The 57,671-nt window shown below is 63.7% G+C and carries 50 protein-coding genes, 1 tRNA gene and 1 pseudogene (2 of these 52 running past the window's edge); 22 read left to right on the top strand and 30 right to left on the bottom strand.

Annotated elements, in window-relative coordinates; genetic code table 11:
* From cysW to V5B60_RS07370, 6 genes are all read right to left on the bottom strand, one after another.
* On the bottom strand, positions 1-475 hold the 5' portion of the coding sequence (cysW, locus tag V5B60_RS07395; protein ID WP_332346420.1) for a sulfate ABC transporter permease subunit CysW. It extends 404 nt beyond the left edge of the window; 475 of the gene's 879 nt are visible here — the first part of the coding sequence; its start codon is at positions 473-475; its stop codon lies off the left edge, out of view.
* Positions 472-1,326 (bottom strand): sulfate ABC transporter permease subunit CysT, encoded by an 855-nt coding sequence (cysT, locus tag V5B60_RS07390; protein ID WP_332346419.1) that lies wholly within the window; start codon positions 1,324-1,326, stop codon positions 472-474. The genes cysW and cysT overlap by 4 nt, the downstream gene beginning before the upstream one ends.
* A 49-nt stretch (positions 1,327-1,375) precedes the next feature.
* Positions 1,376-2,377 carry a sulfate ABC transporter substrate-binding protein gene (locus V5B60_RS07385; RefSeq protein WP_332346418.1) on the bottom strand — a complete coding sequence of 334 codons (1,002 nt, stop codon included), beginning with the start codon at positions 2,375-2,377 and terminating at the stop codon, positions 1,376-1,378.
* Between the two features lie 268 nt (positions 2,378-2,645).
* Complete coding sequence (ltrA, locus tag V5B60_RS07380; RefSeq protein WP_332346417.1) at positions 2,646-4,016, bottom strand: group II intron reverse transcriptase/maturase; 1,371 nt, start codon at positions 4,014-4,016, stop codon at positions 2,646-2,648.
* Positions 4,017-4,445: 429 nt separating this feature from the next.
* Entirely contained in the window at positions 4,446-5,681 is a 1,236-nt protein-coding gene (pbpG, locus tag V5B60_RS07375) for a D-alanyl-D-alanine endopeptidase (protein WP_434735311.1), read from the bottom strand.
* A 209-nt stretch (positions 5,682-5,890) separates the two neighbouring features.
* Complete coding sequence (locus tag V5B60_RS07370; RefSeq protein WP_332346415.1) at positions 5,891-8,191, bottom strand: NADP-dependent malic enzyme; 2,301 nt, start codon at positions 8,189-8,191, stop codon at positions 5,891-5,893.
* A gap of 361 nt (positions 8,192-8,552) precedes the next feature.
* On the opposite strand from V5B60_RS07370, the gene V5B60_RS07365 reads away from it, so the two are divergent.
* Both V5B60_RS07365 and V5B60_RS07360 read left to right on the top strand, forming a co-directional pair.
* Positions 8,553-10,391, top strand: coding sequence for a phosphoenolpyruvate carboxykinase (GTP) (locus V5B60_RS07365; RefSeq protein ID WP_332346414.1), 1,839 nt, complete (start codon positions 8,553-8,555; stop codon positions 10,389-10,391).
* 116 nt (positions 10,392-10,507) lie between these two features.
* Positions 10,508-11,674 carry a pyridoxal phosphate-dependent aminotransferase gene (locus tag V5B60_RS07360; RefSeq protein WP_332346413.1) on the top strand — a complete coding sequence of 389 codons (1,167 nt, stop codon included), beginning with the start codon at positions 10,508-10,510 and terminating at the stop codon, positions 11,672-11,674.
* Between the two features lie 36 nt (positions 11,675-11,710).
* Here the strand turns inward: V5B60_RS07360 and ampD are convergent, their stop codons facing one another.
* The 6 genes from ampD to V5B60_RS07330 all read right to left on the bottom strand — a co-directional run bounded on the left by ampD (position 11,711) and on the right by V5B60_RS07330 (position 16,690).
* On the bottom strand, positions 11,711-12,292 hold the full coding sequence (gene ampD, locus V5B60_RS07355) for a 1,6-anhydro-N-acetylmuramyl-L-alanine amidase AmpD (RefSeq protein WP_332346412.1): 582 nt from the start codon (positions 12,290-12,292) through the stop codon (positions 11,711-11,713).
* Positions 12,289-13,659: a sigma-54-dependent transcriptional regulator gene (locus tag V5B60_RS07350; protein ID WP_332346411.1), complete on the bottom strand. Its 1,371-nt coding sequence runs from the start codon at positions 13,657-13,659 to the stop codon at positions 12,289-12,291. Before V5B60_RS07350 ends, ampD begins: the two co-directional genes overlap by 4 nt.
* Positions 13,653-15,242: a two-component system sensor histidine kinase NtrB gene (locus V5B60_RS07345; protein WP_332346410.1), complete on the bottom strand. Its 1,590-nt coding sequence runs from the start codon at positions 15,240-15,242 to the stop codon at positions 13,653-13,655. The genes V5B60_RS07350 and V5B60_RS07345 overlap by 7 nt, the downstream gene beginning before the upstream one ends.
* Positions 15,243-15,249: 7 nt before the next feature.
* A complete protein-coding gene (locus V5B60_RS07340; RefSeq protein ID WP_332346409.1) occupies positions 15,250-15,477 on the bottom strand; it encodes a PP0621 family protein in 228 nt (75 codons plus the stop codon).
* Positions 15,478-15,632: 155 nt separating this feature from the next.
* A tRNA-Pro gene (locus V5B60_RS07335) sits at positions 15,633-15,709 on the bottom strand.
* 18 nt (positions 15,710-15,727) lie between these two features.
* Positions 15,728-16,690, bottom strand: coding sequence for a polyprenyl synthetase family protein (locus V5B60_RS07330; RefSeq protein ID WP_434735310.1), 963 nt, complete (start codon positions 16,688-16,690; stop codon positions 15,728-15,730).
* 173 nt (positions 16,691-16,863) lie between these two features.
* Between V5B60_RS07330 and rplU the strand changes: the two genes are divergently transcribed.
* From rplU to V5B60_RS07300, 6 genes are all read left to right on the top strand, one after another.
* Entirely contained in the window at positions 16,864-17,199 is a 336-nt protein-coding gene (gene rplU, locus V5B60_RS07325) for a 50S ribosomal protein L21 (protein ID WP_332346407.1), read from the top strand.
* Between the two features lie 19 nt (positions 17,200-17,218).
* Positions 17,219-17,485: a 50S ribosomal protein L27 gene (gene rpmA / locus V5B60_RS07320; RefSeq protein ID WP_034934898.1), complete on the top strand. Its 267-nt coding sequence runs from the start codon at positions 17,219-17,221 to the stop codon at positions 17,483-17,485.
* Between the two features lie 105 nt (positions 17,486-17,590).
* On the top strand, positions 17,591-18,691 hold the full coding sequence (cgtA, locus tag V5B60_RS07315; protein WP_332346406.1) for an Obg family GTPase CgtA: 1,101 nt from the start codon (positions 17,591-17,593) through the stop codon (positions 18,689-18,691).
* Positions 18,688-19,806, top strand: coding sequence for a glutamate 5-kinase (proB, locus tag V5B60_RS07310; RefSeq protein WP_332346405.1), 1,119 nt, complete (start codon positions 18,688-18,690; stop codon positions 19,804-19,806). Before cgtA ends, proB begins: the two co-directional genes overlap by 4 nt.
* Positions 19,807-19,820: 14 nt before the next feature.
* Positions 19,821-20,504 (top strand): class I SAM-dependent methyltransferase, encoded by a 684-nt coding sequence (locus tag V5B60_RS07305; protein WP_332346404.1) that lies wholly within the window; start codon positions 19,821-19,823, stop codon positions 20,502-20,504.
* A gap of 32 nt (positions 20,505-20,536) precedes the next feature.
* Positions 20,537-21,268 (top strand): lipopolysaccharide kinase InaA family protein, encoded by a 732-nt coding sequence (locus tag V5B60_RS07300; protein ID WP_332346403.1) that lies wholly within the window; start codon positions 20,537-20,539, stop codon positions 21,266-21,268.
* Here the strand turns inward: V5B60_RS07300 and V5B60_RS07295 are convergent.
* Both V5B60_RS07295 and crcB read right to left on the bottom strand, forming a co-directional pair.
* Positions 21,265-21,618: a DUF190 domain-containing protein gene (locus V5B60_RS07295; RefSeq protein WP_332346402.1), complete on the bottom strand. Its 354-nt coding sequence runs from the start codon at positions 21,616-21,618 to the stop codon at positions 21,265-21,267. The two genes, V5B60_RS07300 and V5B60_RS07295, sit on opposite strands and share 4 nt — an antisense overlap.
* Positions 21,619-21,631: 13 nt before the next feature.
* Positions 21,632-22,018 (bottom strand): fluoride efflux transporter CrcB, encoded by a 387-nt coding sequence (gene crcB / locus V5B60_RS07290; protein WP_332346401.1) that lies wholly within the window; start codon positions 22,016-22,018, stop codon positions 21,632-21,634.
* Positions 22,019-22,379: 361 nt separating this feature from the next.
* On the opposite strand from crcB, the gene V5B60_RS07285 reads away from it, so the two are divergent.
* The 7 genes and pseudogenes from V5B60_RS07285 (at position 22,380) to msbA (ending at position 34,011) form a co-directional block, all read left to right on the top strand.
* Entirely contained in the window at positions 22,380-22,589 is a 210-nt protein-coding gene (locus V5B60_RS07285) for a hypothetical protein (protein WP_332346400.1), read from the top strand.
* Between the two features lie 275 nt (positions 22,590-22,864).
* Positions 22,865-23,662 (top strand): annotated as a pseudogene (locus tag V5B60_RS07280) (putative transposase); the annotation flags it as partial.
* A gap of 635 nt (positions 23,663-24,297) precedes the next feature.
* Entirely contained in the window at positions 24,298-25,281 is a 984-nt protein-coding gene (locus tag V5B60_RS07275) for an ABC transporter substrate-binding protein (RefSeq protein WP_332346399.1), read from the top strand.
* A 15-nt stretch (positions 25,282-25,296) separates the two neighbouring features.
* Positions 25,297-28,389: a PAS domain-containing protein gene (locus V5B60_RS07270; protein WP_332346398.1), complete on the top strand. Its 3,093-nt coding sequence runs from the start codon at positions 25,297-25,299 to the stop codon at positions 28,387-28,389.
* Positions 28,390-28,511: 122 nt separating this feature from the next.
* Positions 28,512-29,711: an FIST signal transduction protein gene (locus V5B60_RS07265; RefSeq protein ID WP_332346397.1), complete on the top strand. Its 1,200-nt coding sequence runs from the start codon at positions 28,512-28,514 to the stop codon at positions 29,709-29,711.
* Between the two features lie 4 nt (positions 29,712-29,715).
* Positions 29,716-31,944 carry a response regulator gene (locus V5B60_RS07260; protein ID WP_332346396.1) on the top strand — a complete coding sequence of 743 codons (2,229 nt, stop codon included), beginning with the start codon at positions 29,716-29,718 and terminating at the stop codon, positions 31,942-31,944.
* A gap of 246 nt (positions 31,945-32,190) precedes the next feature.
* Positions 32,191-34,011, top strand: a complete 1,821-nt coding sequence (msbA, locus tag V5B60_RS07255; RefSeq protein ID WP_434735309.1) for a lipid A export permease/ATP-binding protein MsbA — start codon at positions 32,191-32,193, stop codon at positions 34,009-34,011.
* A gap of 36 nt (positions 34,012-34,047) precedes the next feature.
* On the opposite strand, the gene V5B60_RS07250 is transcribed toward msbA, so the two are convergent.
* From V5B60_RS07250 to V5B60_RS07230, 5 genes are read right to left on the bottom strand one after another with little or no spacing between them, the layout of a single operon-like run.
* Entirely contained in the window at positions 34,048-35,484 is a 1,437-nt protein-coding gene (locus tag V5B60_RS07250; protein ID WP_332346395.1) for a lipopolysaccharide kinase InaA family protein, read from the bottom strand.
* Between the two features lie 22 nt (positions 35,485-35,506).
* Entirely contained in the window at positions 35,507-36,280 is a 774-nt protein-coding gene (locus tag V5B60_RS07245) for a lipopolysaccharide kinase InaA family protein (protein WP_332346394.1), read from the bottom strand.
* Positions 36,277-37,101 (bottom strand): lipopolysaccharide core heptose(I) kinase RfaP, encoded by an 825-nt coding sequence (gene rfaP / locus V5B60_RS07240; protein ID WP_332346393.1) that lies wholly within the window; start codon positions 37,099-37,101, stop codon positions 36,277-36,279. Before rfaP ends, V5B60_RS07245 begins: the two co-directional genes overlap by 4 nt.
* The gene (locus V5B60_RS07235; RefSeq protein WP_332346392.1) at positions 37,098-38,210 is read right to left on the bottom strand and encodes a glycosyltransferase family 4 protein; all 1,113 of its coding nucleotides are present in this window, start codon (positions 38,208-38,210) and stop codon (positions 37,098-37,100) included. Before V5B60_RS07235 ends, rfaP begins: the two co-directional genes overlap by 4 nt.
* Before the next feature lie 60 nt (positions 38,211-38,270).
* Positions 38,271-39,131: a lysophospholipid acyltransferase family protein gene (locus tag V5B60_RS07230; protein ID WP_332346391.1), complete on the bottom strand. Its 861-nt coding sequence runs from the start codon at positions 39,129-39,131 to the stop codon at positions 38,271-38,273.
* A gap of 240 nt (positions 39,132-39,371) precedes the next feature.
* Here V5B60_RS07230 and metK point away from each other — a divergent pair, with 240 nt between their 5' ends.
* Together metK and V5B60_RS07220 are read left to right on the top strand one after the other, a co-directional pair.
* The gene (metK, locus tag V5B60_RS07225; RefSeq protein WP_332346390.1) at positions 39,372-40,541 is read left to right on the top strand and encodes a methionine adenosyltransferase; all 1,170 of its coding nucleotides are present in this window, start codon (positions 39,372-39,374) and stop codon (positions 40,539-40,541) included.
* 118 nt (positions 40,542-40,659) lie between these two features.
* Positions 40,660-41,889 (top strand): HD-GYP domain-containing protein, encoded by a 1,230-nt coding sequence (locus tag V5B60_RS07220; RefSeq protein ID WP_332346389.1) that lies wholly within the window; start codon positions 40,660-40,662, stop codon positions 41,887-41,889.
* 17 nt (positions 41,890-41,906) lie between these two features.
* On the opposite strand, the gene V5B60_RS07215 is transcribed toward V5B60_RS07220, so the two are convergent.
* The 10 genes from V5B60_RS07215 to glnA all read right to left on the bottom strand — a co-directional run bounded on the left by V5B60_RS07215 (position 41,907) and on the right by glnA (position 51,854).
* A complete protein-coding gene (locus V5B60_RS07215; RefSeq protein ID WP_332346388.1) occupies positions 41,907-42,047 on the bottom strand; it encodes a hypothetical protein in 141 nt (46 codons plus the stop codon).
* A gap of 1 nt (position 42,048) precedes the next feature.
* Positions 42,049-43,968 carry a DUF4178 domain-containing protein gene (locus tag V5B60_RS07210; RefSeq protein WP_332346387.1) on the bottom strand — a complete coding sequence of 640 codons (1,920 nt, stop codon included), beginning with the start codon at positions 43,966-43,968 and terminating at the stop codon, positions 42,049-42,051.
* A gap of 41 nt (positions 43,969-44,009) precedes the next feature.
* Positions 44,010-45,041 carry an SPFH domain-containing protein gene (locus V5B60_RS07205; RefSeq protein WP_332346386.1) on the bottom strand — a complete coding sequence of 344 codons (1,032 nt, stop codon included), beginning with the start codon at positions 45,039-45,041 and terminating at the stop codon, positions 44,010-44,012.
* 54 nt (positions 45,042-45,095) lie between these two features.
* A complete protein-coding gene (locus tag V5B60_RS07200; protein ID WP_332346385.1) occupies positions 45,096-45,500 on the bottom strand; it encodes a DUF350 domain-containing protein in 405 nt (134 codons plus the stop codon).
* A 45-nt stretch (positions 45,501-45,545) separates the two neighbouring features.
* Positions 45,546-46,271 carry a type III pantothenate kinase gene (locus tag V5B60_RS07195; RefSeq protein WP_332346384.1) on the bottom strand — a complete coding sequence of 242 codons (726 nt, stop codon included), beginning with the start codon at positions 46,269-46,271 and terminating at the stop codon, positions 45,546-45,548.
* Entirely contained in the window at positions 46,268-47,074 is an 807-nt protein-coding gene (locus V5B60_RS07190; RefSeq protein WP_332346383.1) for a biotin--[acetyl-CoA-carboxylase] ligase, read from the bottom strand. Before V5B60_RS07190 ends, V5B60_RS07195 begins: the two co-directional genes overlap by 4 nt.
* 51 nt (positions 47,075-47,125) lie before the next feature.
* The gene (ntrC, locus tag V5B60_RS07185) at positions 47,126-48,544 is read right to left on the bottom strand and encodes a nitrogen regulation protein NR(I) (protein WP_332346382.1); all 1,419 of its coding nucleotides are present in this window, start codon (positions 48,542-48,544) and stop codon (positions 47,126-47,128) included.
* A gap of 71 nt (positions 48,545-48,615) precedes the next feature.
* Positions 48,616-49,692, bottom strand: a complete 1,077-nt coding sequence (gene glnL / locus V5B60_RS07180) for a nitrogen regulation protein NR(II) (protein WP_332346381.1) — start codon at positions 49,690-49,692, stop codon at positions 48,616-48,618.
* A gap of 76 nt (positions 49,693-49,768) precedes the next feature.
* Positions 49,769-50,257: a DUF4124 domain-containing protein gene (locus V5B60_RS07175; protein WP_332346380.1), complete on the bottom strand. Its 489-nt coding sequence runs from the start codon at positions 50,255-50,257 to the stop codon at positions 49,769-49,771.
* A gap of 181 nt (positions 50,258-50,438) precedes the next feature.
* Positions 50,439-51,854: a type I glutamate--ammonia ligase gene (gene glnA, locus V5B60_RS07170; protein WP_332346379.1), complete on the bottom strand. Its 1,416-nt coding sequence runs from the start codon at positions 51,852-51,854 to the stop codon at positions 50,439-50,441.
* Between the two features lie 296 nt (positions 51,855-52,150).
* Here glnA and V5B60_RS07165 point away from each other — a divergent pair, with 296 nt between their 5' ends.
* The 3 genes from V5B60_RS07165 (at position 52,151) to V5B60_RS07155 (ending at position 54,874) form a co-directional block, all read left to right on the top strand.
* Positions 52,151-52,600, top strand: a complete 450-nt coding sequence (locus tag V5B60_RS07165) for a rhodanese-like domain-containing protein (RefSeq protein ID WP_332346378.1) — start codon at positions 52,151-52,153, stop codon at positions 52,598-52,600.
* Between the two features lie 156 nt (positions 52,601-52,756).
* Positions 52,757-53,854, top strand: coding sequence for a quinolinate synthase NadA (gene nadA / locus V5B60_RS07160; protein WP_332346377.1), 1,098 nt, complete (start codon positions 52,757-52,759; stop codon positions 53,852-53,854).
* Between the two features lie 150 nt (positions 53,855-54,004).
* A complete protein-coding gene (locus V5B60_RS07155) occupies positions 54,005-54,874 on the top strand; it encodes an Hsp33 family molecular chaperone HslO (RefSeq protein ID WP_332346376.1) in 870 nt (289 codons plus the stop codon).
* 21 nt (positions 54,875-54,895) lie between these two features.
* Here V5B60_RS07155 and V5B60_RS07150 read toward each other — a convergent pair whose 3' ends face one another.
* Entirely contained in the window at positions 54,896-56,305 is a 1,410-nt protein-coding gene (locus V5B60_RS07150) for an FAD-binding oxidoreductase (protein ID WP_332346375.1), read from the bottom strand.
* Positions 56,306-56,621: 316 nt separating this feature from the next.
* On the opposite strand from V5B60_RS07150, the gene glk reads away from it, so the two are divergent.
* Both glk and V5B60_RS07140 read left to right on the top strand, forming a co-directional pair.
* Positions 56,622-57,587 (top strand): glucokinase, encoded by a 966-nt coding sequence (glk, locus tag V5B60_RS07145; RefSeq protein ID WP_332346374.1) that lies wholly within the window; start codon positions 56,622-56,624, stop codon positions 57,585-57,587.
* 23 nt (positions 57,588-57,610) lie between these two features.
* Positions 57,611-57,671 carry the 5' end (the start) of a glycogen/starch/alpha-glucan phosphorylase gene (locus tag V5B60_RS07140; protein ID WP_332346373.1) on the top strand. The gene runs 2,387 nt beyond the window's last position, so only the first 61 of its 2,448 coding nucleotides appear in the window; the start codon lies at positions 57,611-57,613; the stop codon falls past the right edge of the window.

The raw sequence follows: 57,671 nt of genomic DNA, 5'->3' as shown, positions 1-57,671 counted from the left end.
CGAAAGGCAGGGTAATGAACATCGTCACCAGAACGATCGCGGGAAGCGCGAACACCACCTTGATGTCGTTCGCCGCCAGCCAGGGCCCGAAAAGGCCCTGCGCCCCGAAGATCAGCAGGAAGACGAGGCCGACCACCACCGGCGAGACCGCGAACGGGAGGTCGATCAGGGTGATCAGCAGGCTCTTGCCGCGAAACGCGAACTTGGCGATTGCCCACGCGGCAGCCACGCCAAAGCCGATGTTGAGCGGCAGCACGATGAACGCAACGAGCAGCGTCAGCGCGATCGCCGACCGTGCGTCACGATCCTGCAGGGCTTCCAGATAGGCGCGCCCGCCGGCGGCGAAAGCCTCGGCAAATACCGCCAGCAAGGGCAGGAGCAGGAAGAAGAAGAGGAAGCCGAGCCCGACCGCGAGCAGCACGTGCCGCAGCCAGGGCGGTTCGGCAGTCGCCCGCCGGCCGGCCGCAGCGCTCACCGTAGCCCGCCGTCGGCCGCGCGACCGTGACGGGTGGCCGCCCACCACTGCAGCCCGTTGACGACGAACAGCATGATGAAGGAAATGAACAGCATCACCACGGCCAGCGCAGTCGCCCCCACGACGTCGTACTGTTCGAGCTTCGAGATGATGAGCAGCGGCGTGATCTCGGAGATCAGCGGCATGTTGCCGGCGATGAAGATGACCGATCCGTACTCGCCAATGGAGCGTGAGAAGGCAAGCGTGAAGCCGGTCAACAACGCCGGCAGGAGCGCTGGCCAGAGCACACGGACGAAGGTCTGCAGCCGAGAGGCGCCGAGCGACGCGGCGGCCTCCTCGACCTCGGGCTCGATGTCCTCGATCACCGGTTGCAGCGTACGGACGACGAATGGCAAGCCAATGAAGGTCAGGGCGACGACGATGCCTGGGGGCGCAAAGGCGATCTTGAAACCGAGTGCTTCCAGGTAGCGCCCGATCCAGCCATTGCCGGCGTAGAGGGTCGCCAGGGTGATCCCGGCAACGGCCGTCGGCAGGGCAAAAGGCAGATCCACCAAGGCATCGATCACTCGCTTGCCGGGGAAGGAGTAGCGAACGAGAACCCAGGCCACGATCAGCCCGAAAACCGTGTTGATCGACGCCGCGAGCAGTGAGGCGCCAAAGGTCACCCGATAGGACGCCAGCGCCCGCTCACCGCTGGCGATCTCCCAGAATGCGGCAAGGCTCAGCTGGCTCGCCTTGAAGACCAGTCCCGACAGCGGCAACAGGACGAGTAGGGACAGGTACAGGACAGCGCAGCCCAGCGACAACCGAAAGCCGGGCAACAATTGCCCGGGAGCAGTCGGCGAGCGCATCAGGCGGCCAACGCAAGCAGAAACCGTGGCATGGCAGCTGTTCCCGGGGCTACTTCTTCTGATAGATCTGGTCGAAGGTGCCGCCGTCCTTGAAGTGCGCCGGAAAGGCCTTGCTCCAGCCGCCGAACACCTCGTCGACAGTGAAGGTCCGCACCGGCGGGAACTGCTCGGCATATTTCTTCAGCAGCTCCGGACTGCGCGGCCGCAGATAGTTCTGCGCCGCGTTTTCCTGGCCGGCCGGCGACCACAGGTACTCGAGATAGGCCTGTGCCAGCTTGCGCGTTCCCTTCTTGTCCACCACCGGGTTCACGATGGCGACGGGAAACTCGGTGAGGATCGACAGCGATGGGTACACGACGGCGAACTCACCCTTGCCGAACTCGCGCGCGATGAGCTCGGCCTCGCTCTCGAAAGAGACGAGGACGTCGCCGATCCTGCGCTGCATGAACGTGGTCGTTGCGTCGCGGCCCCCGGCGGCGAACAGGGGCGCGTTCTGCATCAGCCTGGCGACGAAATCCTGCGCGCTGCGGTCGTTGCCGCCGGGCTGGGCGAGTGCGAAACCCCAGGCCGCGAGGTAGGTATAGCGGCCGTTGCCAGTGTTCTTGGGATGCGGCAGGATCACCTGGACGCCCGGCTTGACGAGGTCGGGCCAGTCGCGGATCCCTTTCGGGTTGGCCTTGCGAACGATGAATACCATCGTCGACGTGTACGGCGAAGCATTGTTGGCAAAGCGCTTGGCGTAGTCCTTGGCAACCAGGCCCTTTTCCGCCAGAAAATCTACGTCGGACGCCTGATTCATCGTCACCACGTCTGCTTCGAGCCCGTCGGCGACCGCCCGCACCTGCTTGCTGGACCCGGCATGCGATTGCTTCAGTTCGACCAACTCGCCGCCCAGCGCTTTCCAGTGCTTCTGGAACAACGGGTTGTAATCCTTGTAGAAATCCCTGGAGACGTCATAGGAGACGTTGAGCAGGCTGAGTTCAGCCCAGACGGGCAGGGCAATGAGGCCGAGCAGCAGGGTCGCACCCAGCCTGTGAAGGAATCCGGACATGCGCTTCTCCATCGTCATCGCAGAACAGGCGGCCATGATAGCGAAGAAGGTTAGAACCACAAAGGATCAATTTTTATGTGCTTATCGCCAATGGTTATAGGTACTCGCCGCAGCTCCAGCCCACACCGGTCCGAGGCGCGAACCCGAGGGTGGCAACGGGAGGGACTGCCAAGCCCACAATCGGCATAGGGGCGGTCAGAGTACCTGACCGTTCCCCTGCCACACAACCGGCATGCGGGTCCGCACCGGGCGGTTCAAGTAGTTGAGGTTATGAGAGACGCGGCACGCCGAGTCGGTCGAAGTAAGCGATCGGCATCACACGATTCAGCGCGAAGCAGCTGTTACGCCACCATCGACGGCTGTTTGCGGCGATCCGATGGGCATCCGGCTTAGCAGCACCCAACGCCAGCAATTCCCGATACATCGTCGTACCCCGACGCCAGTGCTTGAGTTGCAGAGCACGCAACCGGTGACGCAACCACTCGTCGAGTTCGCGGAACACTTTCGGCGTCTGCGCAAGCTGAAAGTATCCCTTCCAGCCCGGCATGTAAGTCCGGAGCCGTTCCACTACGTCCGGCAGGCTACGCCCGCCCGAGCGACGCGTCAGTTGTCGGATGCGTTGCTTGTAGGTTTCTTTTGCCTTGTCGGCAACCCGGCATTTCACTTGGCCACCTGGACCATACCAGAAGCTAAAGCTCAGGAACTTGCGACCAGATGCCGGTGCAACCGCCGTCTTGGCTTCATTCACCTTCAGGTGAAGTTGCTCATAGAGTCGGCGCAGCCCATTGAGTACCCGCTCACCGGCCTGCCGACTGCGCACATAGACATTGCAGTCGTCGGCATAGCGAACGAAACGATGACCACGCGTTTCCAGCGCACGATCCACCTCGTCGAGCAACACATTAGCCAGCAGCGGCGACAGCGGGCCGCCTTGCGGCGTCCCCTCGTACCGCTGCATGACCACGCCGCCATCCATGATGCCGGCCACAAGGTAACGACGAATCAGCCGCAGCACGGCCTTGTCGTCGATTCGCCTCGATAACCGTTCCATCAGAATGTCGTGATTGACCCGGTCGAAGAACTTCTCCAAATCGACATCGACCACCATCCGGTAACCGTCCTGCACGTAGCGCCGCGCCGTGAGCACGGCGTCGTGCGCACGGCGTCCGGGTCGGAAGCCGAAGCTGTATTCGGAGAACGTCGGATCAATCATCGGCTGCAAGACCTGCAGCAGGGCTTGCTGGATCAGCCGATCCGTCACCGTCGGAATCCCCAATTCCCGCATCCCGCCACCGGTCTTCGGAATCTGTACGCGCCGCACTGGCTCAGGCCGGTAACTGCCGTTCAGTAATGCCTCCCGAATCCCCGGCCAGTGCGTTCTCAGGTACGCCGCCGTCTCGACAATCGTCCGTCCATCCACCCCAGCACTGCCGCGATTGGCTTTGACGCGTTTCCACGCCATTACCATGTTCGCGCTCGCGAGCGCCTGCGTGAGCAGCTCATCTCGCCCTGAACCTTCGAGTCCCTGTCGCGCCGGCCGTGCTTCATCACGCAACGCTTCGGGCTTGGCTTCACCTCGCCCTCCCACCTTGCGCCCCGGTTGCCCGAGCTTCTGATGCATTGCACTTCCAAGCAACATGGCCGTCGGCCCTCCTACTCGTTCGACCCTTCGCCCGCTACCGGCGGCTACTATGGCCTCTGCTGACTTCTCGCTCCGGCTTGTCTCCGTCGGCCTTTCAGCCATAAGGCGAGAGCTCCCCAGGTAAGAACGCACTCCTTCCCTGCACAGCCGCCGAATCTACGCCACTTCGCCTTGATCACGAGAGCTTCGCGGTCTCTGGCCCGCTCGCCCTGCTCGGCAGCGCCTTCTATCCGGTTCTTGTTCATCGGCTCGCAGTTTCGCTCCACGCTTCCTTCCCACCATCGGTCGCCCTCAGGCAGTTGCGCTTCGCTTCGTTCGCTGTGATCAACTTACGGCGGGACTTGCACCCGCAAGAGTGCGCCCATGCTGGGCGCACCAAAAAAAGAGCCACGGCATGCCGTGGCTCGGTGCCCCCTCGCTTGCGGCTCAGACCGGCGTCGGCAGTCGGCCGGCAGCCGACGCGCTCTCCATCCAGCGCTTGATACGATTGGCGTCGCCAATGCGGGTCTGCTTGCCGGCCGAATCGAGAAGCACGATGACCACCGGCTTGTCGGCAACGCGCGCCTGCATCACCAGACACTTGCCGGCTTCCTGGATGTAACCGGTCTTCGACAGGCCGATTTCCCAAGTCGGACTGCTCACCAACTGGTTCGTGTTGTGAAAGTCGAGTTCACGGCCTTTCACTTCGGCGCGCACACCGGGCGTCGTCGAGAATTCGCGGATCAGCGGGTAGCGGTGCGCTGCAGCGACCATTCGTGCGAGATCATGTGCGGTCGATACATTGTTGCTGCTCAATCCGGTGGGATCCTCGAAGCGTGTGTGGACCATCCCCAGCGACGCGGCCTTGCGGTTCATTGCTGCAACGAAGGCCTGCAGACCGCCCGGATAGTGACGAGCGAGCGCGTGCGAGGCACGGTTTTCCGATGACATGAGCGCCAGCAACAGGGCCGTCTCGCGCGTGATCACTGTCCCCACTCCAAGGCGGGAACGGCTGCCGCGCAGATAATCGACATCTTCGTCGCTGATGCTGATCGGCGCCTGCAGATTCGGCATGCTGTCAAGCACCACCATCGCGGTCATGACCTTGGTGATCGACGCGATCGGTACGACGGCGTTGGCATTCTTCTCGTACAGCAACTCTCCGGCATCCTGGCCGATGACCAGCGCCGAGCCTGAGTGTACGGCGAGTTGACCCGGCTCGTGCCAGAGGTCCGCGCTGCCGGCAATCGCGCGCGTCAGATTCCTCTTCTGGTAAGCCTGGGCTGCCGCGGCTGCTTCACGGGGCGGCGGTAAACCCCTCTTCGCGGCCAGAGCAGACGGCTTGCCGGGATCCTGGCGCAGACTGCCCTTGGCCCGACCGGAGAGTTGCTTTGCCTCCTTGTTCCTGGACTCCCGGTCGGCAGCCAGGCCAACCTTCCTCTGTTCTGCCACCGCCGTGGGGCTGGTGTTCCGCTTGGCCGCCCGGTTCTGCCCCGTCGCGGGAGGGTTCTTCTGCGCCACAGGTTTGGACGTGCTGGCTTTCGCCGTCACGTTCACCTTCGTCTTGTTCGCCGCCGACTTGGTCTTTCCATTGCCCTGTTCGGCCGCGTACAGCGTCCCGGTCGACGCCACGAGTGGCGTCAGCAACACCACGCACAACCCCGTCAAGGCTCTCAGAGTCATCCGCATTGCACCTCTCCCTCATGATTTACCTTGTCGGCGTGCTCCGGCGGCCCGGGCCAGCAAGGCCATAGACGATCAAAAATAAGCAGATACGCGAGCTATGTAATGTAGCACATTATGCAGGAGCCCGTGCGGGAAACAAGACCCAATGAAGCTTGGCAGAATCCACCATGCCGCTGTGGCGACCCCTGCCGCCAAGAGTGGACCGCTCAGCGTTCGTTCATCAGCTTGTCGACTACGGTCAGGGCCGTCATGTTGACGATGCGTCGAACGGTCGCCGTGGAAGTCAGGATATGCACCGGCTGCGCAGCCCCGAGGAGAATTGGACCAATGGTCAGATTGTCGCCAGAAGCGATCTTGAGCAGGTTGAACGAGATGTTCGCGGCATCGAGGGTCGGCATGATCAGCAGGTTGGCCTGTCCCTTGAGGCGGGCGTCACTCGGAAACACCCGCTGACGAATGTGCTCGTCGAGCGCGGCATCGCCATGCATCTCGCCCTCGACCTCAAGCCGTGGGGCGCGGTCCTTGAGCAGCTGCAGAGCTCGACGCATCTTCAACGCCGTCGGGGTGTTCTCCGAGCCGAAAGAAGAGTGCGACAGCAGGGCGACCCGGGGCTGGATGCCGAACCGGCGCACCTCGTCGGCAGCGAGCAGCGTCATGTCGACCAGCTGCTCGGCCGAAGGCTCGTAGTTGATGTAAGTGTCGGCGATGAACAGCGTCCGGTCGGGCAGCACGAGCAAGCTCATGGCGTAGAGGTCGCTGACACCGGGAGCCAGACCGATGACGTTCTCGACATACTCGCGATGCACGTCGTGACGACCGAAAGTGCCGCAGATCAGGCCATCGGCATCACCCATGCGGACCATCATCGCACCGAACAGTGAGGCCCGACGGCGCACCTCGCGGCGAGCGAAATCGGCCGAAACCCCCTTACGCTCCATCAGGCGCCGGTACTCGCGCCAGTAGGACTCGAAATGCTCGTCGAAGAAGGAGTTGTTGTCGGCGTACACGATGTCGAAATCGTCCTCCGGCGTGACCCGAAGGTTCAGTGCCACGAGCTTGCGCTCGATTTCTTCCGGATGGCCGATCAGGATGGGTCGCGCGATCCCCTCGTCGACGATCACCTGGATGGCGCGCAGGACGCGGTCGTCCTCACCTTCGGCGAAGACCACGCGCCGGGGCGCTTGCTTGGCCTGCGAGAAGACCGGCTTCATGATCAGGCCGAAGTGGTAGACGAACTCGTGCAGACTCTCGCGATAGGCTTCCACGTCCTTCAGCGGCCGGCTGGCAACTCCCGACGCCATGGCTGCCTCTGCTACCGCGGGAGCGATCTTGCCGATCAGCCGCGGATCGAACGGATTGGGAATCAGGTATTCGGGACCGAAGTTGGCATGCTTCTCGCCGTAGGCCTTGAGGGCCACTTCCGACTGCTCGACACGCGCCAGCTCGGCGATGGCCCGCACCGCCGCCAGTTTCATCTCGTCGCTGATGGTGGTCGCGCCGACGTCCAATGCGCCACGGAAGATGAAGGGAAAGCAGAGCACGTTGTTGACCTGGTTCGGATAGTCCGAACGCCCGGTGGCGATGATCGCGTCGTCACGCACCGCCCTGACATCTTCCGGCCGGATCTCCGGATTGGGATTGGCAAGCGCCATGATCAGAGGCAACGGCGCCATCTGCGCGACCATCGCCGGCTTCAATACGCCGCCGGCCGACAGCCCGAGGAAGACGTCGGCGCCGACGATCACTTCGCCAAGCGTCCGCGCATCGGTGCGCTTGGCATAGCGCGCCTTGATTTCATCCATCTCCTCGACGCGCCCTTCATATACGAGCCCCTTGATGTCGGTCACCCAGATGTTGCCAACCGGCAAACCAAGCATCACCAGCAGGTCGAGACAGGCCAGAGCGGCGGCACCGGCGCCGGATGTCACCAGCTTCACCTGATCCAGTTGCTTGTCCTGCAGGAAGAGTCCATTGAGAATCGCTGCACCGACGACGATCGCCGTACCATGCTGATCGTCGTGGAACACCGGGATCTTCATCCTCTGACGCAGCTTCTTCTCGACGTGGAAGCACTCGGGCGCCTTGATGTCCTCGAGATTGATGCCGCCGAAGGTCGGCTCCAGCGAGGCGACGATGTCTACCAGACGATCCGGATCCCGTTCGTCGATCTCGAGGTCGAAAACGTCGATGTTGGCGAACTTCTTGAACAGTACCGCCTTGCCTTCCATGACCGGCTTCGCCGCCAGCGGACCGATTGCGCCCAGCCCCAGGACCGCCGTGCCATTGGTGATCACGCCCACCAGATTGGCGCGCGAGGTGAGGGTGCTGACTTCAGCCGGCAGCGCAGCGATTTCCTCGCACGCCGCAGCGACGCCGGGTGAGTAAGCCATCGACAGGTCGTATTGGTTGGCCAGTTGCTTCGTCGGCTGTATCGCCACCTTCCCCGGTTTCGGGTTGCGGTGGTAGAACAGGGCAGCCGTCCGCAGTTGCTCTCGTTCCTTTTTCATCTTTTCTTCTCCTCAGTTTCATCGCGCCCCCACTGCCGTCAATGGCGCGCCCGATGGGCAGCCACTCTGGCTGCCAGCGAGACGCCGCGGGCCATCGCAGCCGGGCTCTTGACGTTGTCGACCACCGGTCGGAAGCGGACCTGTGGCATAATTACACAAACCCTCCGTTCCTTGTAGCACCACCGCCTGGCATGCTGACCTCACCCCCTGCACTGGGCTTGTTCCTCGCCAACCGCGACCGACGCGTCGCATCCGACCGGGCTGGACAGACTACTCCGGTTTCCGGCCCTTGCGGTTTGGCTCCGCGCGCGCCGCTCCACGGTAAGTTCCGCTTCTCTACCTTCATTCGAGAGTGATTACCATGAACCAGACTGTTTCCATCAACGCCCCCGACTACGTCAAACATGAACGCCTGAAGAAATGGGTTGCCGAGATTGCGGCGCTCACCGAACCGGCCAGCGTCGTGTGGGCCGACGGCTCGCAGGAAGAGTATGATCGTCTCTGTGCTGAACTGGTCGAAGCCGGCACCTTCATCAAGCTCAAGAAGCGCAAGAACTCCTTCCTCGCTTTCTCGGATCCATCCGACGTCGCGCGCGTGGAGGACCGCACCTACATCTGCTCCGAGAAGCAGGAGGACGCCGGTCCCACCAACAACTGGGAAGATCCCGCCAAGATGCGGGGCATCCTCAGTGGCCTGTTCAAGGGGTGCATGAAGGGGCGCACAATGTACGTCATCCCCTTCTCGATGGGTCCCATCGGCTCGCCGATCGCCCAGATCGGCGTCGAGATCACCGACAGCGCCTACGTCGTGGTGAACATGCGGATCATGACCCGCATGGGCAAGGACGTCTTCCCGGTCCTCGGGACCGACGGCAGCTTCGTTCCCTGTGTACACTCGATTGGAGCGCCGAAGCAGCCGGGCCAGCAGGACCCGCGCTGGCCCTGCAACCCGACCACCAAGTACATCGTCCACTATCCCGAAACGCGCGAAATCTGGTCCTACGGCTCGGGCTACGGCGGCAATGCCCTGCTCGGCAAGAAGTGCCTCGCCCTGCGCATCGCCTCCAACATGGCGCGTGACGACGGCTGGATGGCCGAACACATGCTGATCCTCGGCGTCGAGTCTCCCGCCGGTGACAAGCATTACGTCGCGGCCGCCTTCCCGTCTGCCTGCGGCAAGACCAACTTCGCCATGCTGGTTCCTCCACAAAGCCTGAGTGGCTGGAAGATCACCACCATTGGCGACGACATCGCCTGGATCAAGCCGCGCAAGGACAAGAACGGTGTCACTCGGCTCTATGCGATCAATCCGGAGGCCGGCTTCTTCGGCGTCGCCCCGGGCACGAACGAGAAGACCAACTTCAATGCCATGGCCTCGCTCGCCGAGAATACAATCTTCACCAACGTCGCGCTGACCGATGACGGCGATGTCTGGTGGGAAGGCATGGGCCCGGCACCAGCGCACGCGATCGACTGGCAAGGCAATGACTGGACACCGGAGATCGCCAAGGAAAAGGGCACCAAGGCGGCGCACCCGAACTCGCGTTTCACCGCACCGGCTTCCCAGTGCCCATGCATCGATCCCAAGTGGCAGGATCCGGAAGGAGTGCCGATCTCGGCCTTCCTGTTCGGCGGCCGGCGCGGCTCGACCGTGCCGCTGGTTTGCCAGACGCGCGACTGGGAGCACGGGGTCTATGCCGCGGCCACCCTCGGGTCGGAAACCACGGCTGCCGCCTTCGGCCAACAAGGTGTCGTTCGTCGCGACCCCTTCGCGATGCTGCCCTTCTGCGGCTACAACATGGCCGACTATTACAACCACTGGCTGCAGATGGGCAAGGCGACCGACAACCCCGTGCCGATTTTCATGGTCAACTGGTTCCGCATGAACGAAAAAGGCGAGTTTGCCTGGCCGGGCTTCGGCGACAACGCCCGTGTCCTGAAGTGGATCATTGAGCGTTGCGAGGGCAAGGCTTCCGCCAGGGAGACGACCCTTGGCTGGATGCCCAACTACGAAGACCTCGACTGGAGTGGCAGCGACTTCTCCATGGCCCAGTTCGCCGGCGTCACCAGCCTCGACAAACAGGCGTGGCTGAGCGAGCTCGATGGAGTCAAGGACTGGTTTGGCAAGATGGGTGACAAGCTGCCCGCCAAGCTCGCCGACGTTCGCGACGAGTTCGAGAAGGAATTCCAGGCCGCCTGACCGGGAGTTCCGCGCCCAGGTCGAAAGGAAGCCGCCTGCGGGCGGCTTCTTTGTGTGTGCGGATTGGCTTACGGCTAAACTGACGGCTTCATCCCCACCACGAGCAACAGACCAGCATGCCCAGTCTTCCCGCGCGCCGCTTGGCCGACATCGCACCCTTCCACGTCATGGAGTTGATGACGCGTGCCAAGGAACTCGAAGCCGGAGGCCGCGACATCATCCACATGGAAGTCGGCGAGCCTGACTTCCCGACGCCGCAACCGATCGTGGCGGCAGCGCAAGCGTACATCGCCGGCGGTCGCGTTCGCTATACGGCCGCCCTCGGTCTGCCCGAACTGCGTACCGCAATTGCGGCCTTCTACGCCACGCGCTACGGCCTCAACGTCCCGACGTCGCGCATCGTCGTCACCGCCGGCGCTTCCGGCGGCCTGCTGCTGGCGATGGCCTGTCTCACCGAACCGGGCAGCGAATGGCTCCTGACCGACCCTGGCTACCCCTGCAACCGGCATTTCGTGCGCTGCTTCGAGGGCCGGCCAATCGGCATTCCGGTGAGCGGCGAGAGCAACTTCCAGCCGACTGTGGATGACCTGGCCCGATTCTGGAGTGAACGGACAGCCGGAGCCCTGTTCGCATCGCCAGCCAATCCGACGGGAACCCTGCTCCCTGACCAGAGATTGGCCGACATCGCCCGCTTTGTCCGCCAGAGGGGCGGACAGCTGATCATCGACGAAATCTACCACGGGCTGACCTACGGGCGCGATGCCAGGAGCGCCCTTGAGTTCGACGATGACGTCTTCGTCGTCCAGAGTTTCTCGAAGTACTTCAACATGACGGGCTGGCGTCTCGGCTGGCTCGTCGTGCCGCCACGCTTCCTTCGCGACATCGAGAAGCTGGCGCAGAATCTCTTCATCTCGCCGTCCGCGGCCGCGCAGTACGCCGCCCTCGCGGCCTTCCGCCCGGACACCATCGCCATCCTCGAGGAGCACCGCAACGAATTCCGGAAGCGACGGGACTTCCTGGCACCAGCGCTCGGAGCCCTGGGATTCCGCTTCCCGGCAAGGCCGGAGGGGGCATTCTACCTCTATGCGGATTGCTCGCAACTCACCGACGACAGTACTCGTTTCGCCAGCGAGTTGCTCGAGTCGGTCGGAGTTGCCGCAACGCCCGGACTCGACTTCGGCAGCAACCTGCCCGAGAGGCATCTGCGCTTTGCCTACACCAGCGACGTGACGCGACTGGCGGAAGCCGTCGACCGGATTCGCTGCTTTCTGGGCCCAGCCTGACGATCCACCGCCAGCGTACGTACGGCAGCAGCCGCGTCAGCGCAGCAATCCCGGCAGACTACCGAACGCCGCCAGACGGCGCCAGTCGAAAAACGGCCCAGGGTCGGTCTTGCGCCCGGGAGCGATGTCACTGTGACCGACCACCGCAGTGATTGGAAAACGTGAACACAGGCACACCAGCAGGTCCAACAGGCAGCCGTACTGCGCCTCGGTGAAGGGTGCTTCATCGCAGCCCTCCAGTTCGATGCCGAGCGAGAAGTCGTTGCAGCGAGGTCGGCCCTGCCAGGAAGAAAGCCCCGCGTGCCACGCGCGCTGGCGGCACGAGACCAACTGGATCAACTCGCCATCGCGCCTGATCAGGAAATGCGCCGAAACCCGCATGCCGGCGACCTCAGCGAAGTAGGGATGGGCAGCGGCGTCGAGCCGATTGGTGAACAGGCGAATGATCGCGTCACCGCCGAAGGAGGCCGGCGGCAGGCTGATCGCATGCACGACGATCAGCGAGACCGTCTCGCCGTCCGGCCGTTCATCGCAATTGGGCGAGTTGATGCGCAAGGCACCGTCCACCCAACCCGCATCGTCAACTGCCGGCGCGGGTGCCAGACAGGGCCGACTCATTCTTCGATTCCCAAGCGCTCGATGCGATAGCGCAGTGAGCGAAAGCTGACGCCCAGCAGACGGGCTGCCGCCGTTCGATTGAATTCGGTCTTGGTCAGGGCTTCGAGAATGGCCTGTTTCTCGATGCGATTGATGTAGTCATCGAGAGTCTCGCCCTCCCTACCAAGACTGTCACGAACTGCGGTCGCTGGCGCCAGCTGCAGATCGTCGACCACTACAGTCTGGCCGCTGCAGAGCGCTGTGGCACGCTCCAGGATGTTCTCGAGCTCGCGCACGTTGCCGGGGAAACTGTAGTCGTTCAGCATCCTCGCTGCCTCGGGGTCGAGGCGCGGTGGCTGCGGTCCGCAGAGCCGGACAAGCATGGATTCGGCCAGTGATGCAATGTCTTCGCGACGCTCGCGCAGCGGCGGCATCCTGAGTTCGATGACGTTGACTCGATAGTAAAGATCCTGGCGGAAGGATCCGGCATCGACACAATCCCTGAGCTGGTGATGAGTCGCCGAAATGATCCGCAGGTCCACCGGCTCCTCGACTGTGCTGCCAACCTGGCGCACCTTTTTCTCTTGTATCGCACGCAGGAGCTTGACCTGCATTCCCAGAGGCAGGTCGGCCACCTCGTCGAGAAACAGCGTCCCCCCCTGCGCGGCCTGGAAGAACCCGGGGCGATCGCTGTCTGCGCCGGTGAAAGCCCCCTTACGGTAACCGAAGAACTCGCTCTCCATCAGGTTTTCGGGAATCGCCCCGCAGTTCACGGGCACAAAGGGTGCGCTGCGGCGCGCGCTCTGATCGTGAATCAGTCGCGCAGCCAGTTCCTTGCCAGTGCCCGACTCACCGGAGATGTACACTGGCGCCTGGCTGCGGGCAAGCTTGTCGATCATCTCGCGTACATGAATGATGGCTGGCGACGTACCGATGAGTCGTGTCGCAGCTTCGCTGCCTTCCCCGTCACCCGTCCCGCCGCTGCGCCGAGGCAGGTTGAGCGCCGACTTGATGAGGCTGCGCAACTGCTCCAGCGCCACCGGCTTGGCGAGGTAGTCGAAAGCCCCGGCTTTCAGCGCGGCGACAGCATTCTGCGTCGTGCCGAAGGCCGTGATCACCGCCACCGGCGTTTCGCCGTAGCTCTCGGCGATCAGCCTGACGATCGCCAGCCCATCCCCGTCCGGAAGTCGCATGTCCGTCAGACACAGCTGGTAGCGCTGCTGTTCGAGGAACTTTCGTGCCTCGGCAACCGTCGCTGCGCAGTCCGCCAAGAGTCCCATTCGTGCCACGGTAAGATCGAGGAGTTCGCGGATGTCCGCCTCATCATCGACCACCAGAACACGAGCCAGATCGCCGCGTGGGCGACGTTGCACCTTGCCAGTCAACAACCCAGAGCCCTCCCCAGGAGACGAAAATCTGCACCCTTGCCACGTCCCAGCAGTTCGAGACGTGCCTCGTTCGCCTCGCACAGCTCGCGCGCTATGTACAGGCCAAGACCGGTCCCGCGATGATGGGTCGTGAAGAAGGGCTCGAAGATCTGTTCCCGCAAGTCATCGGCCACACCCTCACCATCGTCGATCACGTGCAGTTCCACCTGCCCCGCCACCCGACCATCGCCAACCAGCAGACGGACGCTGCCGGCCACCCGGCGGGAATGCCGCAGCGCGTTGCTGAGCAGGTTCCACAATACCTGATGCAGATGAGACCGATCAAAGCAGATACGTGCGTCGCCGCACACCTCCAGCCGGATCACATCGGTGGCGAGCTGCTCCCTGGTCGACCACTCTTCGGCGAATGCTGGCAGCAATTGTCGCAGGTCGATCAGCTCGCTATACACGCGATCGCGACGGCCCAGTTCCAGGACATCGCTGACGATACGTTCCACGCGCTGGGTATTGTCGAGCAGGATGCGCAACAGCCGTTCGTACAGTTCGCCGCGCCGCTCCTCCCGCATCAGCTCGCCGGCGTGGCGGATTGCCGACAGCGGATTGCGGATCTCGTGCGCAATGCTCGCCGTCAAGCGCCCAAGCGCTGCCAGCTTGATCTGCTGCGCCTGCTCACGCAGGCGGCTCATGTCCTCGAGAAAAACCAGCACATCGCTGTCACCACCGGTGGTCCCAACGAACCGCACGCGCAACTGCACTCCGTTCGCTGGCACCTGTACCAACACTGCGCCACCATCAGGCTGCCGCCGCCAATCGGCGAAGGACTGCAGCAGTTCGGGCGAGCACTCGCGCAGAACCGGCTCGCCGCTCTCGCTGGCGGCCAGCAGGTGCCTGGCGCGCGGGTTGCATTGGGCAACCCGTGCGTCATCGCCGAGTACCAGAACCCCCTCCTGCATCTCCTCGATCACTCTCTGGCTGACCAGAGTCTGCTTCTTCAGATCGATGCCCCGACGACGCGCAAGCTCCTCGTTGGCGAGGAGCCGACGGGCGAGCAACCGCGCCGAGATGGCAACGGCAAAGAAAGCGATGCTGAAGACGCCGGCATGGAAGAAGGCTGTCGCTTCGAGCTCCGTCTGCAGCGCGCGATACGACTGCTCAACGAGTACGGCGATGGTCGCCAGCGCAGCATAGAAGATCACCAGTCGACCCTGCCCGACGAGGCCTGCACCGGCAAGGGTCACCAGGAGCATCGATCCGAAGCCACCGCCAAGGCCACCGCCGACGTGAATCAGCAGTGTCATCACCAGCACATCGAGGAGCACGCTGGCGGTGATCTGGCTGCTCGCGTGCTGCCGCCAAGCGTACGCGACGACAGCCGAGAGAATCGTGCTGAAGAGGTATCCGCCGGCCAGCCCGACATGGAGCCCTCCCTGATTCAGGGTGAGAACGGGCAAGGCCGAAGGATAAAGCAGTGCCGAAAAGAACAGCAGCGCGGCAACCACGAAGCGATAGAGCTGGAAGTATCGCAGCGACCTCCAGCGCGTCTCGGAGAAGCTCTCCGGATCACGCCCGCCCGTCCTCGACACCGGCTCCTCAGTCGCCGCCGTGTCCAGATTCGCGCAGGTGGGCGGCACAGCAGTAGTAACGGCCGTTGGCCAGCAAGCTCTCGCTGATGGGCTGATTGACGCCACAGTGAGCACACTGCACCATTCGCTCGACCTCGCGATCACCCTGCGCAGCTCTCCCAGCGGACTTGCGCCAACCACGCCACGCCCACCATGCGAGGAGCCCGAGAGCGAGCAGAAGAAGGTATTTCGTCATCGCGACACGAAGAGACCTGCGGAGCGTCGAAGCATAGCAGATGGCCGGCAACCCGCAATGGGCTGCGCAGACCCGGCGGCAAACGCCGCCCGCACCCGCGAGCGAACCCGACAACGAAATGGGCGACACCAGAGCGCCAAGCTGAAGGCGACGGTTGGTCGGGGCGAGAGGATTCGAACCTCCGACTCCTGCGTCCCGAACGCAGTACTCTACCAGGCTGAGCTACGCCCCGACCGAAGCGACACCAGAGCTAGTAAGTCCTGGCAACCGCGAAGAGGCACAATTCTAACAGGGAATCCCGGTGCTGAGAAGCGGGAACGGCTGCCAGGGCGTGCGCAGCAAGATCGGCTTCAGCCGCCGCTCGGCGCCGCGCATACTCGAGCGCGCCGGTGTCATGCACCGCCGCCAGGATCTCGGGCAGGTTGTCCCGGCCACCGTCCTCGATCGCTCGCCGCACGCTCGCCGCCTGCTCGGGAGTGCCATTCTGCAGAACGAAGATCAACGGCAACGTCGGCTTCCCCTCCGCGAGATCGTCTCCCAGATGCTTGCCGGTCTCCAGTTCGGCGCCGGAATAGTCCAGTACGTCATCGATCAGCTGAAAAGCGGTGCCAAGATGCATCCCATAGACTGCCATGGCTCGCTCGACAGCCGTATCGGCGCCGCCGATGATGGCGCCAACCTGTGCGGCGGCCTCGAACAGCTTGGCCGTCTTGTAGCGGATAACCTGCAGATAGCCATCCTCATCGACGTCGGCATCGTGGCAGTTCATCAACTGCAGGACCTCGCCCTCGGCGATGACGTTCGTCGCATCAGACAACACCTGCATGATGCGCATGTCGTTCACCGCGACCATCATCTGAAAGGCACGCGAATAAAGGAAGTCCCCCACCAGCACGCTGGCCGAATTGCCGAACAGTGCGTTGGCAGTCTGGTGGCCACGCCGCAGGTTGGAGGCGTCCACCACATCATCGTGCAGGAGCGTCGCCGTGTGAATGAACTCGATGACCGCCGCCAGGTGATGATGGTGCGCGCCGCGATAATCGAGCGCCCCCGCCGCAAGCAGCACCAACGCCGGCCGCAGCCTCTTGCCTCCGCTATGCACGATGTACTCGGCTACCTGCCGCACCAGCGCGACTTCCGAATGCAGGCGTTGACGGATCACCGCATCGACAGCGGTCATGTCCGACCCGATCAGCCTGTACAGCTGCTCCATTCTCACCACACGGCACCCTGGCACGAAACTTGGGGATCTTAGGCGTCGCCCTCCCGTGCGTCAAGCAAGCCGAGGTCGCGCCCCCGAAAAGGCTTTGACTGGAGCCGAAAAGAAGGTACAATGCGCGGTTCTTTGCTGCACATCGTTCAGTTTTAGTCAACCTGGAGTCCAACATGTACGCGGTGATAAGAACCGGTGGCAAGCAATATCGTGTTGTCAGCGGCGAGAAATTGAAAATAGAACAGATACCGGCAGAAGTTGGCGCAGAAGTTAGCCTTGATCAGGTTCTCATGCTCGGTGACGGCGAGTCGGTGCAAATCGGCACGCCGCTGGTCGCCGGGGCAGCAGTCAGGGCAACTGTGCTGTCTCACGGCCGTCACGACAAGATCCGCATCTTCAAGATGCGTCGGCGCAAGCACTCACAAAAGCACCAAGGGCACCGCCAGAACTACACCGAGATTCGCGTTGATGCCATCGCCCCCGGCGTCGCGATGGCCACTGCAGCCTGACACGAAAGGAGTCTGATCCATGGCACACAAGAAAGCCGGCGGCAGCGTACGCAATGGCCGCGACTCGGAAGCGAAACGCCTTGGCGTCAAGCGCTATGGCGGACAACTCGTTCGCGCCGGCAACATCATCGTTCGCCAGCGTGGCACCGCCTACCATCCGGGCGAGAACATGGGCATCGGCAAGGACCACACGCTGTTCGCCCTGGTGGACGGTCATGTACAGTTCGCCATCAAGGGAGCGCTTGCCCGGCGCACGGTCAGCATCGTTCCGCTTGCCGCCGACTGAAGCAGCGCAAGTTGGCCGTAGCATGCCAGCCCGATCAGGCCCAAGCCCTATCATCTCCGGTAGGGCTTTTTGTTTGCACTCCCGAACCTGGGCAGGACGACAGCCATGAAGTTCATTGACGAGGCCAGGATCTCGATCGCCGCCGGCGACGGCGGCAATGGGATCGCCTCGTTCCGGCGCGAGAAGTATGAGCCCGAGGGTGGTCCTGACGGGGGTGACGGCGGCCATGGCGGCAACGTGCACTTCGTTGCCGACCGCAACGTGAACACGCTGATCGAGTACCGCTACGTGCGTCGGTTCCGCGCCAAGCGCGGCGAGAACGGGCGCTCGAGTGACTGCTACGGCAAGCGCGGGCAGGATCTCACCCTGCGCGTGCCGATCGGTACGGTCATCGCCGATCTCAACAGCAACCAAGTCCTCGCCGATCTCGATTGCGACGGCAAGAAGGTTCTGCTGGCCAAGGGTGGCCGTGGCGGCCTAGGCAATGTCCATTTCAAGTCCAGCGTCAATCGGACTCCACGCCAGTGCACCCGCGGCGAGCCGGGCGAACAGCGGGACCTCCGGCTCGAGTTGCGTCTGCTTGCCGATGTCGGCCTTCTGGGCCTGCCCAACGCCGGCAAGAGCACTCTCCTGCGCGCCGTGTCGGCCGCCCGACCGAAGGTCGCCGATTACCCGTTCACCACCCTCGAACCACACCTCGGAGTCGTCCGCGTCGACGACGGGAGGAGCTTCGTCATCGCCGACATTCCCGGCCTGATCAGTGGCGCTGCCAATGGCGCCGGCCTCGGCATCCGCTTCCTAAAGCACCTCAAGAGAACCCGACTGCTGCTCCACATCGTCGACCTGGCCCCAAACGATCCTGCCGCCGACCCGGTCCGCGATGCGCAAACCATCGTCCGTGAGCTCGAACGCTACGATCCCGAACTCGCCGAGAAGCCGCGCTGGCTGGTGCTCAGCAAGCTCGACCTGATTCCGCCCGATGAACTCGAAGCCCGCATTGCCAGCTTTCTGCAAGCCTGCGAAGCGGATCATGCCGCTTGCTTCCGAATCAGTGCCATCAACGGCGGCGGCTGCGTGGAGTTGACGCAGCGATTGCAGGAAGCACTCGACGGGATGCCGCGACCCACCGCTGCCGACGCGGAGGCGGCGGGCGAAGGCTCGTGGCCGGAGTGGCCGCCAAACGAAGCAGACCGGCGCCCGGTATGACCACCACCCGCATTGCCGCAGCACGCCGTGTCGTCGTCAAGGTCGGATCGGCTCTGGTGACGAACAACGGCGAAGGCCTGCACCTTGCCGCCATCTCCGATTGGGCACGACAGATCGCCGAAGTGCACCGCCTTGGCAAGCAGGTCGTCCTCGTATCCTCGGGCGCGATCGCCTGTGGTCTGCAACGTCTTGGCTGGCGGAAGCGACCACATGCCGTGCACGAGTTGCAGGCCGCTGCCGCGGTCGGCCAGATGGGCCTGGCGCAGGTCTATGAGAGCGCTTTCGGTCGCTATGGCGTGCACACAGCGCAAGTCCTGCTGACGCACGATGATCTCGCGGACCGCAAGCGCTACCTCAACGCCCGTTCAACGCTGAGCACCTTGCTGGATCTGGGCGTCGTGCCGATCATCAACGAGAACGACACGGTCGTCACCGATGAGATCAAGTTTGGCGACAACGACACACTCGGCGCTCTGGTCGCCAACCTGATTGAAGCGGACTGCCTGCTCATACTCACCGACCAGCAGGGCCTGTTCACTGCTGATCCGCGCAAGGACTCGACAGCGACGATGATCAGCGAGGCGCGCGCCGGACTGCCCGCCCTCGAAACCATGGCCGGCGGTGCCGGCACCCAGTTTGGCAAGGGCGGCATGATCACCAAGGTCATCGCCGCCAAACGCGCGGCACGCAGCGGTGCCCATACGGTCATCGCCAGCGGCCGCACCAGCGACGCCATCCTCCGTCTGCTGCGCGGAGAACCGCTGGGGACGCTGCTGGTCTCCGAAACACCGCCGCTCACTGCGCGCAAACAGTGGCTCGCCGACCACCTGCAGTTGAACGGCCGGCTGCTGCTCGACGGTGGCGCCATCTGCGCTCTGCGCGAGGGCAGGAGCCTGTTGCCCATCGGCGTTCTCGCGGTGCTTGGCGAGTTCGAACGTGGCGCCGCCGTTGCCTGCGTCGCCGAGGACGGCGGCGAGATTGCCCGCGGACTGGTGAACTACGGCAGTAGCGACGCGCGGCGCATTGCGCGCCGGGCCAGTCAGGAAATCGAGGACATCCTCGGTTACATCGACGAGCCCGAAATCATCCATCGCGACAACCTGATCCTGACCTGAGCACCGGGGACGACATGAGCGACGAACACAAGCAGTCCATTCACCTGCCTTTCTCCGACAAGTACACCGATTCGCACTCTCAGGAGTACTTCCAGAAGCATGATCGGAAGAAACTGTCTGACCGCTTGGAGCATCGCATGGCGGCACGCGCGCTGGCGCTTGCCGGCAACCCCTCGTCGGTTCTCGACCTGCCCTGTGGCACTGGGCGCTTCTGGTCACTCCTCGCGGAGCAACCGCAACGGCAGCTGTTGGCCGCCGATTACAGCCAGGCCATGCTCGACGTCGCCGGCAAGGTGCGCCCACCGGAAGTCGTCAAGCGCTTCCGGCTGCTGCAATGTTCCGCGTTCGCGATCAGCCTGCCTGATGCGCACGTCGATTGCATCTTCTCGATTCGCCTGGTGCACCACATCGGCGACTCCGTCCACCGCATCGCGCTGCTCAGGGAGTTTCATCGCGTGACGCGGGACACGGTCGTCCTGTCGCTCTGGGTCGACCGGAATTACAAGGCCTGGCGTCGTCGGCGACTGGAGACCAGCCGCCAGCGGGCCGGCGAAACGAGCGACAACCGGTTCATCGTTCCGCGCCAGCAGTTTGAACGCGAGTGTCGCGAGGCCGGCTTCGCCATCGTTGGCCACGTGGACTTCCTGCCCTACCTGTTCATGTGGCGCGCCTACGTGCTGCGCAAGCTGTCCGCCTGACATCCGCCTGCGGCCAGAGGCGCTTGTCCCCCATGAGTGTGCGCGATCATTTTCCCTCCGCAGCCGCACGGAGCGAACTGCAGTGCCATCAGCTCGCAGCTTTTGTCCCCCTATGGTCGCTCGCCACCGACTGGCATGAAGCCCCGAACGAGAGACGTGGCGGCTGGAGCGGGGTGAGCCGGCACCTGCTCGCCAACGGCAACACGATCTTCGTCAAGCGCCAGCAAGACCACCTCTGCCGGACGCTGCGCCACCCCCTGCGCGGCGTCCCCACGTTCTACCGCGAATACCTGAACATCCTGCGTCTGCAGCGACACGCCATCGGTAGCCTGGACGCACTGTACTACGGTGACCGCCGGGATGCCGGTCACTGGCAGGCAATCCTCGTCACGCGCGCTCTCGACGACTTCAGCAGTCTCGACGAATGGAACACGGCAAACCCGCAGGCAGCACCACCACGGCGCCAGTCGCTGATTGCCGCCGTCGCCAGCGCCTGCGCTCGCCTGCACAATCATCGCTTGCAACACAGCTGCCTCTACGGCAAGCATGTCTTCGTCCGTCGCAGCCCGGCAGTGCCCGACGCTTACGGGGAAGGCGACGTGCGCTTCATCGACCTGGAAAAGCTGCGCCAGGGCATCAGTCGCGAGCGCGCTGGTGCCCACGATCTCGACCAGCTGCGGCGGCACACGCTGGGCTGGAACGATGCCGACTGGCAGCATTTCACGCAGGCTTACCGGCAGCAAATGGCCCTGCTCCGGCGCTAGTCGCCCAAGCCGGGCGGGGCAAGGTCCCTCGCGTCGGGATTGATGATGTCGAAGCTGGCCGGCATCCGCGAGTAGAAGATCCTGACGTTCTCGCGCCGGAGCAGGTCGAGAATTCGCCACTCCTCGTCCTCGGTGACGACGAATTCGACCTCGATGGCACCACTGCCCGCGAGCTCGAAGAAGCGCTCCTCGTGTACCGCGTGTCGACGCCCGAACCCACCGACCGCACGGAACGCCGAGCCGCCACGGATGCCGAGCCGGTTGCCCTCGGCAAGCAGCCATTCCCAGAGCAGAACGCCGTGCAGACGCTCGCCCTCGCCGACATAGAAACGAAGCAGGGAGCCTTTCATCCGCACCTCCTCGTCAGCCCGCATCCTTAAGCCAGAAGACAGTCGCCATGCCGGCAAGCGTCATCAGCATTGAGCCGGCAACATGCGCCAGAATCAAGAGCGACGCCCACAGCAGCCGACCCTGTTGCAGCAAGACGACCAATTCGGCGGAAAACGTGGAGAAGGTCGTCAAGCCGCCGCAAAAGCCCGTGATGACGAGCAGACGCCACTCGGGCGAGACGGTCGTCGAGAATGCGAAAAAGGCGATCGCCAGACCGATGACATAGGCGCCAAGCAGGTTCGCGACGAGCGTCCCCGGCGGAACGCTCGGCAGGATCGCGTTGAGCCGGACGCCGAGCTGCCAGCGCAGCAGTGCGCCAAGCGCAGCGCCAAGCGAAATGGCAAGGATCGACTTCCACATGCAGGCGCCTCAAGAAACGCGTCGCTCACAGACAATCTGCGCCACAGCCGGCTTGTCACGCCGGTGGCGGATGACCACCTCCACCCACGTTTCACCAATCCCGACCAACCTGACGAGTGACTATAGCACTCGCGCACGCCGCCCGCACGATCTGCCGCGTGCGTGCCTGCCACCAGCTGTGCAGTAGTTCCTTTCCAGTCGCGCCGCCGCGGACCGATACTGCAGCCAGAGGTCACGATTTCATCGCTTCCTCTGACCCCCAGCCCTGACGTAAGCAGCGGGCGCCAGGGCGACTGCAAAGCCGCTGGTTGATCTGGCGTGTCCGCCCGGGAACATGGCCCGGGGGACCAAGGAGCTTGAAATGAAAGTGATGATGGTGGTGGAAGGCGGCGATCGCGCACTCCGGATCGACCCCCTGGATGAGGAAGGACTGGCCCTACTGGCTGCGTTTGGAGTCTGCGGCAGATATCAGACAAGGCTCGGCCAGGCGACGGGCTCAAGGATGCCGGCGGCGGACAGCCGCAGACAAGCTGGTCTCGACACCATGACGCTTGCAGAAGTGGCGTCATGAATGCGTGGCAAGTCATTGGGTTAGCGCAGCGATCAAGCACTGGAGAGGATCTCTGCGGCGGGTCGGGGGATCAGCATCGACACCCAGTCGAAGGCGGTCCGTCCCAGGCGGTTGCACGTTGCCGTGGTGAAAGGATCGTGCACACTCGTCTCGAGCACCAAGAGCGAATGCCGCGCGCGACAGCGAAGGGCCGATGGGCGTTGCGGCAAGCAACAACGTGCAAGCCCGGATTGCAGCCAGCGCGGGCGGTCTGAAAGCGGTCGCGCCGCAGTCAAAGGAGGGTCCGTGAGGTCCGCAAGCTCTGCGACACCGGTCACCAGGTCGCCTTGATCAGTACGGATTTTCAGTCCGCTGTCGGCCCCCTGGCAGCCACCCTGTTCGCCGGCTGGTCTCAGGAAAACCTCTTCGAGTATGCACGCGAACACTTCGCCCCGGACCGCCTGGCGGACTACCAGACGGACGAGATTCCTGATCGCGCACGCGCCGTCACCCCGGCTTGGCGAACCCTCGACGGCCGATCGCGCTCGCTGGCCGGCAGGCTCAGGCGGCGGCTCGCCCAATTCGGTGCCCTCACCCTCGACGAGACGATCGATCCGGCGAAAGTCGAGTCCTTGATCGCCAAGAAGGTCGCGGCCAAAGAAGAGGTCGAACAGCTTCAAGAGGAAATCAAGACCCTCAAGGAACAGCGCAAGGCGACCCCATCCCATATCGCCGCCGAGGATTTTCCGGAGCAAAGCCGAGGTCGCCGGCTGAGCACCCACGGCAAGCAATTGCTCGCCACGGTCCACATGATCCCCGACCGTGCGGAAACAGCGATGGCCAACGTCCTGGCACCGCTTGTTGCCCGCCCGGACCAGGCCCGAAGCTTGCTGCGCGCGATCTACACGACCGAGGCCGACTTGCTGCCCAACCCACACGCTGGCACTCTGACCGTCCACCGCCACCATCAAGCCAATGCCGTCTCGGAGCGCGTTGACCGCACAGTCTGTGACGAGTTGACCGCGACCGAGACCGTCCTCCCGCGTACCAAACTCCGCTTGATCCTCCAACTCGGTACTTCGCAAGATCCGTGAGATCAGGTTGTCTGATGCGATGCGAGGCCCGAGTCGCCCCACGCCGAGAACCCACCGCCATGCAGGACTTGCGGCGTGGCAGCTTCCTCCGCATTAGCACGGAGATCATGCGGGGCGCGCCATGCCGCGTATCCTCGAAGGCCCTTCGGGAAGCTCTGCGCCGCGCTCGACGTCGCCCGCAGCGGGCAATCGCAGCCCCGAGCCGCAGCGCCGGATCATGGCCGGCAACCGGCCGCACTTCACCACCAGAGCGAGCGCCTCCCAGGCCTGCCGGCGCAAGCGGTGGTGGCTTCTGGATTGGCTCAGCAGGTGACTGTTGACGAGTATTGGCTTGACCCGGCGCCGATATGGCGGACAAGGATCCCGAGCCACACCGGTGACATGATCGAGGCGACGCATCATACCATCCTCAAGCAGATCGCGATCGAATCCCCGGTTTGCTTGCCGACCAAGTCACACACGACAGGGTGAACTCCTCGGCTGCATTCGCCCACGGCGTTTCTGAGTCCCGAAATGGGGCTGAATTCGGCGGACGGGGTTGACTTGGGTCAACCCGAGTATGTGCCCGACGTCCTAGCATCGTACAGCTAGGCAATCGATCGGCGCGAAGCCCCTACTACTTGACTGGAGGCAGGATGAAATCCCTCATGGCCTCGCTGTACATGTCGCTGACGCTGACGTGTGGTCTTGCGGCCGCCACCGAATTCAGGGTTCTCGTGGTGATGAGCTACGAGGACGACAACCCGTGGGTCAAAGAGATCCGCGAGGGCATCGACCACGTGCTGCGCCGCTCGGCCGAGGTCACCTACTTCCACATGAACACCAAGGTCAACCGCGAAGGCGGCCCGCGCCGGGCCGCGGAGGCTTTCGCGCTGTTCCAGTCGCTACAGCCAGACGGCGTCATCACCGCCGACGACGACGCTCAGTCGATGTTCGTGCTCCCCTACCTGCTAAACCGCACGGCTGTCCCGATAATTTTCAACGGCGTCAATGCCAGCGCCGACAGCTACGGCTTCCCCAGCGCGCATGTCTCAGGCATCCTCGAGCGGGCACACGTGCGCGAATCGCTGGCTTTCATCAAGCAGATCGTGCCGGCCGTGCGGAGCGCCTGCTTCATGACCGCCGACGTGCCATCAGGGATGGCCCTGCGCACGCAAGTTGAAAGCGAGAAGGCGACCTACCCCCTGACCATCGGCGGCTTTCACTTGGTACGCAACAACAGACAGATCGACACCCTGCGCAGGACCCTGAACGCACACTGCAACGTGTTGTTCGTCGATAGCTTGGAAGGCATCGCCGACCGGGACGGCAAGCCGCAGACCAACCAAGAGATGCTCCAGATCCTGCGCCACGCATACGATAGACCCATCCTCGGAGGCAACCGCTACCAGGTCGAGCAGGGCGCTTGGGCGGCAGTGGTCAAGACCGGCCAAGAGCAGGGCGAGCTGTCGGCCACGATGTTGCTGCAGGCGATGCAAGGCAAGCCCGTGAGTACCCTGCCGGTGACGCAGAACAGCCGAGGGCAACGCATCATCAACGTCACCGCGCTGGAGCGCCACGGCATCGTTCCACGACCCACGGTCTTGCGCGGGGCCACTCTCGTCCGCCAACAGCCCTGACCACCAGTGGCTCGCGTGTGCCAGACGCCAGCCAGGGGACTCAGCCAGAAACTGATTGCGCTGGCGCTGGCCAACGCCTCGGCCCTGGCCTTGCTTGCCGGCATCGCCTGGATCGGTCACGAGCGCACACAAGACCTGTCAGCATCCCTGGCCGACCGGGAAATGGCGCGCATCTTCGCAAGTGCGCGCTTGGGACGTGACCTCGCCGAAGCCCTGTGCGATCTCGACCGCAGCACCCGCGACTGCCGTGTGCAGAATGTCCCGTTGCCAAGCCAACGCGATGCGGACGCGCGACTGTCCGAACTCGGACGTGCCGCCGGCGATTCCGATCTGGCACAAACCATCGACGCGCTCGCCAGCGCGACACAACGACTACTGGCACAGTGCCGGCTGATCGCCGCCGCGCGAACAGCCATAGACTCCAGCGAACGCGAACTGCTCGACGAGCTGACCCGCTTGGAGGATGTCACGAGCCGAGACCTGATCGATCAAACGCTGGCCGGAAAGAAAACCGACTACCTCGACCAGATCATGGCGCTCGTCATCGGCTACCGCGAAACCGTCATGCTGATCGGCAAGGAAACTGCCCGCAGTACGTTGAACCTGGATTACGACAAACTCATCGCCATGGTCGACGACCTCCGGCTGCGCCTGCAGACCATGACCGCAGCAACGCCGACGATGGCGACGATCGCCCGCCACATGCGCGAGAATGCGGTCCGCTACCGCGCCCAGATCATCGCGCAGCAAGGTGCCGAGTATGCCCTCGCCGCCTTGCTGCAGGATCAGCGCCGGCGCCGCGAGGCGGTCCTCGAACGGCTGCGGCAGCACGACGAAGCAACCGGACGCCGGGCGGAGGGCTTCCGCGCCGAGCTGGCGATGGTTGCAGGGCAGACGGCACGATTGATCGCCGGACTAGGTGCCGCCATCGCGCTGCTGTCGCTGATGCTGACGATGTGGTTCGTCCGGCACAACATACAGCACCCTCTGGCCAGCATCCTGCGCCAGATCGGCGGGATCCGCGGCGGCGGGGCATCCGGCGCGCCGGCAGAACATCGCGACGACGAATGGGGCGTAATCCAGGAAGCCCTGTCCGACATGGCGGTAGACCTCGCCCGGACCAACGGTCTCCTGCAGCAGGTCGTCGACACCGCGCCAGTCCGGGTATTCTGGAAGGACCGCGACTGTCGCTATCTCGGCTGCAACCCTGCCTTCGCGCTCGACGCCGGCAAGAACGCGCCGGCCGATCTGGTCGGCGACGACGACTTCGCCATGGGCTGGTCCGAGCAGGCCGATCTTTACCGCGCTGACGACCGGCAGGTGATGGAATCCGGGCAACCGCGCCTCAACTACGAGGAACCACAGACCTCACCGGATGGCCGGACCATCTGGCTGCGCACGTCCAAGGTACCTCTGCGCAACGCGTCGGGTGAAGTGGTCGGAGTCCTCGGGCTCTATGACGACATTACTGCAACCAAGCACGCGGAGCTGGCGCTGCAGCAGCGTGACCGCTACCAGCGCGCGCTGCTCGACAACTTTCCGTTCGCGGTCTGGCTCAAGGACGCCGAGAGTCGATTCCTTGCCGTAAACAGCAGGTTCGTCGACCTGTTTGGAGCACGCAGCGCCGACGATCTGGTCGGTCGCAACGATTTCGACATTGCCTCGCCGGACTTGGCCGAGAGCTATCGGACCGATGACCGGATGGTGCTTGCCTCGGGGCAGAGCAAGCACGTCGAGGCGAAGATCGTCGACGGCAGCGGCATCCACCGGTGGTTTGAAACCTACAAGTCACCGGTGACGCTCGACGGCAAGCTGCTCGGCACGGTCGGCTTCACCCGCGACATCACCGAGCGCAGGGAAATCGCGACGGAACTGGAACATCACCGCCAGCACCTCGAAGAGCTCGTACTGAAGCGCACACTGGAGCTGACCGAAGCCAAGGTCGCCGCCGAGACTGCCAACCGTGCCAAGAGCACGTTCCTCGCCAACATGAGCCACGAACTCCGGACGCCGATGAACGGCGTGATCGGCCTGATCGAGATGGCCAGGCGGCGCATGGCCGATCCCGTTGGCTGCGAGCAACTCGGCAAGGCGAAGGCCGCCGCCCACAGCCTGCTTGGCTTACTCAACGATATCCTAGACCTTTCCAGGATCGAAGTCGAACGCATGGTCCTCGACAAGCAGCCTCTGCAACTGGCCGCTTGCATCGCCCATGTCTGCGGCACGCTCGGCCACATGGCCAGCGCGAAGGGCCTCCGGCTGGCCGTCGACCTCCCGCCAGAACTTGGCTGCGCACCGCTCCAGGGTGACCCGCTGCGGCTCGGTCAGATACTCGTGAACCTCGTCGGCAACGCCATCAAGTTCACCGACCGGGGCGAGGTCGTCATACGTGCCCGCGCGACCGGCGAGACTGCCGAAAGCGCGCACGTGCGTTTCGAAGTCGCCGACACGGGGATCGGCATCGATGCCAAGGCACAGACCCGCCTATTCCAGTCCTTCGAGCAGGCCGACAACAGCATGACTCGCAAGTACGGCGGCACTGGCTTGGGACTGGCGATCTGCAAGCGGCTCGTCGAACTCATGGGCGGTGAGATCGGCGTCGACAGCACGCCAGGGCAAGGCAGCATCTTCTGGTTCGCGGTTGGTCTGCAGAAACGGCGTGTGAATGCCATCGCGCCAGCGCCGAGTTCCGCCTGCCGGGCGGCGGAACAACGCCTGCTGATCGACTACGCCGGCACCAGAGTCCTGCTTGCTGAAGACGAACCGATAAGTCAGGAGATCGCACGCTTTCTGCTGGAGGATGTTGGATTCCTCGTCGACGTTGCCGATAATGGCAGCGAGGCGCTCGACCTTGCCCGCCGCAAGGCTTACGCCCTGATCGTGATGGACATGCAGATGCCCGTTCTCAGTGGCGTCGAAGCCACACGAGGGATTCGTGCCAACTCTCTCAACAAGACTACGCCGGTCCTCGCCATGACGGCCAACGCCTTCGACGAGGATCGCGAGGAGTGCCTCGCAGCAGGAATGAATGGGCACATCAGCAAACCAGTCGACCCGGACAGACTGTATGAGACCCTCTTGGTGTGGTTGGAGCGGCGTGGCGACTGACCAGCGGCTGGGACCGATGGCCCACCCTCCAACCGCCGACGGCAGGACCGCAGGAAATGAGCTGCTCATGAGCTTGAGCCTTGTACCAACATGCAACAACCTGATCACTGCCAAGGATAGGTATGCTTGAATTTTTCTCCGCCAGCACCCGCATGGCCAATCCGCAACGGGCAATAGCGGAATGTCTCGAGGTAGCACTCGGGGACGCTCACCATGACTGCGATCTGGTCATCATCAATGCATCTATCGGTCATCAGCTCGGCGAGCTGATTGTCCAGACCCGCGCGCAATGTCCACACGCTCGCATTGTCGCCGGTTCCTGTGCGGGCGTAATAGGCCGCGAGGGAGTCAGCGAGTCGATGAAGGATGTCGCCCTGATGGCGATCCGTGGCAGGGATTTCGCGGTAGCCCATGTAGACGGCTTGAACGGTCACAACTCGCGCGACAAGGCAGTGGCGCTCGCAACGGCCCTGAAGCGGGCGTCGCCGGGGATCAACATGGTGTACCTGATCGTTACGGGCATAGACGTCGCGGCCGATCAGGTCATCGCCGGATTCGACTCGATCTTGGGTGCGGAAGTCAGCCTGTTCGGCGCAACCAGCGGCGACAACAACCGCGGCTTGGTTACCTTCCAGGCGGTCGACGAGCGCGTCTTCGAACGTGCTGCCGTTGCCGTCGGCTTCTGCGATACGACGCTCGAGGTTGATACGCACGCGACACACGGATTCGTCGCAACCGGGGAGCCTCTGGTCGTCACCCGGTCTGATGGCCACCTCATCCACGAACTGAATGGCCGTCCCGCCGCGGCGGAATATCTGGGTCGCCTGGGGCTGGCAATGACGTCATCGCTGGCGGAATCCGGTCCGATCGGGGCCCTGGCGGAACGCCTCGCACCCGTGCAGGCCCTGGCTTACGGTAACGAACATGTCCTGCGCGCCGTTTTCCGATGGGATGCTGATGGAACGTTGTATTACCCGGTGACTTGTCAGGAAGGAACGCCACTGTGGTTAACCCTGCGCGACGAGGAACGCATTTTCAGCGATCTCGATCGGATGCTGGCCGTCATGTCGCGCCATGCCCGGGGAAGAAAGCCGGTCGCGATGTTCCAGGCGGACTGTGGTGCGCGTGGCCGGCTACTGTTCAACAGGGTGCTGAAGGAGGAATTGATCCAGCGCCTGCAGCATCCATTCTCGACCGACTTCCAGCCGCCTCCGTGGCTGGGAATGTACGGATTCGGTGAGTTCGCGCGGCTGCAGGGTACCAATTACTTCCACAACTACACCTCGGCCCTGGCGGCGATCTATCGCCGCCAGGGAACATGACATCATGCCGGAATTGCCGGACATTTCCTCTCATCCGATCCTGCAGCAACAGCTGATCGCCGCTCGTGATCGCCTTGATCAGGAGGTGACGCGCCTGACGCGCATGCATGCATTCAATTCCTATGCCTTGGGCATCGAATCGGATGCGGATTTCGTGATCGCCGTCTCCGAGGCGATCGTCGATATTTTCGAGCTTGAATTCGCTGTCTGCTGGCTCGTCGATCAGCAAGGGGAGATCGAAGCGCCGATCGGTGTCCTGGGGCTCAAGGTGGCTCTGCCCATACTGCGAACTTCCGGACAACGGCTACTCTCCTGCTCGGCAGCGTGGCCGGCAAGCCAAACCACCGACGCGGTAACGAGTGCACTGCGCGAATGCCTCCCGTCACTGCCGATACAACAGGCGATCTGCGCACCTTGCCGCACTTCATACGGCACAGTAAGGGCCATGCTGTTGGCGGGGAATACGGTTACGGGCAGCCCGTTCTTCACGGCCATCACGGCTGGTCCCAGCAAGAGCTTTGATCTCTTCGTCCAGCAAATGGCCGCGCTGGTCGAAAACCGAGATAGCCAGCGTACCATCATGCAGCAAATGGCCGCCCTGCGGCAAGCCAACCAGAAACTTAGCCTTGCGGTTGAGGTCACCCAGGTGGTGTTCTGGGAGCTGGACTTTCCCAGCCTTCGACTTGATTACGATGTGGAACTGCTTCCCCGTCTCGGAATGGACGTACAGGATCCACCACGGACTCTGCAGGCTTGGATCGAACGTATTCACGCGGATGACCGCCTCCGTTTCATCGGGTCCGTAGAGCGCAGCGTGAAGGCCGTCGATCCACTGTTCGATTGCGAATATCGCCTCTGGAATGCGATGGACCGCTGGACCTGGATCCACACATGGGGCCACATCAGCGAGCGAAACTCCGACGGAACGGCATTGTGGGCCGTCGGTACGTCGATGAATATCACCCGCCGCAAGCAACAGGCCGCCGAACTTGAAGCCTATCGCTCGCGTCTGGAAGCACTGGTCGACGAGCGCACACGCCAGTTGGCGCTGGCCAAGGAGGCTGCCGAGTCCGCCAGCGTGGCGAAAAGCACCTTCCTTGCAAACATGAGCCATGAGATCCGCACTCCCCTCAACGGCATCGCGGGAATGGTGCATTTGATTCGGCGTGCCGGCCTGCCACCTGATCAGGCACAACGCCTTGATCGAATAGAAACGTCCAGCGCTCACCTGCTCGACATCATCAACGCGATTCTTGATCTGTCGAAAATCGAAGTCGGCAAGTTTGAACTCGATGAGCGGAGTTTCCAGCTCCAAAGTCTTGCCGACAATGTCGTATCGATCATGGGCGACAGAGCACAGGCCAAAGGCCTCTCCCTGACTGTCGATGTACCAGACGCACCGCTGCTGCGGGGTGATCCGACACGCTTGCAGCAAGCCGTCTTGAACTATGTCGGGAATGCGGTCAAGTTCACCGAATCGGGAAGCATCGTCGTGCGCTTTCACTGCCTCGCGGAAAAAGAAGCGAACAATGTGATGCTGCGCTGTGAGGTCCAAGACACCGGCATCGGCATCCCGACGGACAGGATTGCCCGGTTGTTCACGGCCTTCGAACAGGCCGACAACAGCCTGACGCGCAAGTATGGCGGCACGGGCCTGGGACTCGCCATTACACGTCGTCTTGCCCGGATGATGGGCGGCGATGCCGGCATAGCCGCCACTTCGGAGACAGGCAGCACGTTCTGGTTCACGGCCCGGCTTGGGAAGGCGCCCGATGGAGCCAGAAGGACTGCGGAGTCAACCAGCGAAGCCGCTGAAATCATTCTGGCGCGTGACTACATGGGACGCCGCGTCCTGCTTGCCGAAGACGAGCCGATCAACCGAGAAATCACGATGGAGTTGCTTGCCGAGGCCGGCTTTGATGTGAGCGTGGCCATGGATGGCAGAGAAGCCGTCCTTTTGGCCAGTGATGGGCCCTACGACTTGATTCTCATGGACATGCAGATGCCCGGGATGAACGGTATCGAGGCGACCAGGCGCCTGCGTGCGATGCCGCAAACCGCCACCACACCGATCGTTGCCCTGACGGCCAACGCGTTTGCCGAAGACCGGCAGCAATGCTTCATGGCCGGTATGAATGATTTCATCACCAAGCCGATCGACCCGGAGAGTTTTTTCGCGACCTTGCTGCATTGGTTGAGGAGCCACGAGTTCAGGAGCGGCGCAGAGACTTGATCGGCCGATATCCCCATGTTCTCTGCCCTACGCTCATGGCCGCTTTGGCCGCGCGCTTGGCGCCCACAATCCGGACGACCTGTGGTTGCGAGCAACCGAGCTACAGGGTGGCCCCCGCTGACTCAACCCATCCAACAGTCCTGAACCTCACCACCCCCTGCCAGGGATTTTGAAATGACGACCGCAGGGGCGATGCTGCAAGCCACGTGTTACACTCACCGGCCTTTCGATCCTGCTGCAACCCGCGTGTCCATTCCGAGAACAAGCGCCGCACCGGCATCCTCCCTGCGCATCTATCTTCGCCTTCTTGGCTATCTGCGGCCACTGCTGGGCCTGTTCGCGGTCAGCCTGCTCGGCTACCTGATGTTTGCCTCGTCACAGCCAACGCTCGCCGCCATCCTCAAGTACTTCGTTGACGGCCTCAACGCGGCCCGAGGAAGCACGCAGTACTCGATTCCACTGCTCGGCGAGCTCGAACTGATCTACGCCGTGCCGCTGCTGCTCCTGCTCGCCGTCACCTGGCAAGGCGTTGGTTCCTTCCTTGGCAACTATTACTTGGCACGGGTATCCCTGGGTCTGGTCGACGACCTGCGGCGAGCGCTGTTTGACAGCCTGCTGCGGCTACCAAACGCCTACTTCGATCAGCACAACTCCGGGCACCTGGTTTCCCGCATCACTTACGATGTGACCATGGTCACCGGCGCAGCAACCGACGCGATCAAGGTCGTCATTCGCGAGGGAATGACGATCGTGTTCCTGTTCGGTTACCTGCTGTGGATGAACTGGAAACTCACCCTGCTGATGGTCGCGATCCTGCCAATCATCGGCCTCATGGTGCGCAGCGCCAGCCGCAAGTTCCGCCGCCAAAGCCGAAAGATCCAGGTCGCCATGGGCGACCTGACGCACGTCGTCGCGGAGACGATCCAGGGCTATCGCGTCGTGCGCAGTTTCGGTGGCGAGGAGTACGAATCGGCCCGCTTCCGCGATGCGAGCGCGAACAATGCGGCACGACAACTGCGCATGGTGCGAACTGCAGCCAGCTATGGCCCGGCGCTGCAGTTCGTCACCTTCAGCACCATGGCGGCACTGCTGGTTCTCGTCCTCCTGCTGCGCGGCGATGCCACCGCTGGCGACCTGGTCGCTTACATCACGGCCGCCGGAATGCTGCCGAAGCCGATTCGTCAGTTATCCGAAGTCAGCTCGACCATCCAGAAGGGCCTTGCCGGTGCCGAGAGCATCTTCGCCCAACTCGATGAATCGCCGGAACCCGATGAGGGGAGCATCGAACGTGAACGCGTCAGCGGTCACCTCGAGGTTCGCGAACTCTCCTTTGCCTACCCGGGCAGCAGCCAGAGCGTCCTCGACCGGGTCAGCTTCAGCGTCACCCCGGGCCAGATGGTGGCGCTGGTCGGACGCTCGGGCAGCGGCAAGTCGACCCTCGCCAATCTGATCCCACGCTTCTACCAGCACAGTTCGGGCCAGATTCTGGTCGACGGCGTCGCCGTCGAAGCCTACACCCTGCGCAACCTGCGCCGGCACATTGCACTGGTGACGCAACAAGTCGTCCTCTTCAATGACACGGTGAGCAACAACATTGCCTACGGCGACCTCGCCGGTTCGCCGCACGCCGCGATCGAGGTCGCCGCGGCGGGAGCGCACGCACGCGAGTTCATCGATCGCCTGCCGAGCGGCTTCGCAACACGGGTCGGCGAGAACGGCGTCATGCTGTCGGGCGGCCAGAGGCAGCGCTTGGCGATCGCGCGCGCCCTGCTCAAGGACGCACCGATCCTGATCCTCGACGAAGCAACCTCGGCGCTCGATACCGAGTCCGAACGCCACATCCAGAATGCGCTCGACCGAGTCATGGCGGGGCGTACGACGCTGGTCATCGCGCACAGGCTGTCGACCATCGAGAGAGCGGACCTCATCCTGGTCATGGACCAGGGCCGCATCGTCGAGCACGGCACGCACGCCGAACTCCTGGCCGCCAACGGCCACTACGCGCGCCTGCATGCGATGCAGTTCGAGGAAGCAGAGACTGAGGAGCAGGCGACGCCAGCCGGCTGAGCGCTGGCGCCACCGCTGCTCGCCTTTGGCCGCTCTTCAGGCCACCGGCAAGCGATCGTCAAGCCAGCGGTAGAGCGCTGATCCGACGGGCCAGTTGCGCAGCAGGCGCGCGCGGTCGCGACTCCAGGCGCGGGAATGGGCAGCAGCCGATCCATGCTGGACGAGGTCATCAAGGTCGATCAGCCAGACTTGGCCAGCGTGCCAGAGCAGATTCATCGCCTTGAGGTCACCATGCGTGATACGCGCCCGGTGCATCGCCGCAAACAGCTGGCTGATCGCTTGCCCTTCGGCTGCCGGGGGTTCCCGGTCGGCGACAAGATGTGACAGCAGGTTCGCTCCCGGGCAGTACTCGCTGACCAGCCAAGCGCGTCGTCGCAGGGGACCAAGGCGCTCCTCGACCAGCGCCAGTGGCGCCGGCGTCGGGATGCCGAAGAACTGCAGCCGGTGCGCTGCGCGCCAGGAATGCCAGGCGCGACTGGGACGCAGCGCACGTCCCAGTGCGTGGCCCAGCCCTTTCAGATTGTAGCGCTTGACCAGCAGCGGGCGATCATCGACGAGGACGCACGCAACCGTACTCTTGCCGCCGTCCTTGAGGGTCCGTCCGGCACTGATGGCTTCATCCGGAGACGCGACGACAGAGGCGAGCCGGGTGGCCTGCGAACGTGTGACAGCGGTAAAACGAACGGCCGTCTGAGTGACGGCGAAGAGGCTGCAGTCACGAACCGTCTTGGCCAGAAGATCGCGCAGCCGCCACCGCCTGACCTCGGCGATCTCGTCGCGCAAGGCCGGCAGGAGCGGCAGTTCCGTCCGTGCTCCAGCCGCATAGGCAGGCAGCAGCATGGACAGTTCCCCATCCCATGCATCAGGCAGCTGTGCCAGCAGAATCGCCAGGTTGGCACTGGCCTCGGCAGGCGGCAAGGGTGTCCCCGCTCGACGCAACTGCAACGCGGCGCCATCGATGACGAAGACACGCCCTTCGTGGCGCAAGAAGTTGCCGAAATGCAGGTCTTCGTGGACCAATCCGGAAGCGTGCAGGCACCCCACGGTGTGCAGCAGTGGCAGCAGGAGGGCGACGGCTTGGGCGTCGCCGGCCTCCCTGCCGCGCAAAGGCTCCCACGCCTGCGCAAAGCTCTCGACGGGAGCGAGGAAATCCGTCAGCAGCGCATGACCACCATGGGTAATCGGCACCGCTGCCTGCACTGCCGGCGCCGGAATTCCGGCCGTGCGCAGCGCCGCCAGGCCGGCCTGCTCGCGCCGCCACTGTCGCTCGCCGCGTTGCCCGATGAAGAGTTTGGCGAGCACGCGACGACCATCCACCTCAGCCTCGCCGACCAGGCGCTTGCCGGGCAGCACGCGCAACAGGCGACGCACGATCAACCTGCGGCCATCGGCCATGAGGACGCCAAACGGTGTCGGGATGACTCGCCCGCAGTCGCGCAGGGTGCGGGCGTCTGTGTGGAGGACATGGTTCATCGTCCGTCGATCGCCCGGCAGACTAATCCCGACCCGCGAAGAATCCGACGATTCGCCTGATGCGCCGGCGGTCCGTCACGGTCAGTCGCCGCTGCCGTGTATAGTCGAGATAGAAACGCAGCCGCTGGCTGCGCGACAACTGCGTCTTCGCCAGCTTGTCGAGACACGCGAGATCCTTGATGATGCGGTAGTCGAGAACCGCACCGCGATAGAAGCTTCCGCTTGGGCAGTCGATCAGGTAGACCGTTGGCACGACGGCGCCGTCAACCAGCAGGTTGCGCCACTTGAGGTCATTGTGCGCAAAGCCTGCCTCGTGTAGCTTCCGTGCGATCGTCGCCACTTGACGCAGGACCTCTGCCAGCCATTGCCGGTCGCGCAGTCGTTGATCACTGGCATAGGCCATCTCCGCCAGATTCATCGTGTCGCGAATCTCCTCGGTGATCAGCGCGCCGCGTGTGAACCTCCCGAGGCGGCGCTCCAGGCCGTATGCAACGAGGGTTGCCGTAGGGATGCCCCAGGCCCGGAATGTCTGCAGATTCTGCCACTCGGCGCGCACCCGCTGCAGACCGAACCAGCGGCGCAGGCCGAACCAGCGCCTGACCGCACTCTTGCCCTTGCCGCTGCCGGTGTAACGCTTGACATAGTAGCGCCGGCCAGAGACGGTGACGCGCAAGACACGACTGATCAGATCGTGGGTGATGGGTTCGCCTTCGAGGGAAAACACCTGCTCGATGTCGGCAAACAGAAGGGCGGCCGGACCATCGGCGAAGTCAGGATTGAGATACCAGTGGTTCATGTCATCTCGCCGCGTGCGAGCTTGCGCTCGTAACGCGCCTGCAGTCGCTGTGCCTTCAGCCGCAGGCTCTCGAGCGACGATGTTTCCTGACGCAGAACCATGCGCAACGGCCGCGCGAAATAAACCCGAACGAAACGCAGCAGATCGTTGCGCGTCAGGCCGATGTCGAGGGCCGAAAAATGCAGGGCCGCGAGGTCCTTGTCACGCCAGCGCCGCGGCGTTACCGCACGCACCTGAGCCCGGTGCAGATCGATCAGTGACAGTCGCAAGCTCTCTGGCGTCGGCTGCGGCTCCAGGTGAACGAGAAAGTGGCAGATGTAGAAGTCACGATGGTTGACACCGGCGCCGTGCATCGCCCTGGCCAGCTCGGCGACACGGCGGATCAACGCCCATTTCAGAAGGAGCTCGGGCGGTTGCGTCAACCAGTCGGCGCAATAGTCCTCCAGGCTCACTGTCGGAGCCAGTTCTTCGGTCACGATGAACGATGACTGACGCGCCGGATTCCGGCCGCTGCAGCCACAGGCGACCACGCGCATGGTATCGACGCCGCAGGCGCGCAGGCGCTGCACGGCCAGCCACTCGTTCTGCGCACCGAGCACCGGCAGGCGGCAGCGCAGGAGGTTCTTGGCGATCTCGGTCCATCCGACGCCACGATGAATCTTCACGAAGTAGCCGCGGCCGGCGATCGCGGTGCGCAAGGTGCGGCGTGCCTCGAGCTGGCGAAACAAAGTACCCTGCAGTGCCTCGACGGCGACGAATGGATCCTGCCCGGACCACAGCGAACGAAAGGGCTCATCGAGGCAAAGGATACGCGTACTCATTTCAGGATGACGTCGGCGGCACGCTCGGCATTGGCATAGATGTCGGCGACCTCGGCGAAAGCGAGACCATTGGCCTGCCAGCGTCGCCGCGCGGATTCGTCGTCGAGCATCCCGAGCAGTGCCCGGTCCAGCGAGTCCTGCATGAAGGGCTCATCGATGACGACGCCGGCATCGGCCTCGACGACATAGTGCGCGTAGCCGCAGACACTGGTGGTGAGTACCGGCAAGCCGGCAACCAGCGCCTCGAGCAGCACGGTGCCGGTGTTTTCGTTGTACGCGGGATGCAGCAGAAGGTCTGCGCCGAGCAGAACACGCGGAATGTCGCTGCGTCCCGGCAGGATGCGCACTCGTTCGGCGACACCAAGCAATCGCGCCTGGCCCTGGAAGAAACGCGGGTCGTCATCGCCGATGGCGAACAGCCGACAACGCGCACGCAACGCGGGCGGCAGCGCCGCCAGGGCCTTCAGACTGCGATCGAGGCCTTTGGTCCGGAAGCCCGAGCCAAGCTGCAGGAGAAGAAACTGGTCATCAGCCAGCCCGAACTCGCTGCGCACGCTCGACCGAATCACCGCTGCATCCGGTGGCGCCCGCCTGTCCGGCGAGATGCCGGGAGGCAAGAGATGGAATCGTTCGGCCGGAGTGCCATGGTAGGTCTGGAACAGGCGCTCCTGCAGCGGCGACAGGACCAGGATTTCCACCTGAGCCTCCCGGCCGAAGACGGCCCGTTCATAGGCGGAGAAATGCCGGTAGCGTGCCGACAGGCGATAGAGCGAGCCGCGCTGTGTGCGTGCCTTTTCCTCGAAGCACGAGTCGGCAGCGAAATACACGTCCAGTCCCGGCATCTTGTTGAAGCCGACGACACGATGGACGGGATGGGCCGCCAGATGACTGGCCACCCAGCCGCTGAAACGCTGGTAGCGGCGCAGGTTGGTCAGCCCACGAACCGGCACCAGCATGACTTCGAACCCGGCCGGAATGTCCCCGCGCCATTCCAGGGTGTAGACCCTGATCGCATGGTCTCGCGCTTGGCAGGCCAGCGCCACGCGGAGGAAATCGCGCTGCAGGCCACCAAACGGAAAGTACTTGTAGAGACAGAAAGCGATTTTCATCAGGATTCTTCACTGCCACTGGCGGCATGCGCGAGGCGCCGCTGGCAACTCGTCACGGTGTCAACCCTCCGCCGGAAGTGGCGATGATCCGCTGTGGCGACGCCCCTTGTAACGGTTGTAGCCCCAGAGATACTGGCCCGGGCACTGCCGAATGAGATGCTCCATCTCGCGATTGATTTGCTGTGCCCGTTCTTCGATGGTGCCCCCGATGGGCTGCGTCGGCTCCTGCAGACGGAAATGATAGCCGGCGCCAGCGGGGAGTCGTTCGGCCCAGACCATGATCACGGTTGCACCGCTGTCGACCAGTCGCGCCGCCAGCGTCATCGTGTAGGCCGGCCTGCCGAAGAAGTCGAGCCAGCGCCCTTCGCCCGCCTTGGGCGCATGGTCGGGCAGGATGCCGACCGCTTCGCCACGCCTGAGCGCCTTCAACAGACTGCGTACGCCCGAGAGATCTGCCGCCGCCAGATGCAGTTGCGGCCGCGCCCGCCCGGCTTCGATCAGGTCGTGCAGCCACGCCCGCTTCGGTGGCCGGTAAAGGACCGTGATCGGCGCGTGCGTTGAAAGGTACTGGGCGGTGATCTCGAAGCAGCCGAGATGCGGCGTCAGATAGATCATTCCCTTTCCTCGCCGTGTCGCCGCCTCGACCAAGTCCCAACCCGAGACCTTGACGACCCGCGCTGCCGCCTCTGCCTGTGGCCGCGCCCAGATTCGCGCCAGTTCCAGACCTGCCTTGCCGGCCTCGCCGATGGCAACCGGTCGCACCCGCCGAGCATCCTTCTCTCCAAGCGCCAGCCTCATGTTCTCTGCCATGTGTCGGCGATAGGTCGGCGAGCACAGCCAGACAAGCCAGCCGAGCACGGCTCCAAGCCGATGCAGCCAGGACAGTGGCAGGAGGCTGAGGCAGCGAAACAGGATATGCACGCGGCGTTCCGATGTTGACGGGGAATGAAGGATGCGGCACAGGCGGCAGCGCGGCACGCTTTTGACTGAGCGCAACGAGAAAAAGTATAATTATCCATCCGCCGAGTTAATCAGGACAACTTGCAGGGCGGAACGAGCCGCGAGAGCGGCCAGGAAATACTGCTAAAGCGTCGTCTGCTCAAACCCCGGAGCCGGCCACGCGGTCGTTTCGGGGTTTTTCAATTTTGGAGCACACGCAGCGTGAGCCACGAGTACCTCTTCACTTCGGAATCGGTTTCCGAGGGCCACCCGGACAAGGTGGCCGACCAGATCTCCGACTCCATTCTCGACGCCATCCTGGCCGACGACCCACCGGCACGGGTTGCCTGCGAGACCCTGGTATCCACCGGTCTGGTGGTGATCTCGGGCGAGATCACCACCAAGGCCCACATCAACTACCGCGAAATTGCCCAAGAAGCGGTCCGCCGGATCGGCTATGACAACTCCGACATCGGCTTCGACTACAAGAGCTGCGCCATACTGACAGCGATCAACCGCCAGTCACCCGACATCGCACAGGGCGTCAACGAGGGCCAGGGGATCGACCTCGACCAGGGTGCCGGTGACCAAGGACTGATGTTCGGCTACGCCTGCGATGAAACGGCTTCCCTGATGCCGCTACCGATCCACTACGCCCACCGGATCATGCAGCGCCAGGCCGAGGTCCGCCGCGACGGCCGACTGCCCTGGCTGCGCCCGGACGCGAAGAGCCAGCTCAGCGTCCGCTACGTCGACGGCAGACCAGTCGCGATCGACACCGTGGTCGTCTCGACACAGCACGACCCAGAGGTGTCGCATGCACAGATTTCGGAAGCCGTTATCGAGGAAGTGATCAAGCCAGTCGTTCCCAAGGAACTGCTGACGGGCAACACCCGCTTCCTGGTCAACCCGACCGGTCGCTTCGTCGTTGGCGGCCCGCACGGCGACTGCGGACTGACCGGTCGCAAGATCATCGTCGACACCTACGGTGGCGCCGCCCGGCATGGCGGCGGCGCCTTCTCCGGCAAGGATCCGTCGAAGGTCGACCGATCGGCCGCCTATGCCGCGCGCCACGTCGCCAAGAACATCGTCGCCGCCGGACTCGCCTCGCGCTGCGAGGTACAGGTCGCCTATGCGATCGGCGTCGCGCGACCAGTATCGCTGATGGTGAACACCTTTGGCACGGGCAGGGTGAGTGACGAACTCATCGTCGATCTGATCGGCAAGCACTTCGATCTGCGTCCAAAGGGCATCATCCAGTCGCTCAACCTCCTGCGGCCTATTTATCGCAAGACGGCAGCCTATGGCCACTTTGGTCGCGACGAACCCGAGTTCACCTGGGAAGCGACCGACAAGGCCACAGCCCTGCGCGCGGCAGCAGGTCTCTCGTAGCCCCGTTGGCAAGCGGACACGAAGAGGGGGCCACATGGCCCCTTCGTTTTGCCGCTCGACGTCGCACGGTTTAAACTTCTGTCTGCGCGGAAGACAACCCGCACGGACAGGAGCACTGATGCTCAAGAAGATCAGCGTCAAGCAACTCACGGTCGGCATGTACCTCAAGGAGTTCTGTGGCTCCTGGATGGAGCACCCGTTCTGGCGCTCGGCCTTCGTCATCAGCGACCAGAAGGATATTGACACCATCCGCGCCAGCAGCATCCGCGAGGTCTGGATCGACTCGGCAAAGGGCCTCGATGTCGCAGGCGATGAGCCGGTCGGCTCGGTGGCCGAACACGAGAAGCAGGTCGATGCCGAACTCGCCATTGCCGCGCAGGAGGAGCGTCAGCTCGAGCGCGTTTCAACGGCAGCCGAGTTCGCCCGTGCGGCAAGGATCGTCGCCAAGTCGCGGCAGGCCGTCACCTCGATGTTCGAGGAGGCACGCATGGGCAGGGCCGTCGATGCAACGAGTGCGCAACGGCTGGTGGAGGAGATCTCGGACTCGGTGAGCCGCAACCCGGGAGCACTGATCAGCCTGGCGCGCCTGAAAACGGCTGACGACTACACCTACATGCACTCGGTGGCCGTCTGCGCCCTGATGGTCGCCCTGGCCCGCGAACTCGGCATGAATGAGGCGCAGACGCGTGCCGCCGCCACTGCCGGGCTGCTGCACGACCTCGGCAAGGCGGTCATGCCGCTCGAAGTGCTCAACAAGCCCGGCAAACTGACCGATGCCGAGTTCGCCATCATCAGGTCGCATCCCGAAGAAGGCCACAGGATACTGCAGCAGGCGGCGAAGCCGGACCCGGTGGCGCTCGACGTCGTCCTGCACCATCATGAAAAGGTGGACGGCTCAGGCTACCCGAAGCGACTGCGCGCAGACGAGATCAGCGTCTTCGCCAAGATGGGCGCCGTCTGCGACGTTTACGACGCGATCACATCGAACCGTCCCTACAAGGCAGGCTGGGATCCGGCCGAATCGGTGCGCAAGATGGCCGAGTGGAGTCAGGGTCACTTCGACACCCGCGTTTTCCAGGCTTTCGTCAAGAGCGTCGGCATCTACCCGATCGGCTCACTGGTGCTCCTCAGCTCTGCTCACTTGGGGGTCGTCACGGAACAGGGCCAGAAGTCGCTCCTGACTCCACAGGTCAAAATTTTCTTCTCGACGCGCAGCAATGCTCGTATCCGTCCCGAGCTCATCGACCTCGGCAGCACGGGCTGTCCGCACAAGATCGTCGGCCGTGAAGATCCGGAAAAATGGAGGTTCCCCGACCTCAACGAAATGTGGTGCGCAGCCCCGTCGTGAGACGCGGCCCGGTTCAGCTACTTGTGATGGCCGCGACCGGCCACCGCGCGTGCGGTCTGCGAAGAACCCTCGTGTCCGAACAGGTTCCACCCCTGATACTGGGCGTTGCTGAACAGGGCCAGCGCGAGCAGTCCGGCAAACCAGTTGGCCTTGATCATTTCAGTCCTCGTCTCCGTCGCCGCTCGTATCATCGCCGACATCGCTCTCGCGCCAGCGTCGTGCCTCGAACGAGTTGCGCCGCCAGCGCGACAGCAGCGGGAAGACCGCAAGGAAGATCAGCAGCAGCACATAGTTGGACCAGCCGGTCGGGTTGCGTATGACCTCGATGGTATCGACGACGGACTCGCTGTTGTCGCTGCCGAGTTCGTATTCGATCACCAGATGATAAGTTCCCGGCGGCACCGCACGGAACACCAGTTCGTCCGCCGGCGATCCCTCGCTCCAACTCTCCCCGTCTTCGACTCCCTTGTAGTGGCTGATCTCCTGCTGGCCAAGATGCGCCTCCCCCGTGTTCTTCTCGACCAAGGTCGTGTTCACCGACAACCAGTTGTTGACCACGCTGGTCTGGTGTCGGACGAGCAGCGCACGAGCACGGCTCTTGAGAACGAACTCCTGACTGGTGAGGGTCGCCTCATCGTTCTCTGCCGCGAGAACGACGCGCTGCCTGAGGACCGGTTCGGAAGCGAGGAGAAAGATGAAGGCCAGCTGCACCACGGTAGCCGCCAGCGCCAGTTTCCAGAACAGACGGCAGATCTGGCGATGTGTTTCGACCAGCGGGTTCGGCTGGTTCGCGTAAACGTCCCGGCGCACCGGCAATGGTGTCGTGATGCCAAAGGCGGCGCAGACCTCGTCTGGCTCCAGATACTCGGCCTGTGACCAGGTGGATTCGCGCTCGTTGACCTCACGTGAAAGCATCAGCGGCGGACAGATGAAGTCGTCGACGACACAGCACTCGCCGACCGCCACTCGCCAGTAGAACTCACCGACGACGTGGGTCACCTCGGCTTCGCCATGGTTGAAGAGACGGTACTGCCGCCCGGCGTGTGTGAATTTCGCCTCGCCCCGGCTGACGCTGGGCGGGTTCGACAGGCCGCGTGCGAAATTCCAGTGGCCCTGATACTCGATCAGCCAGGCAAGACCCTGCTGCCCGTCGTACAGCAGGTATTCGGACCACGAGCACGTAGGGCCTGCGGAACTCGAGCTGCGGCGCATGAAACCGATGACCCGCCAGTCACTGTCGCGCAGCCGGCCCGCACTGCCAAGCGGCAGCCAGGGCACCTCGCGCAACGCCTGTGCCGCCCGTGACAACAGTCTGAGATTCTCGTCCTCGACACCGATGATCGAACCGCAGCTCTCGCAGCCGATGCTTTCCGTCGCTGGCGAATGAATCTTCAGTGGCGCCGCACAGTGCGGACAGTTCAGGGCGCGCGTCGCGACCTGTCCGGCCGTAACCGCCGGCTCCCGCACATCCCTCAGACCAGAGAGCTGCAGATCGGCGAAGGCAACCGACTGGCCGACGAAGACCAGCGGCGGCGTCTCGCTGTAATCGATCGTCACGAAGCGATCGTTGCCGCGCAGATCCGCAGTGTTCACGTCGTAACCCGCGGCGACCCGGAACGGCAGTTCACCCTCGCCGGCGATGCAGCGCGCAGTCGCCAGATCAGTGACGACGAAGCGCCGACCGTCGAGAGTAACCGGCATTTCGGGCGCCAGCGTCGAGAATGCCGGCAGTGGATCCTTGACCGCTACCTGCGCGCTGACGATCAACTCGCCTGCGGCCTCGGCAAGCCAGGCGCTTCGGCCATCATCGAGGAGGATGTGCCACTCGTTCCATAGACCCGATGCATACTGCAGCTGGATACGGCCGACCACCGTGAAATGGCGCTGGCGAAAATGGCCCTCACTGCCTATCCGGATCGGCGAATCGTCCTCGAGCAGTGCGGCCATGCGCCCGATGTTCTGCAGGTCCTCGCCGCTGCGCAGCAGGGTGCTGCGGCAGAAATCGCAGACGACATAGAGTGAGCTCGCCGCGCGAAAGACGACCGGCGCGCCGCAGGACGGGCAACTGGCTCTCTTCACGATGGGCGGGTCGGCACCGTCGGAGATTCAGGCGACCGACATCAGCCGAGGCGGGCCAGCAACTCCGCCTTCTTGGCGTCAAACTCGGCCTGCGACAGGATGCCCTTCGCCACCAGTCCGTGCAGCTTCTCAAGCGTTGCCACCACTTCGTCGGCAGTGCCTGCGGCCACCGGCCCTGCTGCCGACGCTGCCGCCGGAGCGGTGCCGACGCCGGTGCTCTGCGCCATTGCTGCCGTCATCGTCTGACCAATGCCAAGGCCGGCACCCAGCCCGGCACCGATCCCGGCGATGCCGCCTTCGTTCTGGGCCGCGAGGGGAATGCTCGTCGCCACCTGATATTGTGTGTAGCGGCCGAGATCGCCGATCATGTTCATGCCGATCCGCGTATCAAGGATCTTCTGCAGTTCTTCGGGCAGCGATACGTTCTGGACGACAAAACTGTCGAGCGCCAGACCGTACCGTTCAAACACGCTCTCGAGCTTGCTCTTCAGCTGCCTGCCCAGCTCATCCTGGTTCGCCGCCATGTCGATGAAAGGAACCCCGGACTCTCCGAAAAGGTCGGTCATCGAGCTGATGACGAGGTTGCGCAGCTGGCCATCAAGGTCGGCAACGCTGTACTGCTCGCGCGTACCCGAGATTTCGCTGTGGAACCTGCGTGCATCGACAAGCCTGTACGAGTAGATGCCGAAGGCGCGCATGCGCACCATGCCGAAGTCCTTGTCGCGGATGGTGATCGGATTGGGCGTCCCCCACTTGCAGTCGAGCTGCAGGCGGGTCGAGAAGAAATAGACGTCCGACTTGAAGGGCGACTCGAACAGCTTGTCCCAGTTCTTCAGGTAGGTCAGCACCGGCAATGTGCGCGTCGTCAGCGTGTACAGGCCGGGACTGAACACGTCGGCGACCTGGCCTTCGTTGACGAAGACGGCCATCTGCGATTCGCGGACCGTCAACTGCGCGCCATACTGGATCTCCAAGTCCTGCATCGGGTAACGCATGGCGAGCACTCCGTCACCCTCCTCGGTCCATTGAATGACATCGACGAACTGCTTCCTGATGAAATCCATGAGCGCCATGGCGATCTCCCGCAAACAAGTTGTGGCGGCCATGCGCCGCCAGGAAAGAATCCGTCAGTAGGTCATGCAGGCTGCGTTGATCAGACCGACGGTGAGCGATACCACCGCGAGAAGAACCGCCGGAGCCATCCTGCCGGCGGGAATGTCCTGTGTCAGCTGCGGCACGGCAAAGCGGATGGCCAAGTAGGCAAGAATCTGGATTACGCCGGCAATCGCGCCCCAGGCGGCAAGATCAAGGAGCGTATCGCTGTGTGCAATCACGTTGGCCACTGGCATGGCAAAACCGATTAACGCCCCGGAGAGGCTCGTCGCAGCGGCCGTGTTGCCGGCGCGGATCAGTGCCAGCTCAGCGTACGGAGTGACGTTCAGATAGACCAGCAGGAACAGCGCCAGCAAGACGATCGCCACGGCAAAGTAGGCGAGAAAGGCGGGCAGCATGCTCAGCAGGTGAGTCGGCATCAGGCTTCTCCTCTCTTCGCGCTTCAACGACGCCCGGTGGGTGGCTCAGGACGGCGATTCGGCATAGCGCACCAGACCACGCAGAATCAGATTCTCCACCAGGCGGAAGGGAATCCGTAGATGGGCAACCAGACGCTCCGCCGCGCCGCCGGTCAGCAGGCATTGCGCACCGGCCTCGCTGGCGATAGGGGCGAACATGCGTTCGACCGCGCCAAGCTGGGCCTGCAGACAGCCGCTGACGATCGCGTCGCTGGTATTGCGGGGCTCGGCCCGGAAGGCACCTGCCTCGGCAAACGGCAACTGCGCCGTGTTGCTCGCCAATGCGGCGCGCATCAGGTCGAAACCGGGGAGTATCAGCCCGCCACGAAAGACTCCGTCGGCATCGAGGAGGTCGACAGTCGTCGCTGTGCCGGCACAGACGACCAGGCAGGCGTTCGCTGACTGCGCACGAGCACCGATCAGGGCGGCCCACCGATCCGCCCCGAGTTGTGCCGGCAACTCATAGGAATTGCGCACCCCACACGCGGCTGCCGTCGGACGGAGAAAGGAAACCCGCGCCTGGCGTGTCGCGAGCAAGGACAAAATGCCTGCCGCGACCTCGGCGCCGGCGACATTGCAGACCACGACCTGTGCACCGGCAGGCCATTCATCGGCCGCCTCGGCCAGCCAAGCGATGTCGGAAGTCGCCAGAACGCCGCCATCGAGCCAGCGACCGCCTTCGTGCGTGGCCCATTTGATGCGGCTGTTGCCGGCGTCGATGGCGATGATCATGCGACGCGCAGTGACAGATCGCCGGACAGGCAACGCTCGATACCGTTTGCCGTCTGCAACAGCAGCGCACCATCCTCGTCTGCGCCAAGGCAGGTTCCCTGACGATCGATGCGGTCGCCGTCCAGCAGGCGTACCGGCCGATTCTGCCACGCATGCTGCTGCTGCCAGTCGGCTCGCAGAACGGCGAAACCGCCGGCGTCGAAGCGGTCTAGAACTGCTGCCAGTTCGATCATCAAATCTGCCAGCAACCGGTGTCGCTCCGGCAGTGGTGACAGCGCCTGCGACAGGGCCGCTGGCGGGTGAATGAACTCCTCCTCACCGATGGGCGGCATTTGCAGGTTGAGACCAATGCCGATCACCGCCAACATTCCCGCTGGCACGGATTCCAGTTCAACCAAGATGCCGCCAAGCTTGCCGTCGTCGAACAGGATGTCGTTGGGCCACTTCAGCCCGACACCGGTGGCACCAATCCGCTTGAGCGCACGTGCCACCGCCAGGCCGACCGCCAGCGACAGACCGGCCAGTCGGGTAACGCCACCGCTGAAACGCCAGAGCACGGAGAAGGTCAGGCCGGCGGACGGCGACGACAGCCAGCTGCGGCCACGCCGGCCACGGCCTGCAGTCTGTTCGTCGGCAATCAGCACCGAACCCGATGGGGCACCCTGTCGGGCACGCTCGAGAAGCACGCTGCTGGTCGAACCGCATGCGGCCAGCGCCTCGACCGTGAAACGGCCACGCGCCAGACCCAGCAGCGGGACAAGGCATCCGGGATCGATCTGACAAGCGGAAACGAACTGGGCCATCGTTGGGCAATCCGAAGCAACGCCGGCAATTATCGCCGATAATTCCGCTCTTCAGATTTCCCTGTCGTCGATTGAGCCGCCGGCGCTGATTCCCAGCTCCTGGATCTTGCGGGTAATCGTGTTGCGCCCGATGCCGAGCGCCTGTGCGGCCTCAATCCGCCGTCCGCCCGTATGCGCCAGAGCCCGGTTGATGAGAACCCGCTCGAAGGCTTGCGACAACCTCGCATGAACCTGTCCGGGCTCGCCAGCCAAGCAGCGGTCCACCGCTTGGCCGAGAACGGTCTCCCAGTCGTCGCTGGCTGGAAACGGCGACGACTCCCGCAGTTCGGGCGGCAGGTCCGCGACGTCGACCAGCTGCCCCGGTGCCATCACGGTCAGCCAATGGCAGAGGTTCTCGAGCTGTCGCACGTTGCCGGCGAAGTCGAGTCCGCAAAGGTGCTTCAGCGCACCATCGGAGAAGCGTTTGCCCTCGACGCCCAGTTCGCGGGCGCTCTTCTGCAGGAAGTGGCGAGCGAGAATCGGGATGTCCTCGCGGCGCTCACGCAGGCTGGGAAGTCTGACCCGGATGACGTTGAGGCGATGGAAGAGGTCTTCGCGGAACAACCCCTGCCGGACACGCGCTTCGAGGTCCTGATGCGTCGCCGCGATGATCCGCACCCGCGTCTTGAGAGGCGAATGACCACCGACGCGGTAGTAGTGGCCATCGGACAGGACACGCAGCAGCCTGGTCTGCAGCTCTGCCGGCATATCGCCGATCTCGTCGAGAAACAGGGTGCCGCCCTCGGCCTGCTCGAAGCGGCCCTGGCGCTGCCCGGCGGCACCTGTGAAAGCACCGCGCTCATGACCGAAGAGCTCCGACTCCAGCAGGTCGCGCGGGATGGCAGCGGTGTTGATGGCAATGAACGGCTTGTCCGCGCGCTGACTGTGGCGATGCACCGCTCGCGCGACCAGTTCCTTGCCGGAACCCGATTCGCCAGTGATCAGGACGGTGGCGCTCGACTGGCTCAGGCGGCCGATGGCACGAAAGACCTCCTGCATCGCCGGCGCCTGTCCCAGGATCTCGGGCGTCAGTCCGATCTCGTTGGGCGCACCGGTCTGGTGCAAGCTTTCACTGATCGCGCGCCGGATCAGCTCAAGCGCCTGATCGACATCGAAAGGTTTCGGCAAGTACTCGAAGGCGCCGCCCTGAAATGCCGACACGGCGCTGTCGAGGTCTGAGTAGGCGGTCATGATGATGACCGGCAACGTCGGAAAGCGCTCCTTGGCGATCTGCAGCAGCTCGAGTCCCGACTGTCCGGGCATGCGGATATCGGACACCAGCACCTGCGGCTGCTGTGCCCCCGCGTCGAGCCGCGCCAATGCCTCGGTCGCCGAAGCGAAGCTGCAGAACGGGATCTTCTCGCGCGCCAGGGTTTTCTCGAGAACCCAGCGTATCGACTTGTCATCATCAACGATCCACACTGCTTTCATGGAGTCCTCGGCCGGCTTGTCTGTTGTCATCAGAATGTCCTGAAGCTGTAGCAAGAAACCTGCCAGGATGTTCAACCAAGCGGCAAACGAATCGTGAAACAGGTGTGGCCCGGCCGACTCGCACACTCGATCGTCCCCTGGTGCTGCTGGACAAAACTCTGCGCCAGCGTCAACCCAAGGCCGCTTCCCCCGGCTCGGCCAGAAACCAGGGGGTAGAACATGCGCTCGCGAATCTCCTCGGCGATTCCCGGGCCGTCGTCGATCACGTGCACCTCGAGTGCCAATCGATGGCGTCGTTTGAACAGCGTCACCTGACGCGCTGCACGCGTGCGCAGCGTGATCTGTCCGGGCCCCGATGGCCCGCCGCGGCCAGTCTGCCTCGTAATCGCCTGGGCAGCGTTCCGGGCAATGTTCAGGAAGACCTGGATCAGCTGTTCACGATCGCCGACGAGTTCCGGCAGGCTGGTATCGTAGTCCCTGCGCACGGCGAGGATGCTTGGGAACTCGGCCGTCAGCAAGCTGCGCACGCGCTCGAGAATTTCGTGGATATTCACCGGGCCCGGCTGCATCGGCCGATGTGGCGAGAGCAGCCGACGCATCAGTTCCTGCAGGCGGTCCGCTTCCTTGATGATCACCTGAGTGTATTCATGCAGCCCGGGATTGCCGAGTTCGCGCTCGAGCAACTGCGCCGCGCCGCGGATCCCTCCGAGTGGATTCTTGATCTCATGGACGAGGTTCCGGATCAACTCACGACTGGCCTGCTGCTGCTCGACCAAGCGCTCCTCACGTGTCGCCCGGAGTTGCTGGTCGATCGGCCAGAGCTCGATGAGCAGGCGAACGTTCGGCGCTTCGACGGGGTTCACCGCGCAGTTCAATTGCAGCATGTTGCCGCCAGCCAGCCGCAACTCGACATTCTGCCCGCTGTAACTCCAGCCGTGGACGGACACGCTGTCGAGTGCCGCGAGCAGCTTCGGCGGACATTCCATCACGCCGTCAAGACGACAGCCAAAGAAGACCTTCTGACTGATCTCGAGCAGATTCTCGGCGGCGGGATTGAGATAGCGGATTTCCAGCTTCTCGTCGAGCAGGAGCACGGCCGACGAAAGCAGGTCAAGGCCGCCGAATGGATTCGCTGGATCGTCAGGCATTGGCTGGCAAAATCTCGCTGGCAAACTGGTGAACGCTTGGCCAAGCGAGACCGGCGTCTGGCCGTCGGCGCCGCGCTCAGCGCAGATTGGCGATCTCTTTCTGGATGGCCTCGATGTTGCGCTGGTGCAGCGCCACCTTGTCCTTGTACGGTTGCAGCCGCTCCTGCACCTTGCCACCGCTGATTCCACCGCCCTGCATTCGCTCGTTGGGCAGGACAGTCCCTTCCTGCTGAGCCAGTTCCTGTTTGGCCTGCTCGAGATTCTTTTGCTCGGCAGCCAGCTCGGTGTCGAGGATACGCCGGCGATCGCCGTCCCGTGACTTCTGCGTCTGCTCGTCGACCTTCGGGAAGTTGCCCGGGGTGGCCGACTTGGCCGCAGGTTGTCGTGAAGCCGGGGCAAGGTTGACGGGATCCAGGACCAGCTTGCGGCAGCTTCTGGTCGGAACGTTCGAGTACGTCGTATGGCCCTCGGCATCGACGCACTTGTAGATGTCCTGGGCTGTCGCCTGCATCCAGGCAGACAGCGACAGCGCAAGCGCGCAGAGCAGGCGTGGCAGTCGTCTCATCGTCGTCGAATTCCTCCTGGCGCCGGCCGAACCGCGGACCGCAACGGGCGTGGCAGCGATCGGTGCGGTCCCACGGCTGTCACCATGGTGACCAATCGGCAGCAATACTAACGCGGAAGGAGGTCGATCGGTAGACGCGCGAAGGACGGGCGCTGCCCGTCCTTCGCGAAATCACTCTGGCTCAGCAGCTGTAGTACAGGTCGAACTCCACCGGGTGGGTGGTCATGCGAACCTTGTTGACCTCATCCATCTTCAGTTCGATGTAGGCATCGATCCAGTCGTCGGAGAACACGCCACCACGCGTCAGGAAGTCACGATCCTTGTCGAGCGCCGCCAACGCCTCCTCGAGACTGGCGCAGACGGTCGGGATCTTTGCATCCTCTTCCGGTGGCAGGTCGTAAAGGTTCTTGTCGGCGGGATCGCCCGGATGAATGCGGTTCTGGATGCCGTCAAGACCCGCCATCAACAGCGCCGAAAAGCACAGATAGGGATTGGCGATCGGATCCGGGAAGCGGGTTTCGATCCGCCGTGCCTTGTCGGAAGCCACGTGCGGCACGCGAATCGACGCCGAACGGTTCTTTGCCGAGTAGGCGAGCTTGACCGGCGCTTCGTAGTGCGGCACCAGCCGCTTGTACGAATTCGTGCCCGGATTGGTGATGGCGTTGAGTGCCTTGGCGTGCTTGATGATGCCACCGATGTAGAACAGGGCGAGTTCCGACAGGCCGGCGTAACCATTGCCGGCAAAGAGGTTCTTGCCATCCTTCCAGATCGACTGGTGGACGTGCATCCCCGAACCATTGTCCCCAACGATCGGCTTCGGCATGAAAGTGGCCGTCTTGCCGTACTGATGCGCGACGTTATGCACGACATACTTCAGGATCTGCGTCCAGTCGGCACGCTTCACCAAGGTGTTGAAAAGGGTGCCGATTTCGCACTGACCCGCAGTGGCGACCTCGTGGTGATGCACTTCGACCGGCACACCAATCGTTTCCAGGGTCAGGACCATTGCCGAGCGGATATCGTGCAGGCTGTCGACCGGCGGCACGGGGAAGTAGCCGCCCTTGATCCCCGGCCGGTGACCTGTGCCGCCCTCGCCCTCGGACTTTTCGCCGCTGGTCCAAGCCGCCTCCTGGGAGTAGATCTTCAGGTTGCAGCCGGACATGTCAACGTTCCAGGCAACGGAGTCGAAGATGAAGAACTCGGGCTCGGGCCCGAAGTAGGCCGTGTCGCCAATACCACACGATTTCAGGTAGGCCTCTGCCCGCTTGGCGATCGAGCGCGGGTCGCGATCATAGCCACGACCGTCTGCCGGATCGACGACGTCGCACGTGAGCACGACCGTCGTCTCGTCGAAGAACGGGTCGACGTATGCCGTCGCCGGATCGGGCATCAGTTGCATGTCCGACGCCTGAATCCCCTTCCAGCCGGCGATCGACGAGCCATCGAAGGCGTGGCCATTCTCGAACTTCTCTTCATCGAAAGCGCTGACCGGAACGGTCACGTGCTGCTCCTTGCCACGGGTATCCGTAAAGCGGAAGTCGACGAACTTCGCTTCATTGTCCTTCACCATCTTGATCACGTCTTGCGGGCTTGCCATCAAAGGGTCTCCTGAACAGATGCCGGGGTCAGCGGCGACAGTAGAAAATCGTTGCGCGAAGGAACTAGCACAAAACGTGCCAATAGCTTCCCGACCGACGGATCATTGTGCCACAACGTCCCGGGACACGATCAGGCATTTTGTGCGCACAGCAATGGTGCAACCCCGGAACTCGCGCACCATCGAGGTGCGCCCCTACTGTCCTGCAGCCATCACGCGGGCGCGCCGGGAACGAAGCAAGTGATTTATACTCCGAGCTTTGAAGCATTTGCTCCAACGAGGTCTCGACAGACACCATGGGAAGACTGAGCGACCTGCTGCAACTTGCCCACGAGCGCGGACAGGAACTCGGCTTGCCTTACGGCGGCGCCCTGACGCCACGTGAAGCGTTCGAGGTCTGGCAACTGGCGCCCGGAGCCCGGTTGGTTGACGTGCGCACACGGGCCGAGTGGGATTGGGTGGGCAGAATCCCCGGCGCCATCGAGATCGAATGGATGGGGTACCCGGACAGCCGGCCAAACTCCCACTTCCTTGCCCAGCTCAAGCAACAGACCGATCGGGAAGCGCTGCTGCTGTTCATCTGCCGCAGCGGAGCGCGCTCGCACCACGCCGCCGCGCTCGCCACACAGGCCATGCAGCGCGAATGCTACAACGTGCTCGAGGGGTTCGAAGGGGATGTCGACGCCAGCGGCCAGCGCGGCAGGCTGGGCGGCTGGCGCCACGCCGGCCTGCCTTGGCGGAGCTGAGAGCGCGTGCAACGCAACATCGCCAGCCTGCCACAGTGCGCGGGGTGGAAGGAAGCGGTGCTGCAGCCTGGCGGCGCACAGCTTTGACGCGCATGCCCCGAGAACCGATTGCCCCGTCCGGCCGGGCTTTTACCCACATCGACTCGAACACCACCCATGCAGACCGCCACCATCAGCTTCGACAAGTTCAACCGGTTGCAGGACGACGCCTGCCACCAGCGCATCCGTACCGCGCGCGCGCGCCTCGGAAACGAGGTCGTGCTCCTCTGTCACCATTACCAGCGCGCCGACGTCTATCAGTACGCTGACCTGACCGGCGATTCACTCAAGCTGTCGCGTCTGGCAGCCAACACCGATTCGCACCTCATCGTTTTTTGCGGCGTCCACTTCATGGCCGAAGTCGCCGACATCATGTCCAAACCCGACCAGATCGCCATCCTGCCAGACTTGGCTGCTGGCTGCTCGATGGCCGACATGGCGAATCTCGCCAAGGTCGAACGCTGCTGGCGTGAGCTTGGCGAGGTGATCGAAGTGGATCAAGTCGTCACTCCGGTGACCTATATCAATTCGGCGGCCGACCTCAAGGCCTTCTGCGGCGAACATGGCGGCATCGTCTGCACCTCCTCCAACGCAGGCAAGATCGCCACTTGGGCCTTCGCCCGCCGGGAAAAGATCCTCTTCTTCCCCGACCAGCATCTGGGCCGCTGGACCGGCTTCCAGATGGGCATCCCTCTCGACGAGATGGTGGTCTGGGATCCGGACCTCGAGTTGGGCGGCCTGACCCCGCAGCAGATCCACGCCGCCCGACTGCTGCTCTGGAAGGGACACTGCTCGGTACACCAGATGTTCCAGCCAGCGCACATCCTGCGTTTCCGCAATCAGCATCCGGACGGTCTGGTGATCTCGCACCCGGAGTGCAGCTTCGAGGTCTGCCGACAATCGGACTTCGTCGGTTCGACCGAACACATCGTGCGGACGATCAAGGACGCCGCTGCCAACACGCGATGGCTGGTCGGCACCGAGCTCAATCTGGTCAACCGTCTCGCCGAGGAGGTCAGACACGAGGGCAAGATCGTCCAGTTCATGGCACCGACGGTCTGCATGTGTTCCACGATGCAACGCATCGACCCGCAACACCTGGCATGGACGCTGGAAAACCTGGCGGACGGCACGGTGGTCAACCAGATCCGCGTACCCGAGCATGAGCGGGAACTCGCCAGGCTGGCACTCGACCGCATGCTCGAAGTGTCCTGAAAACGACATGCATGGCGGAAAGCCAGCTGCGCGCCATGCGCACCCCGCGCGTCGGCTGGCAACGCGTGACAGCTGCAGGCGGGCTGCGCCGGTCTGGTCCTCTGCACCGGCGGGGCCCTGCTGCCCGGCGGTGGTAGCGCGTGGTCGCCCATGACCACCGACTGCCTGCACCGCTTCCTGCTGGACGATCTAGACATCGCCGGTACCTTGGTGCGCCTTGGCCCGGTCTGGCAGAAGCTCCTCGAGGGTCGCGGCTACCCGCTGCCGGTGGCACGACTGCTTGGCGAACTGTCTGCCAGTACCCTGCTCGTCGGCAGCAGTCTCAAGCAGCCCGGACGGTTGACGATCCAGTTGCGCGGCAACGGTCCAATCTCTCTGCTGGTCATCGATTGCAACGAGCAACTGCAGGTTCGCGGCATGGCAAAGTGCGCGCAAACCATGGTGGAAGCGTCCCTGCGTGAGATGCTCGGCGATGGTCAGATGCTGCTCGTGCTCGACATGCCGACAATGCGCGAGCCCTACCAGAGCATCGTGCCGATCGATGGCGAAAGCATCGCCGGGGTCTTCGAACACTACCTGGGGCAGTCGGTGCAGCAACCGGCGCGCCTCTTCCTGGCGGTGTCGGACGAAGCGGCTGCCGGCATGCTGCTGCAGAAACTGCCGACGGCAGCGGAACGCGATGCCGACGGCTGGGTACGAGCGGAGGCGCTGGCGGCAACGATCGGTCGTTCGGAGCTGCTCTCGCTGGCGGCCGAGGATCTCTTGCCACGACTCTTCCCCGAGGAAACGATCCGCCTCTTTGCCGCGCAAGGCGTCACCCTCAACTGCCCCGAGGACTGGCAGAAGGCGCGCGCGCTGCTGCGCACCCTCGGGGCGAGCGAAGTCTACGCCACCCTGCACGAGCACGGTGAAGTGCTGATCAGGGATGAAATCTGCAATCGCGAGTACCGTTTCGATGCACGGGCGATTGACGAGCTGTTTGCCGACCCGGCGGTGACCCCGCCGACGACACGGCACTGATGCACGAGCATCGTCCGGCGCTCACAGCACCTTGCCGGGATTCATCAACCCTCGCGGATCGAGAGCGTCCTTGACCGCGCGCATCATGCAAATCTCCAGCGGCGTCCTGTAGCGCAGCAGTTCGGCGCGCTTCAGCTGACCGATGCCGTGCTCGGCACTGATGCTCCCACCGAACTCGTCCACGAGGTCATGCACGACGCGGTTGACCTGCGGCTGCGCGGCGAGAAACGAGGCGCGGCCACCTGCGGTCGGTCGCGACTGGTTGTAGTGCAGATTGCCGTCGCCAATATGGCCAAAGGTGACCATCCTGATGCCCGGAAAAGCCTCGACCAATGCACGATCCGCTCGCTCGATGAACTCCGGCAGGCGCGAGATCGGCAGCGAAACATCGTGCTTGATGCTCGGGCCCTCGATCCGCTGCGCCTCGCCAATGCTCTCGCGCAGCGTCCACAACCGCCGTGCCTGCTCGCCGCTCTGCGCCAACACCGCGTCGGCGATGCGTCCGTCGTCGATCATGCTCGCCAGGAAGGACGTCAGCTCCTCGCGCAGGGAAGCCTCATCGCCGCCAGCGGACAGCTCGACCAGAAGATGCCATGGACTGTCAACGAGTGTCGGGTGCGGACCGGGGATGTGCTGGCGAACCAGTCCCAGCGCGACGCCGGACACCAGTTCGCAGGCGGTCAGCGCCGGACCGAAACGATCCTGCAGGGCGACCAGCACGCGCACCGCCATCTCCGGTGCAGCAATCGCCAGCCAGGCGGTCGCCTTCGCCCGTGGCCAGGGAAAGAGCCGCAACACGGCGGCAGTGATGATGCCGAGCGTACCTTCGGCGCCGATGAATAGTTGCTTGAGGTCGTAACCGGTGTTGTCCTTGCGCAGGGCACGCAGACCATCCCAAACCTCGCCACTTGGCATGACCACCTCGAGACCCAGCGTCAACTGGCGCGCCGTACCGTAACGCAGAACCTGCACACCACCGGCATTGGTCGACAGATTGCCACCGATCTGGCAACTTCCCTCGGCGGCGAGTGACAGTGGAAACAGCCGACCGGCCGCAGCGGCAGCCTCCTGCACTTGCTGCAGAAGGCAACCCGCCTCGACGGTGATCGTGTCGTTCGCCACATCGATCGCCCGCACGCGGTTCAACCGCGCCAGGCTGATCACCACCGAGCGGCCGTCGGCAGCCGGCGTCGCCGCGCCGCAGAGGCTGGTGTTTCCACCCTGCGGCACCATCGCCACGCCAGCCTGCGCACACAGCCTCACCACGGCTGACACGGCGGCCGCGGTCGCCGGTTTGACGACGCAGAGCGCCGTCCCGCGATAGCGACCCCGCCAGTCAACGAGATGTCCGGCCACGGCGTCGGCTGCAACCAGCACATTCGCCTCACCAACCACTTCACCGAGCCTGCTGATCAGACTTTTGTCATCCACGGATGCCCCCTGCCCTCACGGATCGCCGTCGCAGCACTGCACCGCTGCACTTGCTGCGCGGTCTGCGGCGGCAGACTTGGGCGATGTTAGCAGGGTCTTTGATTAATCTCGCGTTTGATGCGAAGATTCCACCAAAACGGGTTGCCGCCTGGCATCCCGGCCCCTGACCAAGGCATGCACGACCATCACCACACACGCCAGGCGGAGACTTCGCCCCATTGAAGCCCATGACCATCGCTCACATCGACGCAGGCAGACCGCCGCGCATGCGCCGTTCGCAGCGCCCTCAGGCCCTTACCGAGTGGTGCCGGCGCCGATGAAGCTGCCGATTGGAATCGTTGGCGACATCGGAGGCACCCACGCCCGTTTCGCACTGCTCGACGAAGCGAACATGCCGCAACGCTTGCAGGTCATGGCGGTAGCAGACTTCGCCGGGCCGGTCGAGGCGATGCAAGCATATCTCGCAGCATCTGCGATCCCCACCCCATCGGCCGCTGCAATCGCCATTGCGGCGCCGGTACACGATGGGGTGGTCGCGCTGACCAACGCTGCCTGGAGCTTTTCGCGCGAGAGCATCACGGCACGGCTCGGGCTGCGCAAGTTGCTGCTGCTCAATGATTTCAGCGCGCTCGCCCTGTCGCTACCCCGTCTTCCCGCTGCCGAGCTGCGACAGGTCGGCGGTGGGAGTCCCGCCCCCGGCGCGGCCAAAGCGGTCCTCGGCCCTGGGACCGGGCTGGGTGTTTCCGGCCTGCTCCATCATGGCGCCGACTGGTTGCCCCTGAGCGGTGAAGGCGGCCATTGCTCGCTTGCGCCGGCAGACGCCCGCGAGGCGGCGATCCTGGCGCTCGCTTGGCGCGAGTTCGAGCATGTCTCGGCCGAGCGACTCCTTTCTGGCAGCGGCCTGCCGCTGCTGCATCGTCTGGTCGCGATGGTCGACGGGCGCACGCATGTGCCCCTGAACACCGTCGAGATCGTCGCGGGCGCCGTCGCCGGCGACGACCGGCAATGTGCTGCGGTGATCGACACCTTCTGCGCACTGCTCGGCTCGGTGGCCGGCAATCTGGCGCTCACCCTCGGCGCACGGGGTGGCGTTTATGTCGGCGGTGGTATCATTCCGCGACTGGGGGAAATCTTCGATCGCTCGCCCTTCCGCGCGCGGTTCGAGGCCAAGGGGCGCTTCGCTTCCTATCTGGCCACCGTTCCGACCTATGTCATCCTTTCGCCTGCACCCGCCCTGCTGGGTGCTGCTCAGGCCCTGGCCACGTGCGAGGGTTGCCGATGAACCTTTCTTGGAGTACCCGCCTGATGTCCAACGCCGTCCCCCCCCTTTCCGAGAGCGAACAGCTGCGCTGCGCAGTCGAGCAGA

It is taken from the genome of Accumulibacter sp. (genome assembly GCF_036625195.1).
Classification (GTDB): Bacteria; Pseudomonadota; Gammaproteobacteria; order Burkholderiales; family Rhodocyclaceae; genus Accumulibacter.
This window is presented reverse-complemented; position numbering and strand designations above follow the sequence as displayed.

Bases quoted from the DNA above. Each gene is read 5' to 3' on its own strand.
- V5B60_RS07195 (WP_332346384.1), bottom strand. From the start codon at position 46,271: ATGATCATCGCCATCGACGCCGGCAACAGCCGCATCAAATGGGCCACG.
- V5B60_RS07285 (WP_332346400.1), top strand. From the start codon at position 22,380: ATGAAAGTGATGATGGTGGTGGAAGGCGGCGATCGCGCACTCCGGATC.
- ampD (WP_332346412.1), bottom strand. From the start codon at position 12,292: ATGAGTCGGCCCTGTCTGGCACCCGCGCCGGCAGTTGACGATGCGGGT.
- rpmA (WP_034934898.1), top strand. From the start codon at position 17,219: ATGGCACACAAGAAAGCCGGCGGCAGCGTACGCAATGGCCGCGACTCG.
- pbpG (WP_434735311.1), bottom strand. From the start codon at position 5,681: ATGACTCTGAGAGCCTTGACGGGGTTGTGCGTGGTGTTGCTGACGCCA.
- glk (WP_332346374.1), top strand. From the start codon at position 56,622: ATGAAGCTGCCGATTGGAATCGTTGGCGACATCGGAGGCACCCACGCC.
- V5B60_RS07220 (WP_332346389.1), top strand. From the start codon at position 40,660: ATGCTCAAGAAGATCAGCGTCAAGCAACTCACGGTCGGCATGTACCTC.
- rplU (WP_332346407.1), top strand. From the start codon at position 16,864: ATGTACGCGGTGATAAGAACCGGTGGCAAGCAATATCGTGTTGTCAGC.
- crcB (WP_332346401.1), bottom strand. From the start codon at position 22,018: ATGTGGAAGTCGATCCTTGCCATTTCGCTTGGCGCTGCGCTTGGCGCA.
- V5B60_RS07205 (WP_332346386.1), bottom strand. From the start codon at position 45,041: ATGGCGCTCATGGATTTCATCAGGAAGCAGTTCGTCGATGTCATTCAA.
- V5B60_RS07340 (WP_332346409.1), bottom strand. From the start codon at position 15,477: ATGACGAAATACCTTCTTCTGCTCGCTCTCGGGCTCCTCGCATGGTGG.
- V5B60_RS07260 (WP_332346396.1), top strand. From the start codon at position 29,716: ATGCCGGAATTGCCGGACATTTCCTCTCATCCGATCCTGCAGCAACAG.
- V5B60_RS07365 (WP_332346414.1), top strand. From the start codon at position 8,553: ATGAACCAGACTGTTTCCATCAACGCCCCCGACTACGTCAAACATGAA.
- V5B60_RS07165 (WP_332346378.1), top strand. From the start codon at position 52,151: ATGGGAAGACTGAGCGACCTGCTGCAACTTGCCCACGAGCGCGGACAG.
- cgtA (WP_332346406.1), top strand. From the start codon at position 17,591: ATGAAGTTCATTGACGAGGCCAGGATCTCGATCGCCGCCGGCGACGGC.
- V5B60_RS07245 (WP_332346394.1), bottom strand. From the start codon at position 36,280: ATGAACCACTGGTATCTCAATCCTGACTTCGCCGATGGTCCGGCCGCC.
- V5B60_RS07330 (WP_434735310.1), bottom strand. From the start codon at position 16,690: ATGGAGCAGCTGTACAGGCTGATCGGGTCGGACATGACCGCTGTCGAT.
- V5B60_RS07305 (WP_332346404.1), top strand. From the start codon at position 19,821: ATGAGCGACGAACACAAGCAGTCCATTCACCTGCCTTTCTCCGACAAG.
- glnL (WP_332346381.1), bottom strand. From the start codon at position 49,692: ATGCCTGACGATCCAGCGAATCCATTCGGCGGCCTTGACCTGCTTTCG.
- ntrC (WP_332346382.1), bottom strand. From the start codon at position 48,544: ATGAAAGCAGTGTGGATCGTTGATGATGACAAGTCGATACGCTGGGTT.
- V5B60_RS07275 (WP_332346399.1), top strand. From the start codon at position 24,298: ATGAAATCCCTCATGGCCTCGCTGTACATGTCGCTGACGCTGACGTGT.
- V5B60_RS07155 (WP_332346376.1), top strand. From the start codon at position 54,005: ATGACCACCGACTGCCTGCACCGCTTCCTGCTGGACGATCTAGACATC.
- rfaP (WP_332346393.1), bottom strand. From the start codon at position 37,101: ATGAGTACGCGTATCCTTTGCCTCGATGAGCCCTTTCGTTCGCTGTGG.
- V5B60_RS07235 (WP_332346392.1), bottom strand. From the start codon at position 38,210: ATGAAAATCGCTTTCTGTCTCTACAAGTACTTTCCGTTTGGTGGCCTG.
- V5B60_RS07385 (WP_332346418.1), bottom strand. From the start codon at position 2,377: ATGTCCGGATTCCTTCACAGGCTGGGTGCGACCCTGCTGCTCGGCCTC.
- cysT (WP_332346419.1), bottom strand. From the start codon at position 1,326: ATGCGCTCGCCGACTGCTCCCGGGCAATTGTTGCCCGGCTTTCGGTTG.
- V5B60_RS07360 (WP_332346413.1), top strand. From the start codon at position 10,508: ATGCCCAGTCTTCCCGCGCGCCGCTTGGCCGACATCGCACCCTTCCAC.
- glnA (WP_332346379.1), bottom strand. From the start codon at position 51,854: ATGGCAAGCCCGCAAGACGTGATCAAGATGGTGAAGGACAATGAAGCG.
- V5B60_RS07215 (WP_332346388.1), bottom strand. From the start codon at position 42,047: ATGATCAAGGCCAACTGGTTTGCCGGACTGCTCGCGCTGGCCCTGTTC.
- nadA (WP_332346377.1), top strand. From the start codon at position 52,757: ATGCAGACCGCCACCATCAGCTTCGACAAGTTCAACCGGTTGCAGGAC.
- V5B60_RS07370 (WP_332346415.1), bottom strand. From the start codon at position 8,191: ATGAAAAAGGAACGAGAGCAACTGCGGACGGCTGCCCTGTTCTACCAC.
- V5B60_RS07250 (WP_332346395.1), bottom strand. From the start codon at position 35,484: ATGAACCATGTCCTCCACACAGACGCCCGCACCCTGCGCGACTGCGGG.
- V5B60_RS07295 (WP_332346402.1), bottom strand. From the start codon at position 21,618: ATGAAAGGCTCCCTGCTTCGTTTCTATGTCGGCGAGGGCGAGCGTCTG.
- proB (WP_332346405.1), top strand. From the start codon at position 18,688: ATGACCACCACCCGCATTGCCGCAGCACGCCGTGTCGTCGTCAAGGTC.
- V5B60_RS07175 (WP_332346380.1), bottom strand. From the start codon at position 50,257: ATGAGACGACTGCCACGCCTGCTCTGCGCGCTTGCGCTGTCGCTGTCT.
- V5B60_RS07265 (WP_332346397.1), top strand. From the start codon at position 28,512: ATGCTTGAATTTTTCTCCGCCAGCACCCGCATGGCCAATCCGCAACGG.
- V5B60_RS07190 (WP_332346383.1), bottom strand. From the start codon at position 47,074: ATGGCCCAGTTCGTTTCCGCTTGTCAGATCGATCCCGGATGCCTTGTC.
- V5B60_RS07300 (WP_332346403.1), top strand. From the start codon at position 20,537: ATGAGTGTGCGCGATCATTTTCCCTCCGCAGCCGCACGGAGCGAACTG.
- ltrA (WP_332346417.1), bottom strand. From the start codon at position 4,016: ATGTTGCTTGGAAGTGCAATGCATCAGAAGCTCGGGCAACCGGGGCGC.
- V5B60_RS07200 (WP_332346385.1), bottom strand. From the start codon at position 45,500: ATGCCGACTCACCTGCTGAGCATGCTGCCCGCCTTTCTCGCCTACTTT.